The sequence below is a fragment of the Pseudomonas sp. CC11G genome, from assembly GCF_056174845.1.
Map to the genome: position 1 here is coordinate 373,141 of NZ_JBWBZC010000001.1, position 57,671 is coordinate 430,811.

A 57,671-nucleotide genomic window follows, 5' to 3' on the forward strand; every position below is an offset into this window, starting at 1 on the left:
AAAGGCGACGCGCGCTTGCAGGATGCAGCCTGGGTGGATGGCATCAGCCGCCAGCTGGCCCACGGCACGCGGACCATGCATGACAACCATTTCACGCACAACGATCTAAAGTGGCGCAATTTGCTGGTGAATGAGCAGGGCAAGCTCTTCTTTATCGACTGCCCCAACGGCGCGTTCTGGCGCGGCTTTGTGTTGCGCTACCGGATCATCAAAGACCTCGCCTGCCTCGACAAAGTCGCCAAGTACAAGCTGTCCAACACCCAGCGCCTGCGCTTTTATCTGCAGTACAGCGGGCACGCCAGGCTCAACCAAGCGGACAAAAAACAGATCCGCAAGATCGTGAAATTTTTCGAGGGTCGGGAATGAAGGACTTTATCGCCGCCGAGGACCGCGCGGTGCTCGCCGCTCACCAGCTCGATACCTTCGACGCCCTGTGGGCGCTGGAGCTGGAGGCGGTGGACGAGCCCAATACCGAGCGCGGCGGCTACAGCACCGTGTCCCGCTTGGTGCTCGGCGAGTCGGCGTATTACCTCAAACGCCAGACCAACCACCTGACCCGCAGTGTGATGCACCCGTTCGGCGAGCCGACCTTTGCCCGCGAACTGCGCAATATCGAGCGCTACCAGAAGCTGGGCATTCCCGCGCTGCACGCGGCGTTCTTCGCCCAGCGCACGGTGGACGGCAAGCACCAGGCCATTCTGCTGACCCGCGCCCTGGACGGCTGGCAAGACCTCGACCATTGGTTGCGCGACTGGACCAGCCACAGCGAAGCGCAGCGTATGGCGATTCTGCAGGCCTGCGGTGAACTGGCTAGGCGGCTGCACGCAGCCCATCAGATGCATGGCTGCTTCTACCCCAAGCATATTTTTCTGCGTGAGTCGGCCACAGGCTTTGACGCGCAACTGATCGACCTGGAAAAAACCCGGCGTCTGGTATTCGGCAAACGCGACCGCATCAAAGACCTTGAGCCGCTGCTGCGCCGCGCCAGTAGCTGGAGCCAGGAAGAAGTCTGGCACCTGCTGCTCGCCTACGTCGGCGACAAAGGCGGCGCCAGGGGCTGGAGCAAACGCCTCGGAGCGCGCAGCGCCCACAAGGCTTCGCGCAAATGAACCTGGGCCAGCTTCGCGATGCCGGTCGTACGCCGGAACTGCCGCTGACCCTTCAGGTAGGTGGTGAGACGTTGAGCCTGCATACCTTGCTGCGGGTGTTGCCGGGGCAGCGTTATGTCGGTGTGGCCGAGTGGCAAGGCCGGCAGGTGCTGGCCAAGTTGCTGGTCGGCGGCAAAGCCGAGCGGCATTTCAACCGTGAGTCCAAGGGCGTGCATCTGCTCGCCGACCAAGGCCTGTTGACCCCGGCATTGCTGGCCGAAGGGTTCATGGCGGGCGAGGGCGGTTGGCTGCTATTCGACTACCTCGATCACGCACAAAGCCTTGGCGATGCCTGGCGCGCCGTGGAAGGCGAAGCGCCTGCGTCAGACGCTCAACAACAGGTGCTGGCTCAGGCATTGGCCGCCATCGCCCAGTTGCACAGCAAAGGTTTGTGGCAAGCCGACCTGCACCTGGACAACCTGCTGCAACAAGACGGCGCGCTGTACCTGATCGACGGCGGCGGCGTGCAAGCCCAGGTGCCCGGCCAGCCGTTGGGCCGCGATGAAGTGCTGCGCAACCTCGGCGTGTTCTTCGCCCAGCTGCCCGCCAACCTCGAACCCTTTCTGGAAGAGCTGCTGATTCACTACCTGCTGGCCAATGGTGAACACGCGCTGCCGCTGGAAAAACTGCTCAGCGAAATCGCCACTGTGCGCCGCTGGCGGGTACGCGATTACCTGAAAAAAGCCGCTCGTGAATGCAGCCTGTTTAGCGCCCGCATCGGGGCGTTTGGTTTGCGTGTAGTGCGCCGTGAAGCCGAGCCGCGTTTACAGGCGTTGCTGGCTGAGCCAGACGCTGCCATCGAGGCCGGCCATCTGTATAAAACCGGCGGCGCGGCGACCGTGGCGCGGGTTGAACTGAACGGCGAGCCGCTGGTGGTCAAACGCTACAACGTGAAGAATTTCGCCCACTGGCTAAAGCGCTTCTGGCGCCCCAGCCGCGCGTGGCACAGCTGGCGCGAAGGCAACCGCTTGCAGGTGCTAGGCATCGCCACGCCGCAACCGCTGGCCGTGATCGAGCGCCGCTGGTGCTGGCTGCGCGGCCGCGCGTATCTGGTGACCGCTTACTGTGGAAACGAAGACCTGATCGCCCGTTTCTCGCCGTACCTGAACAGCACGCCGCCGGACAGCGAACTGCTGGCGCTGGACCAGCTGTTTGCCGCGCTGATTCGCGAGCGCATCAGCCACGGCGACTTCAAAGGCCATAACCTCTTTTGGCACCAGAACCAGTGGACGCTGATCGACTTGGATGCCATGCAGCAGCACGGCACTCAGGGCAGTTTCGCCAAGGCGTATGCGCGGGATCGGGCGAGGTTTCTGCGTAATTGGCCAACGGACTCGGCGCTGTACATGTTGCTGGATCAGCGGTTGCCGACGGTTTAGAACCGTAGGATGGGTAGAGCGCAGCGAAACCCATCGATTCGCGTAACGATGGGTTTCGCCTATGGCTCTACCCATCCTACGGCGATCAGTCGAACTGGTAGGAAACCCCGGCGCCGGCATACCAGCTGCGGCCTGGGGCGGCTTCGTAGTAACGGCTGTTGCCGTCGCCCACAATCACCGAGCCTACATATTCCCGGTCCAGCAGGTTATCCAGCCGCACTAGCTGGTGCACGGTCCACGAGCCGTAGTGCTGCTCAAACCGCGCCCGCCAGTTGAACACGCTGTAGGCAGGCGCTGGCTTGGCGGTGTTGCTGTCTTCCACATACACCTTGCTGCGGTACAGACCTTCGATGGCGGTGCTGATGCCGTCCAACGGCTGCCAATTGAGTTCGGCGAACAGCGTGGTGCGCGGCACGCCGGGGAGGTCGTTGCCGCTGTCGATGGTTCGGGTGCCGCTGACAAAGCTGGAGTCGTACTGCGCCGCCAAGTAGGTGTAGGCGAGGTTAGCGGTCCACTGGTCATTGAGCTGGCTTTCCACACCGAGTTCGAACCCGCGGCGCTGAGTGCGGCCGGCGTTCTGGTAGCTGGTGCGGCCATTGCTGTTGGCGAACACCACGATCTCGTCGTCGGTGTTGATCTGGAAGACCGCCGCGTTGACCCGCGTCGCATTGCCCAGCAGGGCTTTGAGCCCCAGTTCGTACTGGGTGCTGGTCGATGGATCGAGGTTGTAGTTCACCCCGGCCACATTGTTTGGCGCATAGGCCAGCTCGCCCTGGGTCGGCGTTTCAAAACCACGGCCCACGCTGACGTAGCCATTGAGTTCCGGGGTAAAGGCATAACCCATGCTCACGGCCGGGTTGGCTTGTTCGTAACGGCGGTTACCGCTGTCGTCGCCGTTGACCAGGTAGTGGTCGTCTACATCGATTTCCACGGTGCTGTAGCGCAGGCCACCTTGCAGGGTCCAGTCGCCAAATTTCCAGGTGGCTTGGGCGTACGGGTCGAGGCTGGTGGCGGTGTCTTTTTCGTCGCGGCGCAGGGCGCCTTTTACACCGAGCTGGTTGCCGACAAAGTTCTGGTAGCCCTGGCGGTCGTCTTCGCTCTGGTCGTAATCCAGGCCGAATACCAGGTCGACGTCGCCGACCGGCTGCAGCCAGCGCAGGCTGCCGCCGTAGAAGCGGCGGTCGAAGGCCACCACGCCGCCACCAAAGTTGTTGTTGGCCGGTGTGCCTTTGGGAATCGACAGGTACTGAATCACGCTGCGCTTGCCGGTGTAGGCCGTGGCTTGCAGCGTGGCGTCGCCGAAGTAGCGCTCGTAATTGGCGCCCACTTGCTGGTGGTCGATGCTTTTGCGTGTGTTGTAAATCTCGGCATTGGCGGTCACCGAACGTGGGTCCGCCTTATAAGCCTCCCAGGTCTGCCCTAGCGGATCCTGCGTGCCGTTCTGCTCCAGACTGCTGTAGATCAGCGCCAGCTTGCTGTCGGCATCGGGCTTGAGGTTCAGCTTGGAAAACGTCTGGTCGCGCCGCGCGGCGCTGTGGTCGCGGTAACCGTCGGTGTCCATGCGCGAGGCGTCGAGCAGAAAACCGGCGTGTTCATTGGCGCCCTCGGCGCTCAGGTGGTTTTTGTTCAGGCCGTCGCTGCCGAAAATCGTCTCGGCGCCGATTTTTGGCGGCCCGTCGGGGTCGCGGGAAAAGACCTGAACCACGCCGCCAGCATTGCTGCCATACAGAGTAGAAGCCGGACCGCGCAGCACTTCGATGCGCTCGGCGGTATCCAGATTGAAGGTGGCCGCCTGGCCCTGCCCATCGGCAGTACTGGCCGGAATGCCGTCGCTGATCAGCTTGATACCGCGCACACCAAACGCCGAACGGGCGCCAAAGCCACGGGAAGAAATCTGCAGATCCTGTGCGTAGTTCTGGCGATTTTGTACGACCAAGCCGGGCACTCGGTTAAGGGCTTCCGAGGCATTAATACCTAATTGCCCGTCACTGATCTGCTGACGATCTACGCTATCTATCGAAAAGGGCAGGCTGAAACTGTCGCTGGCCTGGCGTGAGCCGCTGACGACCAGTGGGTCGAGCGTCACGGAAGTGGCTGGCGTTTCGGCGGCAGTGGCGCCGGCAGCAGCAAGCAAGGTGAGCAGTAGGGGGTAGCGCGGGAGTGGGTTCAATACATTCATCGCCGGCGTTATACAGGTCAGAAATACCGCTGCGGTCGCGGGCTGAGCATAGTGGGCGATTATCGACCACAAAGTCACCCCTCGTAGGACCGCTCCAGCGCTGGGTTTGCGCCTGGATGGAAGTAACCAACTGGTTAATACCCTACTGCCAGCAAGGTGTAAGGCAGGGGAATGCGCGGCAGAATCCGCGCCCTTTACGGTGGCTGGCAACCTGCCAGTGCTTCACCGGTGCAGGTTGAGCAAGCAAGAGGATAGAACGGATGAAAGACGCATTGGCCGTAGACGGGCGTCGCCCGGGGGGCTTGGCACGTGGGCTGTTGGTAGTGGTCGGGGTGGCGATTGCCCTGGTCGGTTTGTACCTGGCCGGCGGCGGCGCTTACCTGGCCGTGTTGGGTGGCAGTTGGTACTTCGTGCTGTGTGGCTTGGCCATGGTGGGTGCCGGCGTGCTGATCGCCAAAGGCAACCCCAACGGTGCCTGGCTGTATGGCGTGATTCTGCTGCTGTCGGTGATCTGGGCCGTGTGGGAAACCGGGTTTGAATTCTGGCCGCTGGTGTCGCGTCTGTTCGTCTTCGCCATCATCGGCCTGGTGGTGACGCTGCTCTATCCGACCTTGCTGCGCGTTTCTGTAGAACCCCACGACGGCGACGGGCGTGGTGCCTATGTGCTGAGCGGCCTGCTGTTGGCGGCGATTGTCGCCACCTCGTCCTATGCGTTTGTGCTTGAGCCAATTGTGACGGCCGATAGCGAGGCGGCGGTAACGCCGGTCGCCAAGGGCCAGGAGCAGAAAGACTGGAAACACTGGGGCAACAGCACTCACGGCGACCGCTTCGCTGCGCTGGACCAGATAAACAAGGACAACATCAACCAACTGCAAGTGGCCTGGACCTTCCGCAGCGGCGACCTGCCGCAAAGCACCGGCTCCGGCGCCGAAGACCAGAACACTCCGCTGCAGATCGGCGACACGCTCTACCACTGCACCGCTTACGGCAAGGTATTCGCCATCGATGTGGACAGCGGTAAAGAACGCTGGCACTTCGACCCCAAAGGTTCAGCGCCGAACTGGCAGCGTTGCCGCGGTCTGGGCTATTTCGAAGACACAGCGCCAGTGGTTGCTGCCGACGCCGGGGCCGTTGCCGCACCGGTGGCCTGCGCCAAGCGCATCTTTTTGCCGACCATCGATGCTCGTCTGATTGCCATCAACGCCGAAACCGGCGAACCGTGCGCCGACTTCGGCAACCAGGGCACGGTCGATCTGAAAACCGATATGGGTGAAGTCAAAGACGGCTACTACCAGCAAACTTCGACGCCGTTGGTGGCGGGCAATGTGGTGGTGGTTGGCGGCGGGTGGCGGACAACTTCTCCACCAACGAACCGCCAGGCGTGGTGCGCGCGTTCGACGTGCACAGTGGCGAGCTGGTGTGGGCCTGGGACCCGGGCAACCCGCAGACCACCAAGCGCCCGCCGGAAGGGCAGACCTATACGCGGGGCACGCCGAACGTGTGGTCGGCCATGGCCTATGACGAAAAACTCGGCCTGATCTACCTGCCAACCGGCAATGCCACGCCGGACTTCTGGGCTGGTGAACGTACCGAGCTGGACGACAAATACAGCTCCTCCGTGGTGGCCGTAGAGGCTGCGACCGGCGCCATCCGCTGGCATTTCCAGATGACCCACCACGACCTGTGGGACTTCGATATTCCGGCGCAACCGCTGCTCTACGATGTACCGGACGACTCCGGCGGCACCCAACCGGCGCTGGCGCAGATCACCAAACAGGGCGAAATCTTCCTGCTCAATCGCGCCACCGGCGTGCCGATTGCCAAGGTGGATGAGAAACCTGTGCCGCAAGGCAACGTACCCGGCGAGCGTTATTCGCCGACGCAGCCGTTCTCGGTGGATATGCCATCGATTGGCAACCAGCAGCTGTATGAAGCCGATATGTGGGGCGCCACGGTCTTTGACCAGTTGCTCTGCCGAATTCAGTTCAAAGGCATGCGCCATGAAGGCGTGTACACGCCGCCGGGCCTGGACCGTGCGCTGCAATTCCCGGGCTCCTTGGGGGGCATGAACTGGGGCAGCGTGTCGGTGGACCCGACCACCAACTACATGTTCGTGAACGACATGCGCCTGGGCCTGGCCAACTACATGATCCCGCGCGAGAAGATTGCCGCCGGCGCCAGTGGTATCGAGATGGGCGTGGTGCCGCAAGCGGGCACCCCGTTCGGCGCCATGCGTGAGCGCTTCCTGTCGGTGGCCGGTATTCCGTGCCAGAAACCGCCGTTTGGCACCATGTCGGCCATCGACCTGAAAACCCGCAAGCTGGTGTGGCAGGTGCCGGTCGGTACGGTGCAGGACACCGGGCCGCTGGGCATCAAGATGCACCTGCCGATTCCGATTGGGATGCCAACGTTGGGCGCTTCGATGGCTACGCAGTCGGGCTTGCTGTTCTTCGCCGGCACCCAGGATTTCTACCTGCGTGCGTTTGATAGCGGCAGCGGCAAGGAAGTGTGGAAGGCGCGGTTGCCGGTGGGCAGTCAGTCGGGGCCGATGACGTATGTGTCGCCCAAGACCGGCAAGCAGTACATCGTGGTGAGTGCCGGTGGTGCGCGGCAGTCGCCGGAGCGGGGAGATTATGTGATTGCTTACGCGCTGCCGGAAAAGCCCTGACCGTGCATCTATGACGGGAAGCCGGTCGTCAATTCGAAGGTGGGCGGGGTTGTCTTAAAAACCTCGCAGGCGAATAATCCACCCCACGAAGCGACTGACCGGATGAGATTGAGCGCTTCCCAGCTGGTGCAAACCAGTGCTCGCGCAAGGCGGGCCTAAGCGAAAGCTAGTGGTGTCCGGGTAGCTGGAAAAACAAAAAGGCGCCTCGGCGCCTTTTTTGTTTGCGGTGGAAAGCGATCAGCTGCGCGTCGGCCGGGCTGCGTTAAAAAAGGTTTTTGAGTGCTCATGGGCTACAGCCCACTGCGCTTCAAAAACCTTTTTTGCCTTGCGCGGCTCTAGCTCGCTCGATCTCGATGTGTGGCAGGCGGCAATCGCCAAATCAAAAGCATCGAGGCTGAAGCCTCTCCTACAGGGAGAATGCTTTTTGTCGGAGGGGTCGGCCGGCGCTCCGGGTTAGCTAAGATTCCTGCAAACACCGGTTCTGGAACACCTCGCCCCACCACGCTCGCACCCAGCGCAACGCACCGGCTATAATCCCCGGCTTTATCAGGCAGCCCATTGATTTCCCGGCCTGTCGTCCGACTTTTCGCGCAGGCTTAGCCCCGCGTCGTTGCAAGAGGTTTCCCGTGGCATTGACGATTCTCGGCCTTTCCGGCGCTCTCAGTCATGATCCTTCCGCTGCCCTGTATATCGACGGCAAGTTGATCGCGGCCGCCGAAGAAGAGCGCTTCGTACGCGACAAGCATGCCAAGAACCGTATGCCCTACGAGTCGGCCAAGTTCTGCCTTGAGCAGGCGGGCATCAAGCCGTCCGATGTCGATGTGGTGGCCATTCCGTTCGCCCCCATCAGCCTGTTCGGCAAGGCGCGCTGGCATTACGCCAAGCGTTACTGGTACGCGCCGGACCGCGCGCTCGACGCGCTTCTGATGGGTAACCGCCGCTACAAGCGCTACCGCAACAAGATCGTCTGGTGCCTGGAGCAACTGGGTTTCGACCCGAAAAAAATCAAGATCGAGCCGGTCGAGCACCACCTGGCCCACGCCTCCAGTGCTTACCACTGCTCGGGCTTTACCGAAAAGACCGCGATCATGGGCATCGACGGCAAGGGTGAGTACGCCACCACCTTTTTCGGTTATGGCGAGAACGGCAAGATCCACAAGATCAAAGAGTTCTTCGACCCGGATTCCCTCGGCGGCCTTTACGGCGCGATCACCGAGTTCCTCGGTTTCGAGATGCTCGACGGCGAATTCAAGGTGATGGGCATGGCGCCGTATGGCGATGCCAGCAAGTACGATTTCTCCCGCTTGGCCAAGTTTGAAAACGGCGAGCTGATCATCAACACCGAGTACGCCAACGTGATTGGCCTGCGCCGCTATAAAGAGAACGGCAAGGGCTTCTACTTCTCGCCCAAGCTGATCGAGTGGCTGGGCCCGAAACGCGAAGGCGATATCGCCGACGACCCGTACATCCATTACGCCGCCAGCATGCAAGCGCTGTTCGAGAAGCTGGCGCTGCAGATGATGGATTACTACCTGGGCGACATCCTCAAGGAAACCGGCAAGATCGCTTTCGCCGGCGGTTGCGCGCTGAACGTCAAACTCAACCAGCGCATCATTGCTCGCCCGGAAGTGAAGGAGCTGTTTGTGCAGCCGGCTTCCGGTGACGCCGGTACTGCTGTTGGCGCCGCGGCGTATATCTCGCACAAGCGCGGTGTGCCGGTCGAGAAGATGGAGCACGTGTACCTCGGCCCTTCGTATTCCAACGAAGACGTGATCGCCGCCTGCGCCCGTCACCCGAGCAAACCGAAGTTCAAGCAGATCGAGGAAATGCCGCAGCGCATCGCCGAGATCATGGTCGCCGGCAACCCGGTGGCCTGGTTCCAGGGCCGCATGGAGTTTGGTCCGCGTGCGCTGGGTGGTCGTTCGATCATTGGTTGCCCGAGCATTGCGGGCGTCGCCAACCGCATCAACGAGCAAATCAAGTTTCGCGAGCGCTGGCGCCCCTTCTGCCCGTCGATGCTGGATACCGTCGGCCCGCAGATGATCAAGGTCGACCACCCGGCACCGTTCATGACCTTCACCTTCGAAGTGGCTGAAGAATGGAAAACCCGTGTGCCGGAAGTGGTGCACGAAGACGGCACATCGCGTGCCCAGGTGCTCAAGCGCGAATACAACCCGCGCTACTACGACATGATGAAGGCCCTGGAAGGCCTGACCGGCAACGGCGTGTCGCTGAACACCTCGCTCAACCGCCGCGGCGAACCGATGATCTGCTCGCCGACTGACGCGCTGAATATGTTCTTCGGGTCGGATCTGCAGTACCTGATCATGGAAGACATTTTGGTGATCAAGGAAGGTGCGGAAGGGTATGACGCACTCAACTGAACTGCGTGTTCTGCAGTTCTGCCATGGCTATGACGGGCCGTTTCTCGACTGCGCCCGTCAGTACGCCAGCCTGTTCGACGGCACGCCCTACAAAGTCACCACGGTCTACCTGACCGGCGAACCGAGCGCCGCTGTGGAAGCGGGCTCGGGTTCGGACGAGGTGATTTTTCTCGGCTACCACAGCGCCGATGTGCGCGGCCTGAAGCTGGCAGCCATTCGCGATATCAAGCGCATTGCCCGCCAACGCCCGTTTGCCTTTTGCATCGCCCACCGTTTCAAACCGGTGTATGTGGCGTTGCTGGGGACGGACCTGCCGGTGATCGGCGTGCACCATGCCTTTGGTGACTACCGCCGCCGTTCGCGCTTTCTGTTTGCCAACTGGTTCAAGCGCCGCCTGAGTGTGCTCGGGGTGTCTGACGCCGTGCGCGACGACATCCGCGAGTCGCTGCCCGGCTGGCCGGCCGAGCGTATTGAAACCTTGTACAACCGTGTCGACCTGGCGGCGATTCAGGGCGAGCTGCTCAGCCGTGAGCAGGCGCGTGCCGAGCTGGGCTTGCCCGCCGATGCCTGGGTGGTCGGCAACGTGGGGCGTCTGCACCCGGATAAAGACCAGGCCACCTTGCTGCGCGGCTTTGCCCAGGCGTTGCCGCAGCTGCCGGCCGGCAGCCTGTTGGTGATCATGGGCAGCGGCAAGCTCGAGGCTTCGCTCAAGGCCTTGGCGCAGGAATTGGCCGTGGCCGAGCGCGTGCGGTTTCTCGGTCAGGTGCCCCACGGGCGTCGGTATTTCCGGGCCTTCGATGTGTTTGCCCTGAGTTCCGATCACGAGCCCTTTGGCATGGTGTTGCTGGAAGCCATGGCCGCTGACGTGCCGGTGATCTGCACCGACTGTGGTGGTGGCGTGGAAGTGGTCGCCGGCGTGGGGCTGTTGTTTCCCCTCGGGGACGCTGCTGCTCTGGCTCAACAACTGGTGCGTCAGGCCGCGGAAGTCGAACGCTTGCCCGAGTGCCGTGAACGCATGACCGCCCGCTTGCGTCAGCGCTTTACCGACGAGGCCGTACGCGAGCGCTTCTGGGCGTTGCCGATGATGGCCGGACGACCATGACCTCGGGCAGTTGGGCCGCCCGCGCCCGCGCGCTGGACCGTTACCGCTGGCAGTTGCTGCGTGAGCGTTATGGCGCAGTGGGCAGTGCCATCCGCTTTGCCCGCGAAGCCCTGGCTGATTGGCGCTTCGGGCTGAATGCCAAACGGCATCTTGCCGCCCAGGTGGTCGCCGAGCCGTGCGACATTCTGCTGCTGCAGTCGGCGCCCAAGGTTATCGCCTTTGCCCGCAAGAAATGGTTTATCCAGGCCCTGCGCGAGCGTGGCCACAACTTGGTAGAAACCGCCTTGCAATCGCCCAAGGTCGTGTGCCGCCAGCGCCTGCTGCAACAGCCGCCGCAACCGGTGCCGCTGCGTTACTTCGGGTATGCGGCTTATGCCCAATGGCTGGTCAGTCATCATCAGCCTGGCGTGCTGCTCAACGACCGCAATGGCAGCTTGTATTCACCGTTTCTACGTCTGGCCATGAAGGCCCTTGGCCGGCCGCTGGTGCAGCTGGCCCATGCGTCCACGGTGGAAAGTTCGCGGCGCCTGGGCATGAACGACTACGACTTCTACCTGCTGTTTGGCCGCAGTTCGCTGGAGGCGTTGCAGGCCCGTACCCTGCGCTTCGGCGACTCGACGGCGGTGATGGCCGGCTCGCATATGATCGACAGCGCCTACGATCTGCCGCCCGCCGACGGCGAACAAAAACGCCTGCTGGTGCTGGGCGTGGGGCCGGACAAGGAAAAGGAACCTGGCTACCAGCGCACCTACGATTTGCTGCGCGACTGGTCGGCGGCCAATGCTGATTGGCAGGTGCTGATCAAGCGTCACCCACGCAGCCAGGCCGGTTACTGGCAGACAGCGGTCGAGCAACTGCCCAATGTGCAATTGCTGGCCGCCGACTGCTCATTGGCCGAGGCGCTGGGGCAGGCCTCGGTGGTGGTCAATATCATGTCCAATGCGGTGATCGAAGCCGGCTTGGCGGGGCGGCCAGTGCTATACGTCAACCTTAGTGATGACCCGGACATCTTCGCCCAGGAACGCTTTTTCGGCCCGCGCATCGACTCGCTGGCCAGCCTGCAAAACGGCGTCTCGGCTATTGCAGCTGACTACCCCGCGCACGTGGGCGCGGCCCGCGCGTTCGCCCTGTTTCACCTGTCCCATGGCTCCCGCGGCCTTATGCAGAATGTGCGTGTTCTCGAATGCCTGCTGCGCGGCGAACCGCTGCCGGCTGACATCGAATGCGCTCCCTTGAATGGCACGGATCGACCATGACCAATTTTCTGTTTTTCTCCCTGGCCAAGCACCAGAGCATTTACTTTCAGCGCCTGCTCAACGAGACGGAAGTCGACGGCAAGGTGGTGGTGCCCAAGCAGATGCCGTGGCCGCGCCCCTGGCAGTTGCCGTCGATTATTTCCCGTATCGACTGGGCGCATGTGGTGGAAGAAAAGTGCCAGGAGCGGCGGGTAAAGAACAAGTACGAAGGCGGCCTGTACCGCTTGTTGCTGCGCGTGGAAATGGCCTGGATGGCGTTGCGCGCCAATGCCCTGCTCAAGCGCGAACAGCCAAAAAACCTGGTCATGTGGAACGGCTCGCACCGCTACTGCCAGCTGTTGCGCGCGCTTAAGCCCGCAGAGTGCGGCACCTTCTTTTTTGAAAACGGCCTGCTGCCCGACACCACCACGCTGGATGCCAAGGGCGTGAATTTTCATAATTCGGTGCCGCGTGATCAGGCGTTCTACCTCAACTACCCGGACGCCAGCGACGACGACCAGGGCGACGTGGTGCTGATTCCGCGTAAACCGCGGGTCAGCGACCTGGTGCCCATCGAACTGCCGGCGAGCTACATCTTTATCCCGTTCCAGGACGACCGCGACACCCAGGTGCGCCTGTTCTCACCATGGGTCGGCAATATGCGCGAGCTGTTTGCCCTGGGCGAACGCCTGACGGCAGAAACCGGCAAAACCGTGGTGTTCAAGGAGCACCCGTCCAGCCGTGAGGTGTACCCGGACCTGCATCAACGCACCCACGAGCGCTTGCTGTTCGCCAACGGCAACGCCACCCAGCAATTGATTGAGCAGAGCGATTTCGTCATCACGCTTAACTCCACCGTGGGGTTGGAAAGTCTGCTGTTGGGCAAGCCGGTGCTGACGCTCGGCCAGGCGTTCTTCAATGTGCCGGGCGTGGTGATGCATGCGGATTCGGCCGACGAACTGCTGGCCGCCGTTAACAACTTCCCGAACTGGTCGCTGGATGAGCGGGTAAAACGCAATTTCCTGCGCTACCTGGCCCATGACTATTGCATCAAAGGTGGCTGGCAAAACGCCGAACCCGAACAGTTGCAGCGGGTTGCTCGGCGTCTGTTGGGTAAAGGCTGACCGAAGCCGCGGGCTAGACGCTGGCGTCGCTGTCGATGGCCGGATTTGCCTCTGCCGGCGGGCGGGTTGGCTAAAAACAACCTGAACCCCTCGCTGTAATATTCCTCGTAAATCATGGAGATGCATCGGAAGTCGATGCGTCGGCATGTTGAGGAGCGCCTGGGATGGGCGAGTTCTACCTTTCTAATAAGACGGTACCGTTCGAGAGTTTCGAAGCGGTCCGCAACAGTTGCTCGGGGCCTGTATTCATCGTGGCGTCCGGGCCTTCCACCAAAGCCTTTCCGCTGGAGCAATACGGGCAGTACCCGATGATTGCGCTGAATGGCTCCATCTGCCGGTTCACCTCGTGCGGCATGGCCCCGGATTACTACCTGTGCGACGACAGCAGTTTCGTGCGCAACCGTTTGCCGTTGATGCTGGATGCCGTCAAACACGCGCGTCATCTGTTGCTGTCGCCGCGGGTGATCGAGACCTTGTTGGGCACGGTGCCCGATGCGTTGGCCGGGCGCTCGGTGTTCCGCGTTGAGCGGGCCGGGCGTTGCGATGAAGCCAACCGCCAGCTCAGCCCCCGGCAGTTCGCCCGGGCGACGCGCACCGATGACGATATCGAGTGCAACTACTCCTGGCTGCGTCAGAAACCCAACCGCATCGGCTTTAGCCGCAACCTGCAAAAGGGCTATTTCAACGCCCGCACGGCGCCCTACGCGGCGATTCAATTGGCGTATCACTTGGGGTTCAACCAGGTGTTTCTGGTGGGGCTGGAGCTGAGCGCCAATGCCGGGCGCTTTTATGAGGGCGGTGAGGCGGCGGTGCCCAGCCGGCTTGATGGCGATTTCGATGAATACATTCTGCCGAGCTTCCAGCTGTTGGCCGAGCGGGTGATCAAGCCGCAGTTTCAGGTGTACAACCTGTCAGCCAAAAGCCGCCTGCCAGAGCGGGTGATACCGAAAGTCGCCTTGGATCAGTTGGACGCCTTGCTGGCCCGCGCATAAGCGGCCAGCAGTTCTTCCCAGGGGAAGCCTTCGACCTTGCGCCGCTGCAAATAGCCGCGCAGGTGTTCGAAGTTGCGCCGCACCAGGTGCTTGCCCAGCGGTGCGCGTTTGAAGCGCATATCCAGAAAATCGATCAAGCCGAAATTGCCGTCGGCCGTCAGCAAAATATTGCCCAGGTGCAGCGAGCGGAAGTAGATACCGCGCTGGTGTAGCTGGTGGATATACGCGCCCAGCTGCTGCAGCAGAGCCAGAAAGCGCGGCTTGTCGTTGCGAAACAGGCCGTCCAGTGGCTCGCCCGGCAAGGGTTGATACAGGCAGGCGCTGACGGCTTTTTCCCGGTCAATCCACACGCATTCATCAATCACCGGGGTGGCAATGCCGGCCTGTTGCAGGCGTTGGGCATTGCGGCGGAAACGCTGCGCCGAGGGCAGCAGGCGGGCCAGCATTGGCGTGCGGCGGCTGCGCATAATCTTAAGCAGGCGGCCATCGGCCAGGCGCACAACCTTGGGGCCGAAACTGTCTTTTTCCAGAAGCTCGCCGTGGCTAAGCCAATCTTGTAATTCGTTCGCTGCTACAATCCGCATCTTTTCTCTCAAGCCAGTCGTATGAGGCGTGCCGAATGGCCAAAACCAGTGAGCAATCCAGTCTAAAAGTCTACTTGCGACTGCTCAAGTATGTGCTCCCGTACTGGGGGGCTTTTGCTATCAGTATCGTGGGCTTCGTGATCTTCGCGTCCAGCCAACCGATGTTGGCAGACATGCTCAAACACTTTCTCGAAGCGCTGGACCCAGCCAAAGATGCCAAGTTTTTTGGCGTTTCCTTGGCCCTCGGCGTGCCGATCCTGATTGTACTCATTGCCATCTACCAGGGCATAGGCTCATTTCTGGGCAACTACTACCTGGCCAAAGTTTCCCGCGGCCTGGTGCATGACCTGCGCGTGGCGCTGTTCAACAGCCTGCTGACCCTGCCCAATCGCTACTTCGACAACAACAATTCAGGCCACCTGATTTCGCGCATCACCTACAACGTGACCATGGTCACCGGCGCCGCTACCGACGCCATCAAAGTGGTGATTCGCGAAGGCCTGACCGTCGTGTTCCTGTTCGGTTACCTGGTGTACAGCAACTGGAAGTTGACCATGGTATTGCTCGGCATCCTGCCGATCATTGCCGTGCTGGTGACCACTGCCAGCAAGAAATTCCGCAGCCAGAGCAAGAAGATCCAGGTGGCCATGGGTGATGTCACCCATGTGGCTTCCGAGACCATTCAAGGCTATCGCGTGGTACGCAGCTTCGGCGGCGAAACCTACGAGAAGCAGCGTTTCCTCAGTGCCAGCGAAGACAACATGAATCGCAGCCTGGGCATGACCCGCACCCAGTCGATCTACACACCGAGCCTGCAACTGGTCATCTATATCGGCATGGCGGTGCTGATGTACCTGGTGCTCTACCTCCGTGGCGATGCCTCGCCGGGTGAGTTGATTGCCTACATCACCGCGGCCGGCCTGTTGCCCAAGCCGATTCGCCAGCTGTCGGAAGTCAGTGCCACCATTCAAAAAGGCCTGGCCGGTGCGGAAAGTATTTTTGAACAGCTTGACGAAGAGCCGGAAATCGATACCGGTACTACCGAACTCGAGCGGGCCAGCGGCCACCTGGAAGTGCGCAACCTGACCTTCCAATACCCTGGCACCGACCGAGTCGTGCTCAACAATATTTCCTTTGTCGCCAAGCCGGGGCAAATGGTGGCGTTGGTGGGGCGTTCGGGTAGCGGCAAGTCGACCTTGGCCAACCTGATTCCGCGGTTCTACCACCACAATCAGGGCGAGATCCTCATTGATGGTCTGGAGATCGAAACCTTCCGCCTGACCAACCTGCGCCGGCATATCGCGCTAGTGACCCAGCACGTCACGCTGTTCAACGACACCGTGACCAACAACATCGCCTACGGCGACCTGGCTGGCGCGCCGTTCGAGTTGGTACGCCAGTCGGCCGAAGATGCGTACGCTGCCGAATTTATCGAGAAGATGCCCAAAGGCTACGACACGCTGGTGGGTGAGAACGGCGTGTTGCTCTCTGGCGGCCAACGCCAGCGCCTGGCCATTGCTCGCGCGCTGCTGAAAAACGCGCCGGTGCTGATCCTCGATGAGGCCACCTCGGCGCTGGATACCGAGTCCGAACGGCATATCCAGGGCGCCCTGGACAAAGTCATGCAAGGCCGTACCACGCTGGTGATTGCGCACCGCTTGAGCACCATCGAGAAAGCCGACCTGATTCTGGTGATGGACCAGGGTGAGATCGTCGAGCGCGGCACCCACGACGAGCTGTTGGCCCTCAATGGCTACTACTCGCGCCTGCACGCCAAGCAATTCAAGGACGGCGACGAAGAATCGGAAGTGGAAGCACTGCCGGCATGATCAACCGTGTGTGGCGGGGCTGGCGTGAACGCGGCTGGACCCCGATAGACGCCGACGCTTACGCCGCGGCCTGGGCCAGGTTCGGCGGTAGCGTGGCCACCCACCCGCAGGTGATCGAGCGCCTGGCCGGGCTGGCGAACATTCCGGTGCGCTATCTCGGCTGGTTGGCCGACGGCGAACTGGTCGCGGCCGTGCCGTGCTGGGGTCACCACCTGGCGCTCTCCAAAGACGTGCTCAAGGCTCGCGGCAAACGCGGTCTGTTTGACTTGGGCAACGCGGAAATCATTCTGCCGGTCGCCGAACACGCCCAAGTGCCGGTACGCCAGCGTATGCGCTATGTGTCCGAGCTGAATGCCGGGCGCATCAGCACTCTCAAGGCGCAGCCCGAAGGCTTGGCCCTGGCCCGCGCGCCGGAAGATTACTCAAAGAAGTTTCGCTACAACCAACGCCGCGAACAGCGCTTGCTGGAAGAAGCGGGCGGGGTGATTCGGCCGATGCTGGATCTGACGGCTGCCGAGCAAGCCACTATCTATGCCGATCTGTTCCAGCGCCGCTGGGGGTTTGAAGCCACCGGTAAGGAGCATCTGGCCGAGGTGTTTGCCCTGATGCGCGAATTCATGACCGGCTCGTTGATCTACCTGAACGACCTGCCCGTAGCGATTCAGGTGCTCTATCAGGTGCAGGCGCCTAGCTGGGTGAGCCTGGAATATATCAACGGCGGCGTGGACCCGCAGAACCGCGAGTTCAGCCCCGGCAGCGTGCTCAGTTTCGTCAATACTCAGGACGCCTGGGCCGCCGCCCGTGCCCTGGGCAAACCCCTGCGTTACTCCTTCGGCCGTGCCGACCGCGAGTACAAGGATCGTTGGTGCCACACCGTCCCGGTGTTTCAGGTTTAAGCCGATGAGTGCACGCAAACAGCAACTGCTCAAACAACACCGCCGCAACAAGCGCCTGTTCCTGCTGGCCGCGTTGCTGGTGTTGGCGTTGCTTGGCGTGCTGGTGGCCTGGTGGCTGGTGCCGGTGCTGCTGGTGCTGGGCTGGATCGGCCATGAAGCCTGGTTTGCCGATCACCTGTTCTACTCGCCCAAAGACGACTACCAGTATGAGTTTCCCGCCGGCACCGCGGCGCAGGCTGTGAAGCTGGCGGCGGGCAAGGTGCAACTGAGTGCCGCGCTGGCGCCCGGCGAAACGTTGATTCTGGCGGTGCAGCTGCGCGCCAACTGGTTGGGCCGCTGGCTCGACCCCTATGTACAAATCGGCGATGACCGCCAGGATTTCGAGCGCGGCGTAGCGGGGCGGCGTTACCTCAATCTGTCCGGTCAGGCCGCCGAGCTGGCGCAAGGGAGTCTGACGATCAAGGGCCGCTTCTGCCGCCTGGCGCCGGACGCCGAGCTGTTCTGCCTGACCAACGCCGACCACGCCGATCAGGCGCTGATGATCCTCGCGCCCCACGCCGACGACGCCGAACTGGCCGCCTTTGGCCTGTACAGCCGCAGCGCGAACGTCAGCATCGTCACCCTGACCCAGGGCGAAATCGAAGCCGAAAACTACCAGGCGCTGGGCTTGCCGAGCAGCGAGGCCGCCCGGCTCAAAGGTCGCTTGCGCGCCTGGGACAGCCTGGCCGTGCCGCTGTGGGGCGGGGTGCCGGCTAGCCATTGCGTGCAGTTGGGCTACTACTGTCTGCAACTGCCGGCCATGGCCGCCGAGCCCGATAACGCCTTCGGTTCACGCGAGTCCGGCGAGAGCGACGTGCGCAGCGTGCGCCAGCACAACCCACTGCGCTTGCCCGCCGATATCGATGGCGTACCGAGCTGGCGCAATCTGGTGGCTGATCTGGTGGAAGCGCTGGAGCATTTCCGCCCGCAGGTGGTGGTTACGCCACACCCCGAGCTCGACCCGCATTCCGACCACGTCGCCACTACCCAAGCATTGCAACAGGCCATTGCGCTCAGCAGCTGGAAACCGCAAACGCTGCTGCTGTACGCCAACCATTTGCACGACAACGACCGCTGGCCCATGGGCCCGGCCGGCAACGGCATCGCCCTACCGCCAGCCATCGAAGCGCTGCCGGCCGACCCGTTGTGGAGCCCGCTGCTGAGCCCCTCCGTGCAGCTGGATAAAGCCATGGCCCTGGGCATGCAACACGATCTGCAAGGCCGGCCGCCGCTGAAAAAGCGTCTGCGCCGCCTGATTCAACAGCTCCTCGCCGGGCGCCGCTGGCCGGCCACCGGGGAGGACGAATTCTTTCGCAAGGCGGTCCGGCGGCACGAGCTGTTCTGGGTCCGTCGTTTACCCGATTGAGGCGCGGCGCCCGGCCGTCGAGCTGGGCGCGTACCTTGCTGTGCTATATTTTTTTGCCGCGTTTTTAGCGTCCCCGGAGAGTCCATGAAGTTGTCCATGCCCCGTTTTGATCAGGCTGCTGTGTTGGTGGTCGGTGATGTCATGCTCGACCGCTACTGGCATGGCGGCACCTCGCGGATTTCTCCGGAAGCGCCGGTGCCGGTGGTGCGCGTCGATCAGATCGAAGACCGTCCCGGTGGTGCCGCCAACGTCGCCCTGAACATCGCCGCCCTCGGCGCGCCGGCCCGCTTGGTCGGCGTGACTGGTGAAGACGAAGCTGCCGACAGCCTCAGCGCCAGTCTGCAGGGCGCCAAGGTGCAAGCACACTTCCAGCGCATTGCCGGGCAGCCGACCATCGTCAAACTGCGCGTCATGAGCCGCCACCAGCAACTGCTGCGCATGGACTTCGAAGAGCCCTTCAGGACCGACACCGTAGCCCTGACCGCTTCGGTTGAAAGCCAGCTCGACGGCATCAAGGTGCTGGTGCTGTCGGACTACGGCAAAGGTGCGCTGCAAAACCATCAGGAGCTGATCCAGGCGGCCCGCTCGCGCAATATCCCGGTGCTGGCCGACCCCAAGGGCAAAGACTTCGCCATCTACCGTGGCGCCAGCCTGATCACCCCGAACCTGAATGAATTCGAAACCATCGTCGGCCGCTGCGCCGACGAAGCCGAGCTGGTCGCCAAAGGCGCCGAGCTGATGCGCGAACTGGAACTGGGCGCGCTGCTGGTTACCCGCGGCGAGCACGGCATGACCCTGCTGCGCCCCGGCCACCCAGCCCTGCACCTGCCAGCCCGTGCCCGCGAAGTGTTCGATGTGACCGGCGCCGGCGACACCGTGATTTCCACCCTGGCCGCCTCAATCGCTGCCGGTGAAGAACTGCCGCAAGCCGTTGCCCTGGCCAACCTGGCCGCCGGCATCGTGGTCGGCAAGCTGGGTACCGCTGCCATCAGCGCCCCGGAACTGCGCCGCGCCGTGCAGCGCGAAGAAGGTTCCGAGCGTGGCGTGCTGACCCTGGATCAACTGCTCACCAGCATCGACGACGCCCGTGCCCACGGCGAGAAAATCGTCTTCACCAATGGCTGCTTCGACATTCTGCACGCTGGCCACGTGACCTACCTGGAACAGGCGCGCGCCCAGGGCGACCGTCTGGTGCTGGCGGTGAATGACGATGCTTCTGTCAGCCGCTTAAAAGGGCCCGGTCGGCCGATCAACTCGGTGGATCGCCGCATGGCCGTGCTGGCCGGTTTGGGCGCGGTGGATTGGGTGGTGAGTTTTAGCGAAGACACCCCGGAAAACCTGCTGCGTGCGGTGAAGCCAGATGTGTTGGTGAAAGGCGGCGACTACGGCGTGGAGCAGGTGGTCGGCGCCGATATCGTCAAAGCCTATGGCGGCGACGTGCGGGTGTTGGGGTTGGTGGAAAACAGCTCGACTACGGCGATCGTCAACAAGATCCTCGAGCGTAAATAAAACCATCGAGGCTTTAGCCTCGAGCTTTTGATCTATATGGCTGACCTGCCAGTCGCTGTTGGCGGAGCGGTCATAGGCGCGGCGAAATGACGCGCGCATGCTGCGGGCATCTTCATCCTGGACGGAAAGATGCCCATGAATGCCGATGTACAAGGCCGCGCTCTGGCCATTCTCAATCGCATGGCGCAGGCCGATTGGCCGGACCGCCTGAATCTGCGCAAGCCCTTTGAAAAGCTGATTTACACCGGTAGCCGCGCGAGCTTTCGCCTGGCCGCCGACCGCGCCCAGAAGGGCGGCGCCCGCACGCCGCGCAAGGCCGACCCCGACGCGCTGTTCGATCTGTTCCTGAGCGACGAACAGCAAATGCTGGTCGAGATGCTCGAAAGCTTTGCCAGCGAAGTGCTGCGCCCGGCCGCCCATGATGCCGATGCCAACGCGGCCATTCCCGCCGAACTGCTCAACCAGGCCCAGGACCTGGGCCTGACCTTCTACGGCGTAAACGAAGTGCACGGCGGCATGGCCGGCGAGCGCACCACCGTCAGCAATGCGCTGATTGCCGAAGCCCTGGCCAAGGGCGATATGTCGCTCGCCGCCGCTTTGCTGGTTCCGCTGTCGGCAGCCAACTGCATTCGCCGTTGGGGCTCTTCCGAGCAGCAGCAACGCTGGCTGCCGGCGTTTGTCGGTGAAAGCACGGCACCGGTGATGGCCATCGCCGTCAACGAACCCGAAGCCCTGTTCGACCCGCAGAAGCTGGCCACCAAGGCCAAGCGCAAGGGCAAGCACTACCACCTGAGCGGCGAGAAATGTCTGGTGCTGCGCGGCCTGGATGCCAGCCATCTGATCATTGCCGCCCAGGCCGAAAACGGCCCGGCGCTATTTATTGTCGAGGCCGGCAGCAAAGGCCTGCAGCGCTTCCCGGAACCGGGCATGGGCCTCAAGGCCGGCGCCACGGCGCGGGTAAAGCTCAAGGGTGTGAAAGTGCCCGCCGAGCAGCGCCTGAATGCCGAACACTTCAACTACCAAAGCTTCCTGGATCACGCCGCCCTGGCCTGGTGTGCCCTGGCGATTGGCACTGGGCAAGCCGCGCTGGAATACGTCACCACCTACTGCAACGAGCGCGTCGCCTTCGGTGAGCCCATCAGCCACCGCCAGGGCGTGGCCTTTATGGTGGCCGACATCGCCATCGAGCTGGACGCTATGCGCATGCTCACCTGGCGCGCCTGCGCCCGTGCCGAGCAAGGGCTGCCGTTCCACCGCGAAGCCTACCTGGCCCGCCTGCTGTGCGCCGAGAAGGCGATGAAGATCGGCACCGACGCCGTGCAGCTCTTGGGCGGCCATGGCTTTACCAAAGAACACCCAGCCGAGCGCTGGTACCGCGACCTTCGCGCCGTTGCCATCATGGCCGGCGGCTTGCAGCTTTGATCGCCAGGGAGTTACGACCATGAATCTGGAAACCCCGAAGAAATTCGCCGGCCTCAAACATCAGGCCCACCAGGTGGCGGCCAACTATTTCCGGCCGATCTCACGCAAATACGACAAAGCCGAGCACGCCTACCCCAAGGAACTCGACCTGCTGGCCGCCTTGCTGGACGGCATGAATGCCGGCTCGCCAGACGCCATTGGCGCCACCTCGGCGAGCAAGCGCGGCGCGGCCAAATCGCTGGAAGAGGGCGTGAAGAACGGCGGCAACCTGTCGGCGCTGCTCGGCGTGATGGAGCTGTGCTGGGGTGATGTCGGCTTGCTGCTCGCCATGCCGCGCCAAGGCCTGGGCAATGCCGCCATTGCTGCCGTGGCCAACGACGAACAGCTGCAACGCTTTAGCGGCACCTGGGCGGCCATGGCGATCACCGAGCCGGGCACCGGCTCCGACTCGGCGGCCATCCGCACCACGGCGCGCAAAGATGGCGACCACTATGTGCTGAACGGCGAGAAAATCTTCGTCACTTCTGGCGAGCGCGCTGATTCGGTGGTGGTCTGGGCCACGCTGGACAAGGCGCTGGGCCGGGCGGCGATCAAATCGTTCGTGGTCGAGCACGGCACGCCGGGCATGACCGTGACGCGCCTGGAAAAGAAACTCGGCATCAAGGCTTCCGACACCGCGTCCATCAGTTTTAGCGATTGCCGCGTGCCGGCCGCCAACCTGCTGGGCAACCCGGAAGTGGATGTGCAGAAGGGCTTTGCCGGCGTGATGGAAACCTTCGACAACACCCGGCCGCTGGTAGCCGGCATGGCAATCGGCGTGGCCAAGGCCTCGCTGGACCGCACCCGTGAGCTGCTTAAAGACACCTTCCGCTTCGACTACGCCAAGCCGTTGCTGGCTGTGAGCCACGCCGAAGCCACGCTGTATCGTCTGGAAGCCGAATGGGAGGCGGCGCGCTTGCTGACCCTGAAAGCGGCGTGGATGGCCGACAACAAACTGCCCAACTCCAAGGAAGCCTCCATCGCCAAAGCCAAGGCGGGCCGGGTGGCTAACGAAGTGACGCTCAAGTGCGTGGAGTTGGCGGGGGCGTTGGGCTACGGCGAGGATGAGTTGCTGGAGAAGTGGGCGCGGGACTCGAAGATTCTCGACATCTTTGAAGGCACGCAGCAGATTCAGCTGCTGATTGTGGCGCGGCGGTTGTTGGGTAAGTCATCCAGCGAGTTGAAGTAGCCCCCAACATCAAAAGCTCGAGGCTGAAGCCTCTCCCACTTCAGAACGCAAACTCTTGTGGGAGAGGCTTCAGCCTCGATGCTTTTGATCTTTGGCTTAACTACACGCCACTTTTGCCTGAGGCTTTTTTGCCTCCAACCCCTGCTGGGCAACCCAGTCCTTCCAGCGAATCCGCTCTTCCTTCACCAGCCAGCCTTCCTGCGGCGCAAAGCTTTCGGCCAGGAATATCCCGCGCGTACTCGCCGGCACGAGCACACCCTGTTTAAGGGTGAGCAGCTCGGCGCAGGGTTTGCCGTGTTGCAATGGAATCAGGTACAGATCCGGCCTGCGCCGATCCAGGCGCGCCACCAACTTGGCTTCTTCCAGCTTTTCATCGACGTGAAACAGGCTCAATTGCTTCGTGTCTTTGGGCAGCTCCAGGCGCAGGTCGTAGACCAACTGCAACGACGAGGTCGGCACATGCACATAGGCGCGTGGGCGTTCGATCAGGGTGAGGTTGCCGCAGCGAATCGGCCGCGCCGCGCCGGACAGCGGGCTCAAGCTAAAGCTCGCCGATTGCCGGTAGCGCAGGGCGCTCTGGTAGGGCGTTGGCAGCCAGGTGTCGCCAAAGCGGCCGCCCAGCCAGCCTTCCGGGGTTTCCAGCAGGCATTCTTCGGCCACTTCCTGAATGGCGGTCAGCAGCGGCAGATTGAGTTCATGGGCCGGCACGTAGCCGGAGATCAGCTTGAGCACCACATCGCCCCGGTCGGCGCGGCGCTGGCGCACCAGCACCCAATAGTCGCGGCCTTGCCAGCTGAGGGTCAGGCGCACGGAGACGCCGAGATTGGCCAGTTCGGCCTGGAAGGTTTCGGTTTCGGTCAGGGGTAACGGTTGGCGGCGGTCCAGCACCTGGCCGAAATTCAGCGGCGGGCCAATGCCTTCATAACTGAGGCCGCTGGCGCTGGCCTGCACATTCAGGGCAAGGGTCTTGAAGTCGCTGGGCGCTTTGCGCGTTAACGTTTTTGGCATCGTGTTCGGCTCCTTCGTCTGGGCTTCTCAAGGAGAAACCTCCATGGCTGGCGTAGGCCGTCTTTATTCTGTTTTAGCCAGCGCGCAGGGCACGAATAACGTCGGCTGCGGTGGCGACATTGTGTGACAGGTGCAGCGGATTGATGGTTCCGACAATAGCGCTGGCCACCGCCGGGTGAGCGAAGGCCAACTCGAAGCTGGCACGTACCGGATCGACGCCCGGTTCCAGGCACACATGCCCGCTGGCCAAGGCCTTCTTCAGCAGAATGCCTTTGCCGTGTTGCAAAGCGTAGTCCAGCACCGGGCGTTCGCCTTGCTCATTGAGGTTGTAGGTGACCATGGCGCAGTCGCCTTGCTCCAGGGCCAGCAAACCGCCTTCTACCGTCTTGCCGGAAAAGCCATACGCACCGATTTTGCCTTCGGCCTTGAGGGCGGCGAGGGTCGCGTATACCGCTTGATCGCGCAGCACGTTCAGGTCATTGCCGTCGGAATGCACGAGCACCAGGTCGATATGGTCGGTTTCCAGACGGGTGAGGCTGCGCTCCACCGACCGGCGGGTGTGCTCGGCGGAGAAGTCATGGTGCGACAGGCCGTCGGCAAACTCTTCGCCGACCTTGCTGACGATCACCCATTTGTCGCGCTGGCCGCGCAGCAGCGGGCCCAGGCGTTCTTCGCTGCGCCCGTAGGCTGGCGCAGTGTCGATCAGGTTGATGCCCAGCTCCTGGGCCAGGTCCAGCAGCAAGCGCGCGTCGGTGTCATCAGGAATCTGAAAACCGTTGGGGTATTTCACGCCCTGATCGCGGCCCAGTTTTACCGTGCCCAAGCCCAGCGGCGACACCAGCAGCCCGGTGCTGCCCAGTGGGCGGTGCAGGTCGTGCAGGGTTTTCTGGCTCATGGCAGCAGAGTGTCCCAAACAGTGGGTGCCACCGGCGGGCGTGGCAGCTCGGGCAGCGGCGGGTAGGTGCCGGGCTGCACGCCGTCACGCTGCAGGGTTTGCAGTACGCGGTCGGCCAGGTCCGGGGCGAGGGCCAGTTTGGTCGGCCAGCCGATCATCAAGCGCTTGTGCTCGGCGAGGAAGGCGTTGTCCGGGCGCATCAGGCCACTTTGCGCCGGCTCGGCACGGTCGACCCGCAAGGCCGCCCAATGTGCCTGGCTGAAATCCACCCAGGGCAGCAGGTTGCTCATTTCTTTCTGCGCGGCGGCAATCTGCGCCTGGCCGTCGCGGGCCACGCCGTCGGCTTCAGCCAGGTCGCCGCCCAGGTACCACAGCCATTGGCCGTCGGCGGTGGGGTGGGTAGTGACGGTAACGCGCGGCTTGGGGCCCGCGCCCAGGCAGTGGGCGTAGAGCGGTTTCAGGGTCGGGCCTTTCACCATCACCATATGCAGCGGCCGGCGTTGCATCAGTGGCTGGCTCTGGCCGAGGGCGGTGAGCAGGGCGGCATTGCCGGCGCCGGCACTGAGCACCACGCGCTGGGCGCGGATTTCACGACCGTCTACAACCAGCCCGGCCAGCTCGCCGTCGTCCAGCAGCGGCTCGATGGCGGCACCGCTCAGCAGGCTGTCGCCGGCCAACTCGGCCAGGCGCTTGATCAGGCTCGGCACATCAAGCACCAGCTCATTGAGGCGGTACACCTTGCCTTTGAATTTGGGGTCTTGCAGGGCGGGGGGCAGGTCGGCACCTTTTACTTGATCAACGCGGGTGCGCACGGCCTTGCTGGCAAAGAAGCTGGTGAGGTTGCCGGCCAGGGTGCCGGGCGACCATAGATAGTGGGCTTGGGACAGCACCCTGGCGCCACGCAGGTCCAGCTCGCCGCTGCCATCCAGCGCTTCGCGCCAGCGCCGCGGCATATCCGCGATGGCTTCCGAGGCGCCGGTGAGGGCGCCGTGCAACGCGTATTTGGCGCCGCCATGGATGATGCCCTGGGACTTCACACTCTGGCCGCCGCCGAGGCTGGCGCTTTCCACCAGCACGGTGGCAAAGCCTTGCTGGCGCAGGCGCGCGTTCAGCCACAGGCCGGCGATACCGCCGCCGACGATCAGAATGTCAGTGCTAAGGGCTTGGGACATGGAGCGGGCTGCCTCAGAAAAAAACTGGCCGGCAGTATAACCCCCCGCGATTTGCTGCGCGTCGGCCCCCCGGCGTTAAAAAGCCCCGCTGAAATGCTCATTGGCTAGAGCCAACTCCGCTTTCATCGGGGCTTTTTGCCTTGTGGGTCTCTAGCTCGCTAAATCGCTAAACCGAGTTTGAACAACGAAGATCAATGCCCGGTAGTGCTGGAGAACAGTTGAATCACCACCACCCCCGCCACAATCATCGCCATCCCCAGCATCGCCGGCAGGTCCAGCTTCTGGCTGTAGATAATCCCCGCCGCAATGCTCACCAGTACAATCCCCAGCCCCGCCCACACGGCGTAGGCCACGCCCACGGGAATGGTGCGCACCACCAGCGTCAGCATCCAGAAGGAGATGGCGTAGCCCACGATAACCAAGGTCAGCGGCAGCGGCTTGTTGAAGCCGTCGATGGCTTTCATGGAGGTGGTGGCGATCACTTCCGAGGCAATGGCGATGCCTAAATACAGGTAACCGGACATGGCAGGGCTCCTTCTTTACTGTGCTGCGCGTCTGAGGCGGAGGATTCTAAGCGCTGGCGCGATGGGATAAAGTCATTACCTATCTGGTTTGAAGATGGGTTGCCGCCATGCAGTGGAATTTTGAGCAGTTGCGTTTGTTTGTGAGCGTGGCCGAAAGCCAGTCGTTTTCGGCCGTGGCGCGGCGACTGAATCGCGCGCAGTCGGCGGTGAGCACGGCCATTGCGATGCTGGAAACCGACTTGGGCATGTTGCTGTTCGACCGCAGCAGCGGGCGCCAGCCGCGCCTCACTGAGGCCGGCCTGGTCCTGCTGGAAGATGCGCGGGAGATTCTGCGCCAGTGCGAGCGCCTCGAAGGCCGCGCCATGGGCCTGATGCGCGGCGAAGAAGCGTGCCTGCGTCTGGCCCAGGATGAGGCGATGCCTTACCAGCCTGTTCTCGATAGCCTGGAAGCGTTGGCGCGGCAGTTTCCGCGCCTGGAGGTGCAGCTTTCCAGCGGCGCCCAGGGCGATGTGGCGCGCAAGCTGTTGGAGCGGCGCGCCGACCTCGGCCTGCTGTTTCACCACGAAGACATGCCCCGTGCCCTGGAGCGCCAGCGACTGGGCACCATCGAGATGGTGACCGTGTGCGCCGCCGGGCATGCCTTGGCCAAGGCGCAGTACGTCGACCGCCATGCCCTGGCCCAGCACCGCCAGTTGCTGATGACCCCGCAAGACAGCCGCTACCCCGGCGGCGAGCAGATCAGCCCGGCGGTATGGCGCACCGACAGCTTCTATTCCATGGCCGAACTGGTGATGCGTAACCTCGGCTGGGCCTGGCTGCCGCGCCATGTGGCGCAGTACCCGACCTACCTCAACCAACTGGTGGAACTGCGCAGCGACTGGGCGCCGCCGCCGTTGGTGGTGGAGCTGGTGTGCCGGCGCGACGAAGCGCTGGGCCCGGCGGCCGTATGGCTAGCCGACTGTTTTGCCGAGCACCTGCAGGCAATCGGTTGAGCGCCGCTGCCAAGTCAGTAAACTGCCCGGCATGAATCGAACCCTCTATACCCTGCTGTTTCACCTCGGCCTGCCGCTGATTGCGCTGCGCCTGTTCCTGCGTGGCCGCAAGGCGCCGGCCTACCGCCAGCGTATCGGCGAGCGCTTTGCTTTCAGCTTGCCGGCGCTGCAACCGGGCGGCATCTGGGTGCACGCCGTGTCGGTGGGCGAAAGCATTGCCGCCGCGCCGATGATTCGCGCGTTGCGGGCGCGTTATCCACAGCTGCCGATCACCGTGACCTGCATGACGCCTACCGGCTCCGAGCGCATTCAGGCGCTGTTTGCCGGTGATGCGCTGATTCAGCACTGCTACCTGCCGTACGACTTGCCGTGGGCGGCGTCGCGGTTTCTTAACCATGCGCGGCCCAAGCTTGCGGTGATTATGGAAACCGAGCTGTGGCCCAACCATATCCACCAATGCGCGGTGCGCGGTATTCCGGTGGCGTTGGCCAATGGCCGGTTGTCTGCGCGTTCGGCGCGGGGCTATGGCCGCTTCGCCAAGCTGACCGCGCCGATGCTTGCGGAAATGAGTTTGCTGGCCGTGCAGACCGAAGCTGAAGCCGAGCGCTTTCGTAGCCTGGGCGCGCGAGCTGAATGCGTGACGGTGACCGGCTCGATCAAGTTCGACCTGACCATCGACCCTGAGCTGCTACAGCGAGCGGCTGCGCTACGCACCGAGTGGCACGCCGTCGGCCGTCCAGTCTGGATTGCTGCCAGCACCCACGCCGGCGAGGACGACATCATTTTGGCGGCGCATCAGCAATTGCTGGCCCGTCACCCGAGGCGTTGCTGATTCTGGTGCCGCGCCACCCCGAGCGTTTTAACAGCGTGTGCGAGCTGTGCGGCAAGTTCGGCTTGAATACCGTGCGCCGCTCGACGGCAGCGCCGGTCAACGACACCACCCAAGTGTTGCTCGGCGACACGATGGGCGAGTTGCTGTTTCTTTACGCCCTGGCTGATATCGCCTTTGTCGGCGGCAGCCTGGTGGCCAATGGCGGGCACAACCTGCTGGAACCGGCGGCGCTGGGCAAACCGGTGCTGGCCGGGCCGCACCTGTTCAACTTTCTGGAAATTGCTGCGCAGTTGCGTGAGGCAGGGGCGTTGCGCGAAGCGGCTGATGCGCAGCAGCTGGCGGATACAGTGGGCGAGCTGTGGCAGAAGCCGGAAGAAGCCGAGCAGATGCGCGCGGCGGGGCTGGCGGTGATGCAGCGCAACCAAGGCGCGTTGGGGCGGTTGCTGGACGGATTGTCACGGCTGCTCTCGTAAGCCATAAAAAACCGCTCAGCTGAGCGGTTTTTTTATGGGGCTTAGAAGCGGAACACTTCCGTCTGCTGCCGCACCGGCGCCGCTTTGGGAATCTGCGGCGGCTCCGGTGTTTTGGCCGGTGCCGGTGTGGCGGCGGGTTTGCGCGTTTCCTCGGCAATCGGCTGCTCCGACAACGGCTTGATCGCCGAGGCCAGTTGTTCAGCCAGGCGCCGCAGAATCACGCTCTGCGCGCGCACCTGGTCGGCCGAGCCACCCTGGTGCGGTTCTTCGATATGAATCAGGCGGCTGTCGCGCAGTTGCCCGCGACGGTCCAGCAAACGCCATTGGGCATCCAGCACCGCCGGCTGCTGGGGGCCGGAGTCCATGCGGCTGATGGTCAACTCCACCTGCACATCCGGCACAAAACCGGCGGCGCCTGGGGCCATCACCAACCGTTGGGTATTCAGGCGCGAGGCCAGTTGGCGCAATAGCACCTGGTCGATATCGGCGCCCAGGGTGCCCGCCCAGCGAGCTTGGGTGTCGGGCGTCAGGCTGCCGTCCTGCTGACGTTGCAGCAAGGTTTGCTGTTGCAGATAGTCGGCGATGGAAACCGGGCCCAACAAAACCGCCACGCCTTTGTTGGCGACGGGCATCTGCGGGTTGCCGCTATCCAGTTGGTACAGGGTGACCGGTTGCTGGGCGACGCAACCGACCATGCTCAGCAGGCTGGTTAACACCAGCAGTGAGGGGAGTCGCAACGAAATCATCTATTTCATCCAGGCAATGGCACGCATGCCACTTGCAGCAAATCACTGGGTCGAGGCTGGCTATCATCCGACAAACCTGCCGTTGACTCCAGCCTTGCGACCATTACGGCATGCGTCGAACGCGCGCCGCAGAGCGTTCTAGTCAGGCTAATTGACCTGATCTGGCCGCGAACAGCGCGCTTCAAGCGGTAAAGCGCGCTCTTCTCCCGGTTTAGCCCTCTACCAGCAACCCGTCCACTCGTTGGAAGCCACGGGGCAGTTTGTTGCCGCGCCGGCCGCGTTCGCCTTTGTAGTGCTCCAGGTCGTCGGCCTTGAGCGACAGCGTGCGTTTGCCCGCTTGCAGCACCAGGGTGGCGCCAGCTGGCAGCACGGCGATGCCGGTGACGAACTCTTCGCGGCTGGCCACACGGTCGCCCGGCACGCCGATGATCTTGTTGCCTTTACCTTTGCCCAGTTGCGGCAGGTCAGCCACTTTGAACAGCAGCAGGCGACCTTCGGTGGTTACCGCCGCCAGCCAGTCTTCCTCGCGGCTGGCCACGGCTTGCGGCAGCAGCACCTTGGCGCCGTTCGGCAGGCTGAGCAGGGCCTTGCCGGCCTTGTTCTTGGCTTGCAGGTCTTCACCTTTCACCACAAAGCCGTAACCGGCGTCGGATGCGATCACGAACAGCGCATCGTCGTCCGGCAGCAGCACGCATTCGAAGGTGGCGCCCGGCGGTGGGGTCAGGCGGCCGGTCAGCGGCTCGCCCTGGCCACGGGCCGATGGCAACGAATGCGCGGCCAGCGAGTAACTGCGCCCGGTGGAGTCGATAAACACCGCGTATTGGTTGGAGCGACCCGGTGCCGAGGCTTTGAACTCGTCGCCGGCTTTATAGGAAAGACCGGTGGCGTCGATATCGTGGCCCTTAGCGCAACGCACCCAGCCTTTTTCCGAGACGACGACGGTGACCGGCTCGGTCGGCATCAGCTCGGTTTCCGACAGGGCTTTGGCTTCGGCGCGCGCCACAATCGGCGAGCGGCGGTTGTCGCCATAGGTTTCTGCGTCGGCAATCAGCTCGGTACGCACCAGCTTGCGCAGCTTGGTTTCGCTGCCCAGCAGGGCTTGCAGCTTGGCTTGTTCCTTGGCGAGTTCTTCTTGCTCGCCACGGATTTTCATCTCTTCCAACCGCGCCAACTGACGCAGACGGGTATCGAGGATGTAGTCGGCCTGAATGTCGGTGAGGGCGAAACGCTCCATCAATACCGATTTCGGGTGTTCCTCGGTGCGGATGATATGGATCACTTCATCCAGGTTGAGGAAGGCGATCAGCAAGCCGTCCAACAGGTGCAGGCGACGCTCGACCTTGTCCAGGCGGAACTGCAGGCGGCGACGCACGGTGCCGATGCGGAACACCAGCCATTCGCTGAGCAGCTGGCGCAGGTTCTTCACCTGCGGTTTGCCGTCCAGGCCAATGATGTTGATGTTCACCCGGTAGCTGGATTCGAGCTCCGTGGTGGCGAACAGGTGGGCCATCAGCTCATCGGCATCCACGCGGTTGGAGCGCGGAATAATCACGATGCGGCATGGGTGTTCATGGTCCGACTCATCACGCAGGTCGGCGACCATCGGCAGCTTTTTCGCCTGCATCTGGCCGGCGATCTGTTCCAGCACTTTGGCACCGGAAACCTGGTGGGGCAGGGCGGTAACGACGATATCGCCATCTTCCACGCGGTACACGGCGCGCATGCGCACCGAGCCTTTGCCGGTTTCGTAGATTTTCAGCAGGTCGGCGCGCGGGGTGATGACTTCTGCTTCGGTCGGATAGTCCGGGCCGAGTACGTGTTCACAGAGTTGCTCGACGGTGGCGTTGGGCTCGTCCAGCAGGCGCACGCAGGCGGTGGCGACTTCGCGCAGGTTGTGCGGCGGTACGTCGGTGGCCATGCCCACGGCGATGCCAGTGGTGCCGTTGAGCAGCAAGTTGGGCAGGCGCGCCGGCAGTACGGCGGGCTCGTCCAGGGTGCCGTCGAAGTTCGGTACCCAGTCGGCGGTGCCTTGGCCGAGTTCGGTCAGCAGCACTTCCGAGTAACGCGACAGGCGCGCTTCGGTGTAACGCATGGCGGCGAAAGATTTGGGATCATCCGGCGCCCCCCAGTTGCCCTGGCCGTCGACCAGCGTGTAGCGGTAGCTGAACGGCTGGGCCATGAGCACCATGGCTTCGTAGCAGGCCGAGTCGCCGTGGGGGTGGAACTTACCCAGTACGTCACCGACGGTACGCGCCGATTTCTTGTGCTTGGAATCGGCGTCCAGGCCCAGCTCGCTCATCGCATAGATGATGCGTCGCTGTACGGGTTTGAGGCCGTCACCAATGTGCGGCAGGGCGCGGTCCATGATCACGTACATGGAGTAGTTCAGGTAGGCCTGCTCGGTGAAGTCGGCCAGGGAGCGCCGCTCCACGCCGTCCAGGCTCAGGTCTAGAGAGTCGCTCATGCGTGCCTCATTGAGTGGTGGTCTGGCGCAGCACCAAGGTGCCGTCGCGCTGGGTGAATTCCAATTGTTTGAGTGCGCTCATGCCGAGCAACACTTCATCGCCTTGCATGCCCGGGGCGACAATGCCGCGCACGTTATGCAAGACGATCTCGCCTACTTGCAGGCTGTCGATCTGGGTGCGGTAACCGCTGCTCATGCCATTGGCCGTGCTTAACGTGACCGGTGCGCCGCGCTGCAGCTTGAGGCTGTCGGCGACGCTGGCCGGAATCGCCACATCGGTGGCGCCGGTGTCGAGCATAAATAACACGCTGGTGCCGTTGATGGCGCCGGTGGACACAAAGTGGCCCTGGCCGTTGCCCGCCAGGCGCACCTCAATAAAACCCTGACCGTGGGACGACATCGGCACCTGATTGGGATTGTGCTTTTTGTTTTCCCAGATGCCGAAAAAATGCGTGGCCAAGGCCAGCCCGGCGCCCCAGAAGAGCACCCACATCACGCGCCCGGCACGCCGGCCCACGGTCTGCTCGCTCACGGCTTGACGCTCCAGCCGGCCGCCGGTGCAGCAAAGCGCCAAACGATAGGGCGGTCTTCGCCGTCGCCACGGGCCTTGTTGCCGTTATCCACGCCGATCCAGGCGCCTTTCTCGTCGATGGTCAGCGCTTCGGCCATGCCCCACGGTTCGTCGTACTTGCGTGCGTCAGTCAGGGCTTCGGCGGCGAAGGACCAGCAATGCTCGGCTTCACCAGTGTCGGCGGCGCGGCGGCAAATCTGGTGGGCCAGGCGTTCCAGGGTGTACAGGTGGCCTTTGTAGAAGGCGATGTCGCTGAAGTCTTTGGGCATGGGTTTAGTGCCCATCTGCGGCGGCGGCAGTTCGTCACCGCCCTCGCTCATCAGCACGCAACCGCCGGCGCATTTCCAGCTGCCGTTGATTTTATGCAGCACCAGCAGACCACGGCGTTCGCGCTCGGCGGCCAGCCACAGGCGCTCGCCCTTCGCATCGATCACCACGCCTTCAAACAAGGCATTGAAGTGCAGCAGCATGCCGCGCGCGCGGGCCTGATTGACCAGGCTGAGCGGCAGGTTCAGCCACTCGCCGCTGCCGGCCGGTGGAATCATCAGCACGGCCGAGGTGGCCTCGCTCACCAGATAGCGGTTGCCTTGGCATCGCAGGTAATACCTTCGAAATCAGGTCGCCGCCACGGGTAATGCCGGCAAACCAGTACGCACGCGCACGCCCCACGGCAGCGGGCTTTGTGGCGGCGGCGGGGCGTTGAACACTTCCACTTCGGCATTCATGACCGCGCCATTGGCGGTCAGCCGGTAGATGCGGTCGTCATCGCGGTCCGACACCGTCCACAACGCGTCGCCGCACCAGGCCAGGCCCGAGAGGTTGCCGGTGGGATGCCGTCCACCGCATGTTCGCTGAGCAGTTTCAGCTCTTCGAACGGCGGTTGCGGCACGGGCGCCGTTCCGGTTCGGCGGAATCCATGGCAATCACCGGCTGCGGTTTGCTCGCCGGTATGCTGGGGGTGGTTTGCGCGAAAGCAGGAGCAGCTATCAGCAGCAGGGCCGCAAACAGCTGGCGCATCAAGTCAGAACCTCGGCCAGGTCCCCTTTGGATTCCAGCCAGGTTTTACGGTCCCGGCGCGCTTTTTCGCCAGCAGCATGTCCATCAGCTCCTGGGTCATGTCGAAGTCATCGAGGGTCAGTTGCACCAGACGGCGGGTATTGGGGTCCATGGTGGTTTCGCGCAGTTGCGGCGGGTTCATTTCACCCAGACCTTTAAAGCGCGTGACCTGCGGCTTACCGCGTTTCTTCTCGGCCACCAGGCGGTCGAGAATGCCATCGCGTTCGCCTTCGTCCAGGGCGTAGAAAATTTCCTTGCCCAGGTCGATGCGGTACAGCGGCGCATGGCCACATACACGTGGCCCGCATCGACCAGCGCGCGGAAGTGACGCACGAACAGCGCGCACAGCAAGGTGGCGATGTGCAGACCGTCGGAGTCGGCGTCGGCGAGGATGCAGACCTTGCCGTAACGCAGCTGCGACAGGTCAGCAGCGCCTGGATCGACGCCAATGGCTACCGCAATGTTGTGCACTTCCTGGCTGGCCAGCACTTCGCCGCCGTCCACTTCCCAGGTGTTCAGAATCTTGCCGCGCAGCGGCAGGATGGCCTGGAACTCTTTGTCGCGCGCTTGCTTGGCCGAGCCGCCGGCGGAATCACCTTCTACCAGAAAAAGTTCGGAGCGCATCGGGTCCTGGCCGGCGCAATCAGCCAGCTTGCCGGGCAGTGCCGGGCCTTGGGTGATGCGTTTACGTTCAACTTTCTTACCGGCTTTCAGGCGGCGACCGGCGTTTTGATCGCCAGTTCGGCCAACTGCAGACCCAGTTCCGGGTGCTGGTTCAGCCACAGGCTAAAGGCATCTTTCACCACGCCGGAGACAAACGCCGAGGCTTCGCGCGACGACAGACGCTCTTTGGTCTGCCCGGAGAACTGCGGCTCCTGCATCTTCATCGACAGCACGAAGGCAATGCGTTCCCATACGTCTTCGGGCGCCAGCTTGACGCCACGCGGCAGCAGGCTACGGAATTCACAGAACTCGCGCATGGCATCCAGCAGGCCCTGACGCAGGCCGTTGACGTGGGTGCCGCCTTGCGCGGTGGGGATCAGGTTGACGTAGCTTTCCTGCACACTTTCGCCGCCTTCAGGCAGCCACAGCAGGGCCCAGTCCACGGCTTCTTTATTGCCAGCGAGGCTGCCGCAGAACGGTTCGTTCGGCAGGCGTTCTACTTCGGCGACCGAGTCGGCTAGGTACGAGCGCAAGCCGTCTTCGTAATACCACTCGACTTCTCGCCGCTGGCTTTGTCTTCAAAGCTGACCGACAGGCCCGGGCACAGTACGGCCTTGGCCTTGAGCACATGCTTGAGGCGGCTGACGGAGAATTTGTGCGAGTCGAAATATTTGCCGTCCGGCCAGAAGTGCACGCTGGTGCCGGTGTTGCGCTTGCCAACGGTGCCGATCACTTCCAGATCGGTGGCTTTGAAACCGTCGGCGAAGGTCATGCGGTATTCGTTGCCGTCGCGTTTTACCCGAACGTCCACGCTGGTGGACAAGGCGTTGACGACCGAGATACCCACACCGTGCAAACCACCGGAGAACTGGTAGTTCTTGTTGGAGAACTTACCGCCGGCGTGCAGCTTGGTCAGAATCAGCTCAACGCCGGCACGCCTTCTTCGGGGTGGATATCCACCGGCATGCCACGGCCGTCGTCGCAGACTTCCAAGGAATTGTCTTCGTGCAGGATGACCTGTACCGACTTGGCGTGACCGGCCAGGGCTTCGTCGACGCTGTTGTCGATGACTTCCTGAGCCAGGTGGTTCGGACGGCTGGTGTCGGTGTACATGCCCGGGCGCTTGCGCACCGGATCGAGGCCGGAGAGGACTTCGATGGCGTCTGCGTTGTAAGAGCTAGAGCTAGAACTTGCTGGGCCATGGGGTCTCGTTCGTCAGTCGTTAAATGTCAGAAAAATCGAAATCGCGCCAGGTGCTTGAAGCAAACCCGGCAAATGCCAACAGGGCCGGCAGGCGCTGGGCAAAACCCTGAAAGCCGTGGTCACCACCGGCCTGGATACGCAGCGCGCAACCCCGGTAGAAGGTCTGGGCATGGCGATAATCAAGGGTTTCATCGGCGGTCTGCAACCACACCTGATAGCGCGCGGGGTCGGCGGGGGCCGGCACTTCCAGCTCGCTCAGGGCGGTGACGTGGTCTGTGGTCAGTTCCCAGGTTTCGCCGGTGTAATGGTTGGTCTGGGTGCCCAAGTGGCCCGCGAACAGCCGGTGCGGGTTGACCGCCGGGTTGATCACCAGCGCCTTCAGGCCATGGCGCTCGGCCAGGTGGGTCGCATAGTAGCCGCCAAGGGAGCTGCCGACCAGCACCGGGCTGCCCAGCTCCATGATCGCTTCTTCCAACTGGGCGATGGCCTGGCGCGGGTGGTGATGCAGGGCGGGCATGCGCACGTGGTCGGCCCAGCCAAGGCGCTGCATCACGCTGATCAGCTGGCTGGCTTTCTGGGATGCCGGAGAGCTGTTCAGGCCGTGTATATAAAGAAGGGTGGGGGTGTCCAGCACGCGGGTGACTCCAAAATCCGTTCCAGCGCACTCTATCAAAGATGAAAACTACTGCGCTCGATTAGGCGTCGTTAAAAACACTCTCAAAATGCTCATTGGCTACAGCCAACTGCGCTTTTTCGATTGCTTTTGCCTCGCCTACTCTTCGCTCGCTACGTTTTCAAAGCAGGGCTTTCAATAGCCTTTGATGGTGTAATCGACCACAAAGTGAATGCCGGTCACGCGGGAAACGTCGGTCTCCAGGCGGCCATCGTCGTGCAGGCGCAACCAGCGATAGCCTGGCGCGGTGTCGTCGACCTGGAATTCCTCGCTGCCCGGCGCGAACTGCACGCAGGTGGACGGCGAAGCCAGCAGCCGCACGCCGTTGCGCATCTGATCGAATTCCTGGTGCACATGGCCCCAGAGCACGGCGCGCACTTGCGGGAAACGGTCGAGCACGGCGAACAGTTCGTCGGGGTTGCGCAGGCCGATGGGCTCCATCCAGCGGCAACCGATGGACACCGGGTGATGGTGGAAACACACCAGATGATGACGCTCCGGCGCTTCGCTCAGGGCGTTGACCAGCAGGTTCAGCTGGGCTTCTTCGAGGTAACCGGGGACGGCGCCGGGAATGGAGGAGTCCAGCACCGTGATGCGCCAGTTGCCCAGGTCCACGACCGGCTCCAGCAGTTCGGTGCCGACGCAGGCTTGCTGCATCACCGGCACTTCATCGTGGTTGCCGGGGAACCAGCGTGCGGCACCGGGCAGCACGGCGGTCATGTCACGGAAGCGGTTGTAGGATTCCAGCGTGCCGTCCTGGGACAAGTCGCCGGTGGCGAGCATCAGGTCGATCTGCGGCTGTTCGCGCTGCACCCGCTCGATCACCTTTTCCAGGCTGTCGCGGGTATCCATCCCCAGCAGTTTGCCGTTCGCTTCTGCAAAAAGATGGCTGTCGGAAAGCTGCACCAGCAGCACCGACGAATCAGCAGAGGGAATGGACGAGCTCGGCAAGGCCGTCTCCTTGGGCGGTTTGGTGAGAATTATGGTTGTTTAGGACGCTACCGGTAAAGGCGCGATATGGGCATGGGTCACAGTTAGGGGGCGCGATTGGCGATTTTCCTAACGCACAGGCTCCAGTTCATGTCCACAGGCCAGACAATGACTGAGCCACTCTCCCAAGAATAAGTTCAGCTGAGTTTTCTCATCCGGCTGATGCATCGCGGCATTCGGGTACGGATAAATGCTGCGAAACCGCCGCGCATTTTCCGCGCTGATGACCTCGGCCATGCGCGCATCGTGGTACACCCGCACTTCCAGTTGCGGCACCGGCAACCACGGCAGACTGTGTTCCTGGCGCACTTTCAATGTGGTGGTATACGGGCAGGCCTCGACCACGTCCAGCGCCAGCACGCCCAGCAACCGTTCGCCCTGGCTCAGCGCCACACGCCGTGAGCCGCGCTCATCACGCATGGCCGGCAGCAGCCGCATCAGCCGCGCGTAGTTGGCCTCGCAGGCGGCTTGCAGCTCGATCAGGTCGACGCGGTAACGGTCGCGCAGCAGAGTTACGCCACATTCCCCTCACTTCGGCACGGTTCAGTGCCAGCCATTGAATGGCAATAATGCTTGCCGCGTTGCTGATGCGCCCGTCGCGAACGGCCGCCAGGGCCTCTTCGAAGGGAAGCACGTGCACGCGAATGTCTTCGCCTTCTTCTTCCAGGCCATGGACGCCGCCGGCGCCCGTGCTGTCGCAGCGGCCCAGGTACAGATAAACCTTTTCATCCGAGCCGCCGGGCGACGGGAAATACACCGTCAGCGGCCACAAGGCTTTCAGCTCCAGATTGGCTTCTTCCACGGCTTCGCGCATGGCGACTTCTTCGGGTTGTTCGTCTTTGTCGATCAGCCCGGCCACCAATTCCAGCAGCCAGGGATTGGCGCCCTTGGTCATGGCGCCGACGCGAAATTGTTCGATCAGCACCACGTTGTCGGTCTTGGGGTCGTACGGCAACACACAGACTGCATCGTGGCGCACAAATAGCTCGCGGCTGATGGTGCGGCCCATTTCGCCGGAAAACAGGCGATGGCGCAGGTGCAGACGGTCAACTTTGTAAAAACCCTTGAAGCAGTGTTCCCGCTCAATGATTTCTACATCGTCAGGGCCTGGTGTGAAGGTCTTGGTCATCGGTTACCCATTCGTTACTGAAACGTCGATTGCTGTCATCCTAGCTTGCCTCGGCCAGCGCCGCAGCCACTTTCAAGAATGCCGACGGGCTGCCAGGATAGCCGCCCGGGGCAATTGCCAGAAAGCCCGAACTCACAGGGCCATCGACAGTCGAAGGCCGATACCCGCTGTATTTCACCCGCTACACATGACGAACGCCAAGGAATGCCATGCCTCTGTTGAAAGCCTGTACGCCCCTTGTTTTGGCCCTGCTGCTGGGCGGTTGCGCCAGCCTGTTTCAGCCAGACTACTCGGACAAGCTGGACGTAAAACGCACTGCCTGGGAACACACCCAGCCAGGTTGCCAGGGCAGTGATTGCCCGTTGGTAAATATCGACACCGTCAGCTTTGCCGACGAGCCGCAACTGACCGCATTGATCGACCAGCGCCTGCGGCAGATGACCATCAACGCGCCCGACGCCTCCGTGCCCGCCACCCTGCAAAGCTACGAGAAAGGCTTTTTGCAGAGCGCCGAACCGGGTTGGTCGAGTTACTTGCAAGCCAAAGTACGCGAGCAGCATGACGGCCTGGTGATCATCGAACTGTCGAGTTACCTGTTCAACGGCGGCGCCCACGGCATGCCCGGTCGCCAGTTGATCAACTACGACCGCAAACTGCACAAGGTGCTGACCCTGCAGGACATGCTGATTCCCGGCCAGGAAGCCGCGTTCTGGCAAGCCGCCGAGCTGGCGCACAAGGGTTGGCTGGCCGTGAACAAGCTGGACCAGGACCCCGAGTTCATCAAGACCTGGCCGTTCAGCGTACCGAGAATATCGCCTGACCTTTGGCGCGGTCAGCCTGATGTTCGACGTGTACAGCATTGCGCCGTATGCGTCGGGGCACCCGGAATTGAAGATTCCGTATCCGCGCCTTAATGGGATCATCAAACCTCAATACTTCCCAGGCCGCGGCTAATTGCCGACCGTAGGATGGGTAGAGGCGGAGCCGAAACCCATCGTTACGCGAATCGATGGGTTTCGCCTACGGCTCGCCTAGGCGGCCCTACCCATCCTACGCAGTCACTGCTTTAACACTGCCCAAACTCCCCAGCACAAACTGCAACACCCCCGCCAGAATCAACGCCGGCAAGGTCGCACCCAGCTCCGGGTAGAAATTGGCCAGCAGGTGATACGTCGCCACACCGCCTGCCCAGGCGAGCAACGCCGACCAACGCAGCGCATGCTGCATCGTCACGGTGTTACGCCGCCGCAAAATAAAGTGATCCACCAGCACCACGCCAAACAACGGCGCAAACACCGAACCGATCAGCAGCAGGAAGTTCTGGTACTGCGCCAGTGGCGCAAAGCAGGCGATTGCGGTGCACACGGCGCCGATGGCCAGGGCCAAATGCTCCACTTTCAGCTTCAGCAAGGTGCCGCTGGAAACCGCCGCCGAGTGAATATCGGCAAAGGCGTTTTCCGATTCATCGAGCAGAATCAGCAGCAGCGGAATGCCCAGGCCGGCGCCGGCCAAGGCCAGCAGCAACGCGTTCACTTCACCGCTCGGTGCGAACGCCAGGGTGTACGCCACGCCCAGGCCCATCAGCCACAGGTTGCCAATAAAGAAGCCCAGCGCCGTGCCGGTAAAAACGCTGCCGGCGCGTTTGCCGAAGCGCGAGTAGTCGGCAATCAGCGGTAGCCACGACAGCGGCATGGCGATGGCGATATCAAAGCCCAGGGCAAACGGCAGCGAACCGTCGCCGCGTTGGGCCCACAAGGCAGAGAGATCGGCTTTGGCAAACAGGTTCCAGGTCAGCCATACGCACGCGGCGAGTAGCAGCCAGATGCCCCACTTGCGCAGAATCTGCCGCACGAAGGTCAGCGGGCCGGTGACGGCGAGCAGGGTGGCCAGGCCGCCGAACAGCAAGGTCCACAGCAATGGCTGAGTCCAGATGCTGTCTTCACCAAAGGCGCGGGCGGCCAGCAGGCTGGCGGCGTCGCGCATCACGATGATTCGAACGCCCCCCAACCGATCAGCTGCAGCAGGTTGAGCAGCGCTGGCAGGCTGGCGCCGTGGTTGCCGAGGCTGAGTTTGATGGCGGCCATCGAGGCCAGACCGGTGTCGCTGCCGATCACGCCGACGGCGGCCAGCAGCAGTACGCCGACGGCGGTGCCCAGGGCGATGGCCAGCAGGCCGAACGCCAAGCCTAGGCCGGGGGCGAGGAGGGCGCCGGTTTGCAGCACCATCAGGCCGATGCCGAGGGAAAACCACAGGGAAAACAGATCACGCGCGCCGAACACGCGCTTGCTGGCGGGGACGGCGAGATCGGGGGAATAGGTGCTGGGTGTGTTCACGGCTTTATCTCAAAAGAGCGATGTTTTGGGCTGGTAATTGATGGGTTTCGCTGCGCTCTACCCATCCTACGAAAAACGGTCCGTAGGATGGGTAGAGCGCAGCGAAACCCATCGGGGCATACGCGTTACACCTTCTTATAAAGCTGACTACCTTCCTGCTTAAACCGCTGTGCCTGCTCCGCCATCCCTTGCTGCACATCCACATCCACCGCCTCAATGCGCTGGTTGGCCGCGTACTCGCGCACTTCCTGGGTGATCTTCATCGAGCAGAATTTCGGCCCGCACATGGAGCAGAAGTGCGCGACCTTGGCCGAGTCCTTCGGCAAGGTTTCATCGTGGTAGGCGCGCGCGGTGTCCGGGTCCAGGCCCAGGTTGAACTGGTCTTCCCAACGGAATTCGAAGCGCGCCTTGGACAGGGCGTTATCGCGGATCTGCGCGCCGGGGTGCCCTTGGCAAGGTCGGCGGCGTGGGCGGCGATCTTGTAGGTGATGATCCCGGTCTTTACGTCATCCTTGTTCGGCAACCCCAAGTGTTCTTTGGGTGTGACGTAGCAGAGCATCGCGCAACCGAACCAGCCGATCATGGCCGCGCCAATGCCCGAGGTGATGTGGTCGTAGCCCGGCGCAATGTCGGTGGTCAGCGGGCCGAGGGTGTAAAACGGCGCCTCGTCGCAGCACTCGAGCTGCTTGTCCATGTTCTCTTTGATGAGCTGCATCGGCACGTGGCCGGGGCCTTCGATCATGCATTGCACGTCGTGCTTCCAGGCGATTTTGGTCAGCTCGCCGAGGGTTTCCAGTTCGCCGAATTGCGCGGCGTCGTTGGCGTCGGCAATCGAGCCGGGGCGCAGGCCGTCGCCGAGTGAGAAGGACACGTCGTAGGCCTTCATGATTTCGCAGATGTCGTCGAAGTGGGTGTAGAGGAAGTTCTCTTTGTGGTGCGCCAGGCACCACTTGGCCATGATCGAGCCGCCGCGGGAGACGATGCCGGTGACGCGCTTGGCGGTCAGCGGCACATAGCGCAGCAGCACGCCGGCGTGGATGGTGAAGTAGTCCACGCCTTGCTCGGCCTGTTCGATCAGGGTGTCGCGGAACAGCTCCCAGGTCAGGTCTTCGGCCGCGCCGCCGACTTTTTCCAGCGCTTGGTATATCGGTACGGTACCGATCGGCACCGGCGAGTTGCGGATGATCCACTCGCGGGTTTCGTGAATATGTTTGCCGGTGGACAGGTCCATCACCGTGTCCGAACCCCAGCGAATGCCCCAGGTCAGCTTGGCTACTTTTCTTCAATAGAGGAGCCCAGGGCGCTGTTGCCGATGTTGCCGTTGATTTTCACCAGGAAGTTGCGGCCGATGATCATCGGCTCCAACTCCACGTGGTTGATGTTGGCCGGGATGATGGCGCGGCCGCGGGCGATTTCTTCGCGCACGAATTCAGCGGTGATTTCTTTCGGAATGCTGGCGCCGAAACTATGGCCGGGGTGCTGCTGGTCGAGCAGGCCGGCGGCGCGGTGTTCCTGGAGTTTCATGTTCTCGCGGATGGCGACGAATTCCATCTCCGGGGTAATGATGCCCTGGCGCGCGTAGTGCATCTGGCTGACGTTGGCGCCGGCTTTGGCGCGGCGCGGGTTGCGCACGTGGGCAAAACGCATGGCGGTGAGTTCGGGGTTGCTCAGGCGTTCCTGGCCGAAGTGCGAACTCAGGCCCGTAAGGCGCTCGGTGTCGCCACGGGCGTCGATCCACGGCGAGCGGATATCGGCCAGGCCGTTGCGCACGTCAATTTGTACGGTGGGGTCGGTGTAGGGGCCGGAGGTGTCGTACACCAGCACCGGGGCGTTGATCTCGCCTCCAAAATCGGTGGGGGTAACGTCGAGGCTGATCTCGCGCATCGGCACGCGAATGTCAGCGCGTGAGCCCGGCACGTAAATCTTCTGCGAGCGGGTGAAGGGTTGTACCGATTGCTGATCAACCTGAGCGCTTTCGCTCAAATTTTTTAGTTGTTTTGTGGTGCTCATCAAGGCTCTCCAACGTCATCCTGAACGGGATTGTCGGAGTGAACCTGATATGGACGGGGGGCACCGGGGCTGGTGCAGAGGACTCGCAAACGAACGGCAGGCGAGCAATCTTGTTCCCTACGCAGGCGTTAACCTGATCAGGTTCAACGGGATCCGGATTAACCGATCTCAGCCTTTCACTCAAGGCACCCCGACAAGAACCCGGCCACTCTAAACAAGGGGCGGGGAAAACCAACCCCCAGGTCAAAAAAGCCCGACTCGCGCGTCGAAATATGACGGTAAGTGCAGCGGCGCAAAGAGATTGTTGCGCGCAAGCAACATAGCTTGTCGCAAACTACACTCACGGCGCTGTCAGGGCGCTTGACCCCTACCATCGCGACCCTTAGCCTTGCCCATCACCGCCCCACTGCCGCAGGTTCAGGGGCCACACAATTAGGATGATTAGCATGCTGCGCAGACTTTCCCTGGCACTTGCCGTGGCTTCAGCCTCAAGCGGCGTTGCCTGGGCAGCGGAAGCTCCCCTGTCGACCAAGACTGACCTTGTGAGCGTTTACCAGGAAGCGGTGAACAACAACGCCGACCTGGCCGCCGCCCGCGCTGATTACCAAGCCCGCAAGGAAATCGTTCCGCAAGCCCGTGCCGGGTTGCTGCCGAACATTTCCGGTGGCGCCAATATGAGCGACAGCGACACCAAGGTGCACACCAATATGGGTGATCCGCGGCTGGATCGCAGCGGCATTCTGTACCAGGCCACCCTGAGCCAGCCGGTGTTCCGCGCGGACCGCTGGTTCCAGCTCAAGGCCGCCGAAGCCACCAATGAACAAGCGATTCTGGAACTCTCGGCCACCGAGCAGAACCTGATTCTGCAGAGTGCGGAGTCTTACTTCGCCGTACTGCGCGCGCAAGACAACCTGGCCTCGACCAAGGCCGAAGAGTCGGCGTTCAAGCGTCAACTCGACCAGGCCAACGAGCGCTTTGACGTCGGCCTCTCGGATAAAACCGACGTGCTCGAAGCCCAAGCCAGCTTCGACACCGCCCGCGCCAACCGTATCCTCGCCCAGCGCTCGGTAGACGATGCCTTTCAGGCGCTAATCACCCTGACCAACCGCGACTACAACTCGGTTGAAGGTATTCGCCACACCCTGCCGGTACTGGCGCCAACGCCGAACGATGCCAAGGCCTGGGTCGATACCGCCGCGCAGCAGAACCTCAATCTGCAAGCCAGCAACTTCGCCGTCGATGCCGCCGAAGAAACCCTGCGTCAACGCAAAGCCGGCCACGCGCCGACCGTGGACGCCGTGGCGCAATATCAGCGAGGCGACAACGACAGCCTGGGTTACGTGAACACCGGCACGCCGGGCACGCCGCGTTACAACGGCGACGTGGAGCAGCGCAGCATTGGCCTGCAACTGAATATCCCGATTTTCAGCGGCGGGCTGACCAGCTCCCAGGTGCGTGAGTCGTACCAGCGTCTGAATCAGATTGAGCAGCAGCGCGAAGGTCTGCGTCGTCAGGTGGTGGAAAACACCCGCAACCTGCACCGCGCAGTGAACACCGACGTGGAAACCGTGCAAGCGCGCAAGCAGTCGATCATCTCCAACCAGAGCGCGTTGGAAGCCACCGAAATCGGCTACCAGGTGGGTACGCGTAACATCGTTGACGTCCTCGATGCCCAGCGTCAGCTGTACAGCTCGGTGCGTAACTACAACAACGCCCGTTACGACTACATCCTCGATAACCTGCGCCTGAAACAGGCCGCCGGCACCTTGAGCCCTGCCGACCTGGAAACCCTGGCGCGCTTCCTCAAGCCTGACTACAACCCGGATAAAGACTTCCTGCCGCCAGATCTGGCCAAGTCGGCCGAGCAGAACCTGAGCGCTAAACCCGATTATTGATCGGTCCGTTCAATAAAAAGCCCCGCTTATAGCGGGGCTTTTTATTGGCTGGGACCTTCATTTTTTCCACCGTCGTCCCAGCGCAGGCTGGGACCCAGAATGCTGCGGCGGGCTCGGTATTGAGGTCCTGTTCGCGAGCCTGGGTCCCAGCCTGCGCTGGGACGACGAAGTGGAGGCGTTAACGTTTGATTGTCTTGCGGGCGGCGATGCCGAGCAGGGCGATGGCAGCGCAGGGAAGCCACACCCACTTCGCCTCCGAAGCCAACACCGCCACCCCCCGCTCACTGAAAAATCCATTGATAAACGGCGATACGGCAATCGGTCGCCACGGCAAGAAGAAGCGCTGCTCGCTCCACGGCCACAACCAGGCCACGCCCAGCCCGCCGTTGGTGAGCGCATCCAGCACGCTATGGGAGGCGGCGGCCAGGCTTAGCCAGACGAACGCTTTGAGCCTTCCGCTGTTCAGCCAGGGTGCAAGCAGCGCACCCAACAAGCCCATCAATGCAGCAAACGCTAACGAATGGCTGGCACCGCGATGGCCAAAGCTGTCGGCGTAGGCGATGCCGAACTTGAAGGCCAGCACATCGGCATCGGGCAAGCAGGCGGCGAGCATGCCGGCGATAAGCAGGCGCGCAGGAATCACCCCGCTGCCCAGCGCCAGGCCAATGGCCAGGATGGGCAGCGGATGGGTGATCAGGGTGGTCAAGAGCGGGCGGGTTGTTCGTGCATGCGCGCCAGTTGGCGCTCGAGCAGCGAGGGGTAGGGCTCCAGCAAACGCTCAACACAGCAGGCGCCTTCCGGGCTGGCGATCGGCCGAATGCGTACGCGTTGGCGCAGCAGCGCGTCGTCGCCGATGCTGCGTTCTACCAGCAGCAGATTGCGGCTGTGTTGCGACAGGGCCAGGGCGTCCAGCGCGGTGTCGCTTAGCAGCAGGTCGCCTTGGCTAAGATCGCCGAGGTTTTCGCCAGCGGTGAGGCCCAGCTGCAGCTGCAGGGTAATGCCGCTGTCGGCGACTTCAATCTGCAACTGATGGCCGAGGGCACGCATCAACTCGCCGCAGCAGATGGCGTGGGTGAGGTAGTCATCACCGCTGTCGTCGCTGTTGAACAGCATCAGGCTGCTGCCGTCTTTCAGGGTGTGCAGTACGCCGTTGTACAGGGCGGCGGCCTGGTCCATGCAGTCGCGGTAGCGTTGCAGCAGGTCCATCAGGCGGGCGCGCGGCAGACGACGCAGTTGTTCCTGAGCGCCGAGTTGAATGGCGAGTACGGCGCTCTTTTCCGGCTGGTCGTTCTCGGGCTCGTAGTCGTCTTCTTCAACGTCGAGTACCGGATCTTGCAGGTCGGCGAACGGGTCATCTTCATCCAGCGGCGCCTGGATCGGTTTTACCCGCAGCGGCGATTGCACGCGGCGTGGTTGCTCACGGTAGTCGTCATCGTCGCTGTCGTAGCTGTCGTCACGCAGGTCGCGTACTTCGAACTCGGGTTCTTCTTCGCCTTCTTCGAACTCGTCTTCGCTGAAGGTTTGTTCGTCTTCTTCTTCGTACTCGTCTTCTTCGATGTACTCGGGCTCAGGCGGTGCCACCGGCTTGGGTTTTTCCGGCACCAGGCGCGATTGCAGCTGACGGGCCAGATCGCCGATTTCATCATTGCGGCCAGCGCCCGGGGCAGGATCATCCGGGTCGCGCAGCCACACGCGCAGCTGCATCAGAGGCGTAGAGATATGCCGGCCCAGGCGCAGGCTCAGGCTCAAGGTCAGGGCCAGCAGAATCAGGCTGAGCAAGCCCATGCTCTGCAGGCTGATGGTCATGGGCTGCTGGAATTGCTGCATATCCAGGCTGATGCGCAGGTGGCCGGCGATCACTTCCTGGAAGGTAATGGGCGTGGAATACAGGCCTTCGGTTTCGCCGAGCATGCTTTGCGTCGGGCGCGAACCGGCTTCGGCGAGGATGCGGTTGTCCACGCTATAGATAGCGGCGTGGGCCACCAGCGGGTTCTTCACCAGGTTATTGAGCAGCACGTTGAGGCTGAGGATGTCGTTGGACACCAACAGCTCAGTGGCGGAAGCGGCGGTCTGGGTGGTCAGGCTCTGGCCCAGGGCGTCGGCCTGCTGCTGCATGGCCTGCTTGAACTGCATGCCCATCACCAAGGCGTAGATCACCAGCGCTGCGGCCACGAGCAGCAGGCTGTGGCTGGCAATGCGCAAGGCCAGCGGCACGCGACGCTGACGCAGCGCGTGGAAGATGAGCAGGAAGAAATTGTCGGGTTTTACGGGCGCGGGCCGGTTCACAGAGCTCGGCTCTTCTCGAATGGAATTGCCGCGCAGTATAACGAGGGCATGGGGGTGGGCAAAGCGCGCACGTGCCCGTATAGCGGTGAAAGTGGTTAGAATGTGCGCCTTTTCATCACCCCCGGCGCTGCGCTTGGGCCGGTCTTGTGGCTGGCAGAGCGATGCACCGCTGCTTTTGCTGTGTTCTGTGGAGGTCCGCCTTGCGCGAAATCGTTCTGATCAATATCACCGGCGAAGACCGTCCGGGCCTTACCGCCGCCATCACTGGCGTGCTGGCGCAAGGCGGGGTGAATATCCTCGACATCGGCCAGGCCGTTATCCACAACACGTTGTCGTTCGGCATTCTGGTGGAAATTCCCGGCACCGAGCAGGGCTCCGTGGTGCTCAAGGATGTGCTGTTCACCGCCTACAAGCTCGATCAGCAGGTGCGCTTCACGCCCATTTCCGAAGCCGATTACCAGCACTGGGTGAGCGGCCAGGGCAAATCCCGGCATATCGTCACCCTGCTGACGCGCCGTGTTACCGCCGAGCAATTGCAGCGCGTGAGTTCCATCACCGCTAAATACGGCCTGAATATCGACCATATTGACCGCCTTTCCGGCCGTATGCCGCTCGACACCCCGGCCGACCAAAGCAAAGGCTGCATCGAGTTTTCCGTGCGTGGCGAGCCGGCCGACCCGGTGGCGCTGCGTGCTGAATTCCTCAGCGTGGCCCAGGAACTGAACGTCGATATCGCCTTCCAGCAAGACTCGGTATTCCGTCGCAACCGTCGCCTGGCGGTGTTCGATATGGACTCGACGCTGATCGAAGCGGAAGTGATCGACGAACTGGCCAAGGTGGCTGGTGTCGGCGAAAAAGTCTCGGAAATCACCGAGCGCGCCATGCGCGGCGAACTGGATTTCCGCGCCAGCTTCAAAGAGCGTCTGGCGTTGCTCAAGGGCTTGCCGGAAAGCGAATTGGCGGCCATCGGCGCGTCGCTGCGCCTGACCGAGGGCGCCGAAACGCTGTTCGTTGAGCTCAAACGTCTGGGCTACAAGACCGCGATTCTGTCTGGCGGCTTCAGCTACTTCGCCAAACAGCTGCAGACCAAGTTGGGCATCGACTATGTCTTCGCCAACGAGCTGCAGATTGAAGACGGCAAGCTGACCGGTGTGGCTATCGAACCGATTGTGGATGCGCAGCGTAAAGCGGATTTGCTGCGTCAGTTGGCGGAACAAGAAGGCGTGAGCCTGGAGCAGACCATTGCGGTGGGCGACGGCGCGAATGACTTGCCGATGTTGGCCATTGCCGGACTGGGTGTGGCGTTCCGGGCCAAGCCTCTGGTGAAGCAATCGGCCAAGCAGGCGATTTCCACCCTCGGCCTGGATGGTGTGCTGTACCTGCTCGGCTACCGCGATCGGGACGGTCAGGCTTAGTTCTTGATCTTGTGGGAGAGGCTTCAGCCTCGATGCTCTTGATTTAAAAGCATCGAGGCTGAAGCCTCTCCCACAAATAAAAAACCGGGCACGTGGCCCGGGTTTTTATTGCCTCGAAATCAGGCCTTGTCGCGCTCCAGCAACGGCTTGAGGAAGTGCCCGGTGTGCGACTGCTTCATCTCGGCAACCTCTTCCGGCGTGCCGGTGGCAATGATCTGCCCACCGCGCGAACCGCCCTCTGGCCCCAGATCCACCAGCCAGTCGGCCGTCTTGATCACATCCAGGTTGTGCTCGATCACTACCACGGTGTTGCCGTGGTCGCGCAGACGATGCAGCACGTCGAGCAGCTGCTGGATATCGGCAAAGTGCAGGCCGGTGGTGGGTTCGTCGAGGATATACAGGGTTTTGCCGGTATCACGCTTGGACAGCTCGCGCGACAGCTTGACCCGCTGCGCCTCGCCGCCCGACAGCGTGGTGGCCGACTGGCCCAGCTTGATATACGACAGGCCCACATCCACCAGGGTTTGCAGCTTGCGCGACAGCGCCGGCACGGCATCGAAGAACGGACGGGCTTCTTCAATGGTCATTTCCAGCACTTCGTGGATGCTCTTGCCCTTGTATTTGATTTCCAGGGTTTCGCGGTTGTAGCGCTTGCTCTTGCACACGTCGCACGGCACGTAGATGTCGGGCAGAAAGTGCATTTCCACCTTGATCAGACCATCGCCCTGGCACGCTTCGCAGCGCCCGCCCTTCACGTTGAAGGAGAAACGGCCCGGCCCGTAGCCGCGCGAACGGGCTTCCGGCACGCCGGCAAACAGTTCGCGGATCGGGGTGAAGAGGCCCGTGTAGGTCGCCGGGTTGGAGCGTGGAGTACGACCGATGGGGCTCTGGTCGATATCCACCACTTTATCCAGGTGCTGCAGGCCGTCGATGCTGTCGTGCGGCGCCGCTTCCAGAGTGGTGGCGCCGTTCAGCGCGGTGGCGCTCAGGGGGAACAGGGTGTTGTTGATCAGCGTCGACTTGCCCGAGCCGGACACGCCGGTGATGCAAGTAAGCAGGCCAATCGGAATTTCCAGGTCAACATTGCGCAGGTTGTTGCCTCGCGCACCTTTTAGTTTGAGTGAGAGCTTCTTGTCGCGCGGCGTGCGTTTGGCCGGATACTGGATTTTGGTGCGCCCGGAGAGGTACTTGCCGGTCAGCGAGTCCGGGTGGGCCATGACTTCTTCGGCGGTGCCTTCGGCGACGATGCGGCGCCATGCACGCCGGCACCGGGACCGATATCGACCACGTAGTCGGCCATGCGAATGGCGTCTTCGTCGTGCTCGACCACGATCACCGTGTTGCCGATATCACGCAGGTGACGCAGGGTCGCCAGCAGGCGCTCGTTGTCGCGCTGGTGCAGGCCGATGGACGGCTCGTCGAGGATGTACATCACGCCCACCAGGCCGGCGCCGATCTGGCTGGCCAGTCGGATACGCTGGGCTTCACCGCCAGACAGGGTGTCGGCGCTGCGGTCCAGGGTCAGGTAGTCGAGGCCGACGTTGACCAGAAACTGCAGGCGTTCGCGAATTTCCTTGAGGATCTTTTCCGCGATCTCGCCCTTGCGGCCGGTGAGGGCCAGGCTGGCGAAGTACTCGGTGGCGTCGCCAATCGGCAAGCCACTGACGGCTGGCAGGTTGCGCTCGCCAACGAATACATGGCGCGCTTCGCGGCGCAGGCGGGTGCCACGGCAGTCCGGGCACGGCTGGGTGCTGAGGAACTTGGCCAGTTCTTCGCGCACGGTGGTCGACTCGGTTTCCCGGTAACGACGCTCCAGGTTCGGCACGATGCCTTCGAACGGGTGGGCGCGTTTGACGATATCGCCGCGGTCGTTCAGGTAACGGAAGTCCACATTGGCAGTGCCGCTGCCGGTGAGGATGACTTTTTTGTGTTCGGCGCTGAGGCTATCGAACGGCTCATCCAGGCTGAAGCCGAAGTGTGTGGCCAGGGAGCCGAGCATCTGGAAGTAATAGACGTTGCGTCGGTCCCAGCCGCGGATCGCCCCTTCGGCCAGGGTGAGCTCGCCATTGACCAGGCGCTTGGTGTCGAAAAACTGTTTAACGCCCAGGCCATCGCAGGTCGGGCAGGCGCCGGCTGGGTTGTTGAAGGAAAACAGCTTGGGCTCCAACTCGCTGATGGAGTGGCCGCACACCGGGCAGGCGAAGCGCGCGGAAAACACCATTTCCTCGCCTTCTTCGTCGTCCATCGGCGCCACGAAGGCCAGGCCGTCGGCCAGCTTCAATGCGGTTTCGAAGGACTCGGCCAGGCGTTGCTGCAAATCGCCACGGGCCTTGAAGCGGTCGACCACGGCGTCGATGGAGTGCTTCTTCTGTTTATCCAGTTTGGGCAGCTCGTCCAGCTCATAGAGCTTGCCGTTGACTCGCACGCGCACAAAACCCTGAGCGCGCAGTTCGTCGAACACGGCCAGGTGCTCGCCTTTGCGCTCGCGAATGATCGGCGCCAGCAGCATCAGTTTCTTGCCTTCGGGCAGGGCCAATACCTGGTCGACCATCTGACTGACGGTCTGTGCTTCCAGTGGCAGGTCGTGGTCCGGGCAGCGCGGCGTACCTACGCGGGCGTAAAGCAGGCGCAGGTAGTCGTAGATTTCGGTGATGGTGCCGACGGTGGAGCGCGGGTTATGCGAGGTGGATTTCTGTTCGATGGAGATCGCCGGCGACAGGCCTTCGATGGTGTCGACGTCGGGCTTTTCCATCATCGACAGGAACTGCCGGGCATAGGCCGACAGCGATTCGACGTAACGGCGCTGGCCTTCGGCGTACAGCGTGTCGAAGGCGAGGGAAGATTTGCCGGAACCGGACAGGCCGGTGATAACGATCAGTTTGTCCCGTGGCAGGGTCAGGTCGATGTTCTTCAGGTTGTGGGTCCGTGCCCCACGAATCAAGATCTTGTCCACTGCGGCCTCGCATGGCGGGCGAAAACCGATGAGTATACGGGCCTTGTCAAGCCAGCGGCAAAGCGTCGCGGTCGTGCGGCGCTGAATGGGGACTGCTAGAATCGGCGCGCATTTTCTTGAGGTACTTCCATGCACGATCCGCACAGCGAACGCATGAGTGGCAGTGAAACCCGCGCAGCAAGTGGGTTGTCGCTGGTCTTCGCGTTCCGAATGCTTGGTATGTTCATGGTCCTGCCGGTGCTGGCCACCTATGGCATGGACCTGGCGGGCGCTACGCCGGCCCTGATTGGTCTGGCCATCGGCGCCTACGGGCTGACCCAGGCCGTGCTGCAGATTCCCTTCGGCGTTATCTCCGACCGTATCGGCCGTCGACCGGTCATTTATGTCGGCCTGATCATTTTTGCTGCGGGCAGCTTGCTTGCCGCCAACGCCGATTCGATCTGGGGCGTAATTGCCGGGCGTGTGCTGCAGGGCGCTGGGGCAATTTCGGCGGCCGTTATGGCGCTGCTCTCGGACCTGACTCGCGAACAGCACCGCACCAAGGCCATGGCCATGATCGGAATGAGCATCGGACTGTCGTTCGCGGTGGCCATGGTGGTGGGGCCGTTGCTGACCCGTTCCTTCGGGCTTTCCGGCTTATTTATAGCGACGGCGGCTATGGCGCTGGTGGGCATTGCGCTGGTGGCGTGGTGGGTGCCGCGCTCGGCCGGGCCGCTGCACCACCGTGAGTCCGGCGTGGCCAAGGAAGCCTTGGGGCGTACTCTGCGTCACCCAGACTTGTTGCGCCTGAACGTGGGCATCTTCGTACTGCACGCGGTATTGATGTCCAGTTTCGTCGCGTTGCCGCTGGCGTTGGTAGAACGCGGCGGGTTGCCGAAGGAGCAGCATTGGTGGGTCTACCTGACTGCGCTGCTGGTCGGTTTCTTCGCCATGATCCCGTTCATTATCTATGCCGAGAAAAAGCGCCAGATGAAGCGCGTGCTGGCCGGCGCGGTAGCGGTGTTGTTGGGCTGCGAAGTTTTCTTCTGGCTGACGGACGGCACCTTGCATGAGCTGGTGCTCGGCACCATCGTGTTTTTCACCGCGTTCAACCTGCTGGAAGCCTCGTTGCCGTCGCTGATCAGCAAGGTTTCGCCGGCGGGCGGCAAGGGTACGGCGATGGGGATTTATTCCACCAGCCAGTTCCTCGGCGCCGCGCTGGGCGGCATTCTCGGTGGCTGGTTGTTCCAGCATGGCGGCCTGAATACCGTCTTTCTGGGATGTGCTGCGCTCTGTGGGCTCTGGCTGATCATTGCTGTTACTATGCGCGAACCTCCGTATGTCACTAGCCTGCGCTTGCCTCTTTCACCCGCTGCGGTGCGTGATGCTGGCCTGGTAGAGCGCCTTTTGGCGGTGGCCGGAGTGACGGATGCAGTGGTGGTGGCCGACGAAGCCGCCATCTATATCAAATTGGATTCCGAACAATTGGATCGCTCAGCGCTCGACGCCTTGCTCGAAGCGCGTGCCGATACCTAGGAGAACGTTATGGCCCGTGGGGTTAACAAAGTCATTCTGGTCGGAACCTGCGGCCAGGACCCGGAAACACGCTACATGCCCAACGGCAACGCGGTCACCAACCTGAGCCTGGCTACCAGCGAGCAGTGGACCGACAAGCAGAGCGGCCAGAAAGTCGAAAAAACCGAATGGCACCGTGTGGCCCTGTTCGGCAAAGTCGCTGAAATTGCCGGCGAATACCTGCGCAAAGGTTCGCAGGTGTATATCGAAGGCAAGCTGCAAACCCGCGAGTGGGAAAAAGACGGCGTAAAACGCTACACCACCGAAATCGTCGTAGACATCAACGGCACTATGCAACTGCTGGGTGGCCGTCCTGATAATGGCGGCGGCGATTCGGCTCCGCGTCAACAGCGTCCAGCACCGCAGCAGCGCGAGCAACAAGCGCCACGTGAGTCGCGCCCGGCACCGCAACCTGCGGCTCAGCCTGCGCCGAATTACGACAGCTTCGACGACGATATTCCGTTCTGATCGGGCATCCCTGACGTATGCAAATGCGCCTGATGCTACTGGGCGGCGGCAATGCCCTCGGGCAGGCGCTGATCCGCCTGGGAGCCGAAGATGACATCGGCTTCCTCGCCCCCCGCCCTCCCGAGGGCGGCTGGGACGCCACGAGCCTCACCCTTCTACTGGATGAAACCCGCCCCGACGTGGTGGTGAACCTCGCCTACTACTTCGACTGGTTTCAGGCCGAAGCCGTCAGCGCCGAGCGGTTTGCCCCGCAGGAACGTGCTGTCGAGCGCCTCGCCGAACTCTGCCAACACCATTCCATTCGCCTGGTACAACCTTCCAGCTATCGCGTGTTCGATGGCTCGCGGGCCACTGCCTACAGCGAAAAGGAAGAGCAGGTGCCATTGGGCCTGCGTGGTCAGGCGTTGTGGCGCATTGAGCAGAGCGTGCGTGCGGCCTGTCCGCGGCATGTGTTGATTCGGTTTGGCTGGCTGCTGGATTCCAGCGCCGAAGGGTTGCTGGGGCGCTTCCTCTCGCGAGCCGAACACGATGGCGAACTGTTTCTCGCCGATGACCGTCGCGGCAACCCGACGCCCATCGACGATGCCGCGCGCGTCCTAATCGCAGTGATCAAACAACTGGATTGCCAGGCGCCGCTGTGGGGCACGTACCACTACGGCGGCTACGAGGCGACCACCTCGCTGGCGCTTGGCCAAGCGGTGCTCACGGAAGCGAAAGCGTTCCGTCAGCTAGCCGTGCAGGAAGTCGGCGCGCAGGCCCATGCGGCACGCCCGGATGTCGCCGATGAGCCGCAGCACGCGGTGCTGGCCTGCAAGAAAATCCTGCACACCTTCGGCATCAAACCACGCGCCTGGCGTGCCGGTTTGCCAAGTCTTCTGGATCGTTATTACCGCCATGCCTGATCTCCCCATTCTGGTCACCGGGGGCGCCGGCTTTATCGGCTCCAACCTGGTGGATTGCCTGTTGGCCAAAGGCTATGCCGTGCGCGTGCTGGACGATCTGTCCATGGGCAAGCGCAGCAATCTGCCGTTGGATAACCCACGCGTGCAACTGTTGGTGGGCTCGGTGGCCGATGCGGCGCTGGTGTCGCAGGCGGTGGCGGGCTGTCAGGCGGTGGTGCATTTAGCGGCGGTGGCGTCGGTGCAGGCCTCGGTGGATGACCCGGTTGCTACCCATCAGAGCAACTTCGTCGGCACGCTTAATGTGTGCGAGGCGATGCGTGAGCACGGCGTAAAACGCGTGCTGTTCGCCTCCAGCGCGGCGGTTTACGGCAACAACGGTGATGGCCAAGCCATCGACGAAGACACGCCGAAAGCGCCGCTGACGCCCTACGCTGTGGATAAGTTGGCTAGCGAGCAGTACCTCGATTTTTACCGCCGCCAGCATGGACTGGAACCGGCGATTTTCCGCTTCTTCAATATCTTCGGGCCACGGCAAGATCCGTCTTCGCCGTACTCCGGGGTGATCAGTATCTTTATCCAGCGCGCCCAGCAAGGCTTGCCGATTGCCGTGTTTGGCGACGGCGAGCAAACGCGGGATTTCTTCTATGTGGGCGACTTGATCGACTTGCTGGTCCAGGCGCTGGAATTGCCAACAGCGGAGGAAGGCGCCGTAAACGTCGGGCTCAACCGCGCCACCAGCCTAAACCAGTTGCTGCAGCATATTGGTGATGTGGTGGGCAGCTTGCCGGCGATTACCTACGGCCCGGCGCGTGATGGCGATATTCGGCACTCGCGGGCTAATAATCAGCGATTGATCAGCCGCTACAAGGTGGGCGAGCCCACGCCGATTGCGCTTGGATTGGCGAATTTGCTCGGCAAGTGATGCCGCTAATAAGAAAGGCGCCTTTTCAGGCGCCTTTTTGCTGTTCGTAGTTCAAGGGCTTCTGGGCTAGAGCCAGACAAGGCGCAATCGGGTTTTGAAGCGGAGCGTACTTTTGTACGTGAGCATTCAAAACCCGATTGCAACGCAGTATGGCCGACGACCAGAAGGCCGAAGCCGAACGCTAGAACTTGTAACCCAGACCCACCATGTAGACCCATGGGTCCACATCAACGTCCACTTTCACTTTGTCGCCATTCAGGTGAGTGGTACCGGTGGTGTCGATATCGATGTAACGCACCTGGGCGTTGAGCATTATGTTGTCGGTCAGCATGTAGTCCATGCCCACCTGGCCGGCCAGGCCCCACGAATCTTTCATGTCGAGGCCGCTGAAGCCTTTGCTTTCGGCTTCGCTGCTGAGCTTGTCGTCGAAGAACCAGGTGTAGTTGATGCCGGCGCCTACATAAGGCTGGAATGCCGATTTGGATTCCATTGGGTAGTACACCAGGCTCAGGGTAGGTGGCAGGTGTTTCAGGCTACCGAGCTTGCCGTTCAGGCCGGCGAAGGCGCCTGGCATGCCTTTTACGCCAACGTCGTGGCTGAAGGGGGTGGCGGCCAGCAGTTCGATGCCGACGTTGCTGGTGACCATATAGGCGAAGTTCAGGCCCAGTTGGGTATCGCTATCCAGAGTGGCCTTGCTGCCGTCGACTTTGCCCAGCACCGAGTGGTCGATTTTGCCGCTGTTTTCGTGCGGGTCAACGGTGATGGCGCCAGCACGCATGATGATGTCACCGGCCTCGTGGGCGCTTGCCACGGGGGCGATAAGCGCAACCGCCAGCAGAGAGGCGGCGAACAGTGCCTTGGACATGGTGATACTCCTTCAATGACTAACGGTTTGGATGTCGTCAGTATCGAAGGATGAGTAGCTGCCTATCTTGATCTAAAGCAATGGAATGACACATGCCATGGCAGGCCCTTTGAGGGAGCGCTCCTACCTAGTTTTCCGGCGTTTCATACGGGTAGATTTTGCTGGCATCCATCTGGTAACCCGCATCGGCAAGCTCGCTGGTGCTGTTCTTCACTTCGAGTGGGCCTTCAACCCAGAACGGCTGGTACAGCGCGTCCATTAGCACACCCAATTCGCTTTTTACATGCACGATCTGGTTGGACGGCGGTGGCGGCACGTGAATGCAGGCGCCGAAGTAGGGCACCAACAGAAATTCGGTTACCCGACCTTCTTCGCTAACCTCCAACGGTACGATATAGCCCGGCAGTTTCACCGTTTGGCCATCCAGCGCCTGCACCACCGGTGCGGCCGGCGATTGCTGTTTGGCGGCCGGCGCCGACTCCGCGGCCAACGCATCGGCCAGTTGCGACAGGTCATGCATCGGCGCTTGCGGCTGGGTGGCCACCGGCGCGTCCGGAGGCACCATTTCCGACCAGGTCAGTTCGCGCACATCGGCGGCCCAGGCGAGACAAGGCGCCAACAACAGGGCAATGAAAAACGCGCGCAACATGATCAAGGTCCTTAAAAGGTTCACAACGGTTGGGCTACACGCGGATGGACAACCCGTCCGCCAGCGATTGCCGATAAGCGCGCCAGGCCGGAATGGCGCCCATCAGCAGCGCGGCGCCGAGAATACCGCCCAGCAGCGTCCACTCATAGGCACTCGGTAAGGCCAGCGGCAGAAAGATGCCGTAATTGGCCTGCACGTAACCCTGCGCGCCGGCGATGCCGACATACAGCAGCAGCGTGCCGAGCACGACGCCGGAGCATGCCAGAGCGAACGCCTCCAGCACCAGCAAACTGGCGATATGCCAAGGTCGCGCGCCGACTGAACGCAGAATCGCCATCTCCCGACGGCGTTCGTTAAGGCTGGTGAGAATCGCCGTAAGCATGCCGATCAAACCGGTGATCACCACAAACAGCGACACCACAAACAGCGCCTGTTCCGCCGTGCCCATCAAACTCCACAGCTCCTGCAGCGCCACGCCGGGCAGAATTGCCAGTAGCGGTTCGCCGCGGTATTCGTTGATTTCGCGCTGCATGCTGAACGTGGCGATCTTGCTGTTCAGGCCAACCATAAACGCAGTAATTGCCTGCGGCGTCAGGTCCATATTGCGCGCCTGATCGGCCGTGACGCGCCCGGCGCCCCGTGCCGGCATGCCGTTTTTCCAATCGATGTGCAGCGCTTCCATGCCGCCCAGGCTGATATGCAGCGTGCGGTCCACCGGCGTGCCGGTGCGTTGGAGAACGCCGACCACGGTGAAGGGTTTGTCATCGTGTTTAACCAGGCTGATGCTCGCCACGCCATGGGCCAGCACGATCTTGTCGCCCAGCTTGTACTTCAATGCCTCGGCCACTTCAGCGCCCAACACCACTTCGAACGGGTCAGTGTCGAACGCGCGCCCGCTGGCCAGCTGCAACGCCTGCCCGCGGCCATAGTGGTAATGCTCGAAA

41 protein-coding genes, 9 pseudogenes and 1 riboswitch (2 of these 51 only partly in view) are annotated in these 57,671 nt (G+C 62.3%); of the genes and pseudogenes, 24 read left to right on the forward strand and 26 right to left on the reverse strand.

The annotated features are described in order from the left end of the window. The 3 genes in view from AC0V2S_RS01820 to AC0V2S_RS01830 are tightly spaced (each overlapping or abutting the next) and all read left to right on the forward strand, a layout consistent with a single transcriptional unit that may run on beyond the window. A protein-coding gene (locus tag AC0V2S_RS01820; protein ID WP_475508252.1) for a lipopolysaccharide kinase InaA family protein crosses the window boundary here: on the forward strand, positions 1-366 show its 3' end. 369 nt of this gene lie to the left of the window's left edge; the window shows 366 of its 735 coding nt (coding positions 370-735); its start codon lies beyond the left edge, outside the window; it ends in the stop codon at positions 364-366. Continuing rightward, a complete protein-coding gene (locus AC0V2S_RS01825; RefSeq protein ID WP_475508253.1) occupies positions 363-1,109 on the forward strand; it encodes a lipopolysaccharide kinase InaA family protein in 747 nt (248 codons plus the stop codon). The genes AC0V2S_RS01820 and AC0V2S_RS01825 overlap by 4 nt, the downstream gene beginning before the upstream one ends. Continuing rightward, positions 1,106-2,527 (forward strand): lipopolysaccharide kinase InaA family protein, encoded by a 1,422-nt coding sequence (locus AC0V2S_RS01830; RefSeq protein WP_475508254.1) that lies wholly within the window; start codon positions 1,106-1,108, stop codon positions 2,525-2,527. Before AC0V2S_RS01825 ends, AC0V2S_RS01830 begins: the two co-directional genes overlap by 4 nt. An 85-nt stretch (positions 2,528-2,612) precedes the next feature. Here the strand turns inward: AC0V2S_RS01830 and AC0V2S_RS01835 are convergent, their stop codons facing one another. Then, positions 2,613-4,706 carry a TonB-dependent receptor family protein gene (locus AC0V2S_RS01835; RefSeq protein WP_475508255.1) on the reverse strand — a complete coding sequence of 698 codons (2,094 nt, stop codon included), beginning with the start codon at positions 4,704-4,706 and terminating at the stop codon, positions 2,613-2,615. Between the two features lie 260 nt (positions 4,707-4,966). On the opposite strand from AC0V2S_RS01835, the pseudogene AC0V2S_RS01840 reads away from it, so the two are divergent. The 6 genes and pseudogenes from AC0V2S_RS01840 (at position 4,967) to AC0V2S_RS01865 (ending at position 14,211) form a co-directional block, all read left to right on the forward strand. Continuing rightward, positions 4,967-7,374 (forward strand): annotated as a pseudogene (locus tag AC0V2S_RS01840) (glucose/quinate/shikimate family membrane-bound PQQ-dependent dehydrogenase). Positions 7,375-8,000: 626 nt separating this feature from the next. Then, entirely contained in the window at positions 8,001-9,758 is a 1,758-nt protein-coding gene (locus AC0V2S_RS01845; RefSeq protein ID WP_475508256.1) for a carbamoyltransferase family protein, read from the forward strand. Then, positions 9,742-10,860 carry a glycosyltransferase gene (locus AC0V2S_RS01850; RefSeq protein WP_475508257.1) on the forward strand — a complete coding sequence of 373 codons (1,119 nt, stop codon included), beginning with the start codon at positions 9,742-9,744 and terminating at the stop codon, positions 10,858-10,860. The genes AC0V2S_RS01845 and AC0V2S_RS01850 overlap by 17 nt, the downstream gene beginning before the upstream one ends. Further along, positions 10,857-12,116 (forward strand): capsule biosynthesis protein, encoded by a 1,260-nt coding sequence (locus tag AC0V2S_RS01855; protein WP_475508258.1) that lies wholly within the window; start codon positions 10,857-10,859, stop codon positions 12,114-12,116. Before AC0V2S_RS01850 ends, AC0V2S_RS01855 begins: the two co-directional genes overlap by 4 nt. After that, on the forward strand, positions 12,113-13,219 hold the full coding sequence (locus tag AC0V2S_RS01860) for a capsular polysaccharide export protein, LipB/KpsS family (RefSeq protein WP_475508259.1): 1,107 nt from the start codon (positions 12,113-12,115) through the stop codon (positions 13,217-13,219). Before AC0V2S_RS01855 ends, AC0V2S_RS01860 begins: the two co-directional genes overlap by 4 nt. 164 nt (positions 13,220-13,383) lie before the next feature. Further along, positions 13,384-14,211 carry a lipopolysaccharide core biosynthesis protein gene (locus AC0V2S_RS01865; protein ID WP_475508260.1) on the forward strand — a complete coding sequence of 276 codons (828 nt, stop codon included), beginning with the start codon at positions 13,384-13,386 and terminating at the stop codon, positions 14,209-14,211. Here AC0V2S_RS01865 and AC0V2S_RS01870 read toward each other — a convergent pair. Then, the gene (locus AC0V2S_RS01870) at positions 14,181-14,795 is read right to left on the reverse strand and encodes a lipopolysaccharide kinase InaA family protein (protein ID WP_475508261.1); all 615 of its coding nucleotides are present in this window, start codon (positions 14,793-14,795) and stop codon (positions 14,181-14,183) included. The genes AC0V2S_RS01865 and AC0V2S_RS01870 overlap by 31 nt on opposite strands. 35 nt (positions 14,796-14,830) lie before the next feature. Here AC0V2S_RS01870 and msbA point away from each other — a divergent pair, with 35 nt between their 5' ends. From msbA to AC0V2S_RS01900, 6 genes are all read left to right on the forward strand, one after another. Further along, positions 14,831-16,624: a lipid A export permease/ATP-binding protein MsbA gene (gene msbA / locus AC0V2S_RS01875; RefSeq protein WP_475508262.1), complete on the forward strand. Its 1,794-nt coding sequence runs from the start codon at positions 14,831-14,833 to the stop codon at positions 16,622-16,624. Next, the gene (locus tag AC0V2S_RS01880) at positions 16,621-17,520 is read left to right on the forward strand and encodes a GNAT family N-acetyltransferase (RefSeq protein WP_475508263.1); all 900 of its coding nucleotides are present in this window, start codon (positions 16,621-16,623) and stop codon (positions 17,518-17,520) included. The genes msbA and AC0V2S_RS01880 overlap by 4 nt, the downstream gene beginning before the upstream one ends. Before the next feature lie 4 nt (positions 17,521-17,524). Further along, complete coding sequence (locus tag AC0V2S_RS01885) at positions 17,525-18,925, forward strand: PIG-L deacetylase family protein (protein WP_475508264.1); 1,401 nt, start codon at positions 17,525-17,527, stop codon at positions 18,923-18,925. An 84-nt stretch (positions 18,926-19,009) separates the two neighbouring features. Then, entirely contained in the window at positions 19,010-20,434 is a 1,425-nt protein-coding gene (hldE, locus tag AC0V2S_RS01890; RefSeq protein WP_475508265.1) for a bifunctional D-glycero-beta-D-manno-heptose-7-phosphate kinase/D-glycero-beta-D-manno-heptose 1-phosphate adenylyltransferase HldE, read from the forward strand. A 129-nt stretch (positions 20,435-20,563) separates the two neighbouring features. Beyond that, on the forward strand, positions 20,564-21,856 hold the full coding sequence (locus tag AC0V2S_RS01895; protein ID WP_475508266.1) for an acyl-CoA dehydrogenase family protein: 1,293 nt from the start codon (positions 20,564-20,566) through the stop codon (positions 21,854-21,856). 19 nt (positions 21,857-21,875) lie between these two features. Then, complete coding sequence (locus tag AC0V2S_RS01900; RefSeq protein ID WP_475508267.1) at positions 21,876-23,084, forward strand: acyl-CoA dehydrogenase family protein; 1,209 nt, start codon at positions 21,876-21,878, stop codon at positions 23,082-23,084. 96 nt (positions 23,085-23,180) lie between these two features. On the opposite strand, the gene AC0V2S_RS01905 is transcribed toward AC0V2S_RS01900, so the two are convergent. The 4 genes from AC0V2S_RS01905 to AC0V2S_RS01920 form a co-directional block, all read right to left on the reverse strand. Beyond that, the gene (locus AC0V2S_RS01905) at positions 23,181-24,092 is read right to left on the reverse strand and encodes a metal ABC transporter ATPase (RefSeq protein ID WP_475508268.1); all 912 of its coding nucleotides are present in this window, start codon (positions 24,090-24,092) and stop codon (positions 23,181-23,183) included. Between the two features lie 73 nt (positions 24,093-24,165). Then, on the reverse strand, positions 24,166-24,987 hold the full coding sequence (locus AC0V2S_RS01910) for an aldo/keto reductase (RefSeq protein ID WP_475508269.1): 822 nt from the start codon (positions 24,985-24,987) through the stop codon (positions 24,166-24,168). Next, positions 24,984-26,159: an NAD(P)/FAD-dependent oxidoreductase gene (locus tag AC0V2S_RS01915; RefSeq protein WP_475508270.1), complete on the reverse strand. Its 1,176-nt coding sequence runs from the start codon at positions 26,157-26,159 to the stop codon at positions 24,984-24,986. Before AC0V2S_RS01915 ends, AC0V2S_RS01910 begins: the two co-directional genes overlap by 4 nt. Positions 26,160-26,350: 191 nt before the next feature. Then, a complete protein-coding gene (locus AC0V2S_RS01920; protein WP_475508271.1) occupies positions 26,351-26,683 on the reverse strand; it encodes a DMT family transporter in 333 nt (110 codons plus the stop codon). 107 nt (positions 26,684-26,790) lie between these two features. On the opposite strand from AC0V2S_RS01920, the gene AC0V2S_RS01925 reads away from it, so the two are divergent. Continuing rightward, positions 26,791-27,675 carry a LysR family transcriptional regulator gene (locus AC0V2S_RS01925; RefSeq protein WP_475508272.1) on the forward strand — a complete coding sequence of 295 codons (885 nt, stop codon included), beginning with the start codon at positions 26,791-26,793 and terminating at the stop codon, positions 27,673-27,675. 31 nt (positions 27,676-27,706) lie between these two features. Then, positions 27,707-28,980 (forward strand): annotated as a pseudogene (gene waaA / locus AC0V2S_RS01930) (lipid IV(A) 3-deoxy-D-manno-octulosonic acid transferase). Positions 28,981-29,021: 41 nt separating this feature from the next. Here the strand turns inward: waaA and AC0V2S_RS01935 are convergent. From AC0V2S_RS01935 to AC0V2S_RS01980, 10 genes and pseudogenes are all read right to left on the reverse strand, one after another. Then, on the reverse strand, positions 29,022-29,726 hold the full coding sequence (locus AC0V2S_RS01935) for a PqiC family protein (RefSeq protein ID WP_475508273.1): 705 nt from the start codon (positions 29,724-29,726) through the stop codon (positions 29,022-29,024). A gap of 211 nt (positions 29,727-29,937) precedes the next feature. Next, a complete protein-coding gene (parC, locus tag AC0V2S_RS01940) occupies positions 29,938-32,190 on the reverse strand; it encodes a DNA topoisomerase IV subunit A (RefSeq protein WP_475508274.1) in 2,253 nt (750 codons plus the stop codon). Positions 32,191-32,197: 7 nt separating this feature from the next. Continuing rightward, positions 32,198-32,683 carry a retropepsin-like aspartic protease family protein gene (locus tag AC0V2S_RS01945; RefSeq protein WP_475508686.1) on the reverse strand — a complete coding sequence of 162 codons (486 nt, stop codon included), beginning with the start codon at positions 32,681-32,683 and terminating at the stop codon, positions 32,198-32,200. Positions 32,684-32,718: 35 nt separating this feature from the next. Continuing rightward, positions 32,719-33,650 (reverse strand): annotated as a pseudogene (locus tag AC0V2S_RS01950) (esterase-like activity of phytase family protein). Continuing rightward, complete coding sequence (locus AC0V2S_RS01955; protein ID WP_475508705.1) at positions 33,623-33,778, reverse strand: hypothetical protein; 156 nt, start codon at positions 33,776-33,778, stop codon at positions 33,623-33,625. Before AC0V2S_RS01955 ends, AC0V2S_RS01950 begins: the two are co-directional and overlap by 28 nt. After that, positions 33,778-35,638, reverse strand: a pseudogene (gene parE, locus AC0V2S_RS01960) (DNA topoisomerase IV subunit B). The gene AC0V2S_RS01955 and the pseudogene parE overlap by 1 nt, the downstream one beginning before the upstream one ends. 64 nt (positions 35,639-35,702) lie before the next feature. After that, positions 35,703-36,317: a YqiA/YcfP family alpha/beta fold hydrolase gene (locus tag AC0V2S_RS01965; protein WP_475508275.1), complete on the reverse strand. Its 615-nt coding sequence runs from the start codon at positions 36,315-36,317 to the stop codon at positions 35,703-35,705. Between the two features lie 174 nt (positions 36,318-36,491). After that, positions 36,492-37,307 (reverse strand): 3',5'-cyclic-AMP phosphodiesterase, encoded by an 816-nt coding sequence (cpdA, locus tag AC0V2S_RS01970; RefSeq protein WP_475508276.1) that lies wholly within the window; start codon positions 37,305-37,307, stop codon positions 36,492-36,494. Positions 37,308-37,415: 108 nt separating this feature from the next. After that, positions 37,416-37,856, reverse strand: a complete 441-nt coding sequence (locus AC0V2S_RS01975; RefSeq protein WP_475508687.1) for a DUF1249 domain-containing protein — start codon at positions 37,854-37,856, stop codon at positions 37,416-37,418. A 7-nt stretch (positions 37,857-37,863) separates the two neighbouring features. Then, positions 37,864-38,475, reverse strand: a pseudogene (locus AC0V2S_RS01980) (NUDIX domain-containing protein); the annotation flags it as partial. A gap of 209 nt (positions 38,476-38,684) precedes the next feature. Between AC0V2S_RS01980 and AC0V2S_RS01985 the strand changes: the two are divergent. Next, positions 38,685-39,429, forward strand: a pseudogene (locus AC0V2S_RS01985) (RsiV family protein). Between the two features lie 96 nt (positions 39,430-39,525). Here the strand turns inward: AC0V2S_RS01985 and cytX are convergent. From cytX to AC0V2S_RS02005, 4 genes and pseudogenes are all read right to left on the reverse strand, one after another. Then, positions 39,526-40,808, reverse strand: a pseudogene (gene cytX, locus AC0V2S_RS01990) (putative hydroxymethylpyrimidine transporter CytX). A 125-nt stretch (positions 40,809-40,933) separates the two neighbouring features. Further along, positions 40,934-41,071 (reverse strand): hypothetical protein, encoded by a 138-nt coding sequence (locus AC0V2S_RS01995; protein ID WP_475508706.1) that lies wholly within the window; start codon positions 41,069-41,071, stop codon positions 40,934-40,936. Between the two features lie 42 nt (positions 41,072-41,113). Then, positions 41,114-42,039 (reverse strand): annotated as a pseudogene (thiC, locus tag AC0V2S_RS02000) (phosphomethylpyrimidine synthase ThiC); the annotation flags it as partial. Positions 42,040-42,080: 41 nt separating this feature from the next. After that, entirely contained in the window at positions 42,081-42,818 is a 738-nt protein-coding gene (locus AC0V2S_RS02005; protein WP_475508277.1) for a phosphomethylpyrimidine synthase ThiC, read from the reverse strand. 97 nt (positions 42,819-42,915) lie between these two features. Next, positions 42,916-43,021: riboswitch (TPP riboswitch) on the reverse strand. A gap of 243 nt (positions 43,022-43,264) precedes the next feature. Here AC0V2S_RS02005 and AC0V2S_RS02010 point away from each other — a divergent pair. Further along, the gene (locus tag AC0V2S_RS02010) at positions 43,265-44,713 is read left to right on the forward strand and encodes a TolC family outer membrane protein (RefSeq protein ID WP_475508278.1); all 1,449 of its coding nucleotides are present in this window, start codon (positions 43,265-43,267) and stop codon (positions 44,711-44,713) included. Between the two features lie 178 nt (positions 44,714-44,891). Here AC0V2S_RS02010 and AC0V2S_RS02015 read toward each other — a convergent pair whose 3' ends face one another. Both AC0V2S_RS02015 and AC0V2S_RS02020 read right to left on the reverse strand, forming a co-directional pair. Then, positions 44,892-45,419: a metal-dependent hydrolase gene (locus tag AC0V2S_RS02015; protein ID WP_475508279.1), complete on the reverse strand. Its 528-nt coding sequence runs from the start codon at positions 45,417-45,419 to the stop codon at positions 44,892-44,894. Continuing rightward, positions 45,416-46,999 carry an AhpA/YtjB family protein gene (locus AC0V2S_RS02020; RefSeq protein ID WP_475508280.1) on the reverse strand — a complete coding sequence of 528 codons (1,584 nt, stop codon included), beginning with the start codon at positions 46,997-46,999 and terminating at the stop codon, positions 45,416-45,418. The genes AC0V2S_RS02015 and AC0V2S_RS02020 overlap by 4 nt, the downstream gene beginning before the upstream one ends. Before the next feature lie 200 nt (positions 47,000-47,199). Between AC0V2S_RS02020 and serB the strand changes: the two genes are divergently transcribed. Continuing rightward, positions 47,200-48,414 (forward strand): phosphoserine phosphatase SerB, encoded by a 1,215-nt coding sequence (serB, locus tag AC0V2S_RS02025; protein ID WP_475508281.1) that lies wholly within the window; start codon positions 47,200-47,202, stop codon positions 48,412-48,414. 119 nt (positions 48,415-48,533) lie between these two features. On the opposite strand, the pseudogene uvrA reads toward serB, so the two are convergent. Beyond that, a pseudogene (gene uvrA, locus AC0V2S_RS02030) lies at positions 48,534-51,367 on the reverse strand (excinuclease ABC subunit UvrA). 129 nt (positions 51,368-51,496) lie between these two features. Between uvrA and AC0V2S_RS02035 the strand changes: the two are divergent. Genes AC0V2S_RS02035 through AC0V2S_RS02050 form a run of 4 tightly spaced genes read left to right on the forward strand, consistent with a single transcriptional unit; the run spans position 51,497 to position 55,213 of the window. Beyond that, a complete protein-coding gene (locus AC0V2S_RS02035; RefSeq protein ID WP_475508282.1) occupies positions 51,497-52,882 on the forward strand; it encodes an MFS transporter in 1,386 nt (461 codons plus the stop codon). Positions 52,883-52,891: 9 nt separating this feature from the next. After that, positions 52,892-53,389: a single-stranded DNA-binding protein gene (locus AC0V2S_RS02040; protein WP_108096341.1), complete on the forward strand. Its 498-nt coding sequence runs from the start codon at positions 52,892-52,894 to the stop codon at positions 53,387-53,389. A gap of 17 nt (positions 53,390-53,406) precedes the next feature. After that, on the forward strand, positions 53,407-54,291 hold the full coding sequence (locus AC0V2S_RS02045) for a sugar nucleotide-binding protein (RefSeq protein ID WP_475508283.1): 885 nt from the start codon (positions 53,407-53,409) through the stop codon (positions 54,289-54,291). Further along, the gene (locus AC0V2S_RS02050) at positions 54,284-55,213 is read left to right on the forward strand and encodes an NAD-dependent epimerase/dehydratase family protein (protein WP_475508284.1); all 930 of its coding nucleotides are present in this window, start codon (positions 54,284-54,286) and stop codon (positions 55,211-55,213) included. The genes AC0V2S_RS02045 and AC0V2S_RS02050 overlap by 8 nt, the downstream gene beginning before the upstream one ends. Before the next feature lie 181 nt (positions 55,214-55,394). On the opposite strand, the gene AC0V2S_RS02055 is transcribed toward AC0V2S_RS02050, so the two are convergent. From AC0V2S_RS02055 to AC0V2S_RS02065, 3 genes are all read right to left on the reverse strand, one after another. Next, complete coding sequence (locus tag AC0V2S_RS02055) at positions 55,395-56,078, reverse strand: OmpW/AlkL family protein (protein ID WP_475508285.1); 684 nt, start codon at positions 56,076-56,078, stop codon at positions 55,395-55,397. A gap of 127 nt (positions 56,079-56,205) precedes the next feature. Then, a complete protein-coding gene (locus tag AC0V2S_RS02060) occupies positions 56,206-56,727 on the reverse strand; it encodes a DUF3299 domain-containing protein (RefSeq protein ID WP_475508286.1) in 522 nt (173 codons plus the stop codon). 34 nt (positions 56,728-56,761) lie between these two features. Continuing rightward, positions 56,762-57,671: the 3' portion of an ABC transporter permease gene (locus tag AC0V2S_RS02065; protein ID WP_475508287.1), read on the reverse strand. 356 nt of this gene lie beyond the right edge of the window; only the last 910 of its 1,266 coding nucleotides appear in the window; the start codon falls outside the window, past its right edge — the gene reads right to left on this strand; the stop codon is at positions 56,762-56,764.

Coding starts and splice junctions, on each gene's coding strand:
- AC0V2S_RS01825 (WP_475508253.1), top strand. CDS start 363: ATGAAGGACTTTATCGCCGCCGAGGACCGCGCGGTGCTCGCCGCTCAC.
- AC0V2S_RS01830 (WP_475508254.1), top strand. CDS start 1,106: ATGAACCTGGGCCAGCTTCGCGATGCCGGTCGTACGCCGGAACTGCCG.
- AC0V2S_RS01835 (WP_475508255.1), bottom strand. CDS start 4,706: ATGAATGTATTGAACCCACTCCCGCGCTACCCCCTACTGCTCACCTTG.
- AC0V2S_RS01850 (WP_475508257.1), top strand. CDS start 9,742: ATGACGCACTCAACTGAACTGCGTGTTCTGCAGTTCTGCCATGGCTAT.
- AC0V2S_RS01855 (WP_475508258.1), top strand. CDS start 10,857: ATGACCTCGGGCAGTTGGGCCGCCCGCGCCCGCGCGCTGGACCGTTAC.
- AC0V2S_RS01860 (WP_475508259.1), top strand. CDS start 12,113: ATGACCAATTTTCTGTTTTTCTCCCTGGCCAAGCACCAGAGCATTTAC.
- AC0V2S_RS01865 (WP_475508260.1), top strand. CDS start 13,384: ATGGGCGAGTTCTACCTTTCTAATAAGACGGTACCGTTCGAGAGTTTC.
- AC0V2S_RS01870 (WP_475508261.1), bottom strand. CDS start 14,795: ATGCGGATTGTAGCAGCGAACGAATTACAAGATTGGCTTAGCCACGGC.
- msbA (WP_475508262.1), top strand. CDS start 14,831: ATGGCCAAAACCAGTGAGCAATCCAGTCTAAAAGTCTACTTGCGACTG.
- AC0V2S_RS01880 (WP_475508263.1), top strand. CDS start 16,621: ATGATCAACCGTGTGTGGCGGGGCTGGCGTGAACGCGGCTGGACCCCG.
- AC0V2S_RS01885 (WP_475508264.1), top strand. CDS start 17,525: ATGAGTGCACGCAAACAGCAACTGCTCAAACAACACCGCCGCAACAAG.
- hldE (WP_475508265.1), top strand. CDS start 19,010: ATGAAGTTGTCCATGCCCCGTTTTGATCAGGCTGCTGTGTTGGTGGTC.
- AC0V2S_RS01895 (WP_475508266.1), top strand. CDS start 20,564: ATGCCCATGAATGCCGATGTACAAGGCCGCGCTCTGGCCATTCTCAAT.
- AC0V2S_RS01900 (WP_475508267.1), top strand. CDS start 21,876: ATGAATCTGGAAACCCCGAAGAAATTCGCCGGCCTCAAACATCAGGCC.
- AC0V2S_RS01905 (WP_475508268.1), bottom strand. CDS start 24,092: ATGCCAAAAACGTTAACGCGCAAAGCGCCCAGCGACTTCAAGACCCTT.
- AC0V2S_RS01910 (WP_475508269.1), bottom strand. CDS start 24,987: ATGAGCCAGAAAACCCTGCACGACCTGCACCGCCCACTGGGCAGCACC.
- AC0V2S_RS01915 (WP_475508270.1), bottom strand. CDS start 26,159: ATGTCCCAAGCCCTTAGCACTGACATTCTGATCGTCGGCGGCGGTATC.
- AC0V2S_RS01920 (WP_475508271.1), bottom strand. CDS start 26,683: ATGTCCGGTTACCTGTATTTAGGCATCGCCATTGCCTCGGAAGTGATC.
- AC0V2S_RS01925 (WP_475508272.1), top strand. CDS start 26,791: ATGCAGTGGAATTTTGAGCAGTTGCGTTTGTTTGTGAGCGTGGCCGAA.
- AC0V2S_RS01935 (WP_475508273.1), bottom strand. CDS start 29,726: ATGATTTCGTTGCGACTCCCCTCACTGCTGGTGTTAACCAGCCTGCTG.
- parC (WP_475508274.1), bottom strand. CDS start 32,190: ATGAGCGACTCTCTAGACCTGAGCCTGGACGGCGTGGAGCGGCGCTCC.
- AC0V2S_RS01945 (WP_475508686.1), bottom strand. CDS start 32,683: ATGTGGGTGCTCTTCTGGGGCGCCGGGCTGGCCTTGGCCACGCATTTT.
- AC0V2S_RS01955 (WP_475508705.1), bottom strand. CDS start 33,778: ATGCGCCAGCTGTTTGCGGCCCTGCTGCTGATAGCTGCTCCTGCTTTC.
- AC0V2S_RS01995 (WP_475508706.1), bottom strand. CDS start 41,071: ATGAAGATCACCCAGGAAGTGCGCGAGTACGCGGCCAACCAGCGCATT.
- AC0V2S_RS02005 (WP_475508277.1), bottom strand. CDS start 42,818: ATGAGCACCACAAAACAACTAAAAAATTTGAGCGAAAGCGCTCAGGTT.
- AC0V2S_RS02010 (WP_475508278.1), top strand. CDS start 43,265: ATGCTGCGCAGACTTTCCCTGGCACTTGCCGTGGCTTCAGCCTCAAGC.
- AC0V2S_RS02035 (WP_475508282.1), top strand. CDS start 51,497: ATGCACGATCCGCACAGCGAACGCATGAGTGGCAGTGAAACCCGCGCA.
- AC0V2S_RS02040 (WP_108096341.1), top strand. CDS start 52,892: ATGGCCCGTGGGGTTAACAAAGTCATTCTGGTCGGAACCTGCGGCCAG.
- AC0V2S_RS02045 (WP_475508283.1), top strand. CDS start 53,407: ATGCAAATGCGCCTGATGCTACTGGGCGGCGGCAATGCCCTCGGGCAG.
- AC0V2S_RS02050 (WP_475508284.1), top strand. CDS start 54,284: ATGCCTGATCTCCCCATTCTGGTCACCGGGGGCGCCGGCTTTATCGGC.
- AC0V2S_RS02055 (WP_475508285.1), bottom strand. CDS start 56,078: ATGTCCAAGGCACTGTTCGCCGCCTCTCTGCTGGCGGTTGCGCTTATC.
- AC0V2S_RS02060 (WP_475508286.1), bottom strand. CDS start 56,727: ATGTTGCGCGCGTTTTTCATTGCCCTGTTGTTGGCGCCTTGTCTCGCC.